66 protein-coding genes and 1 pseudogene (1 of these 67 only partly in view) are annotated in these 53481 nt (G+C 65.2%); 41 read left to right on the top strand and 26 right to left on the bottom strand.

The annotated features are described in order from the left end of the window. Window positions 1-360 carry the final stretch of a DNA repair protein RecN gene (gene recN, locus WC585_RS10045; RefSeq protein WP_373257803.1) on the top strand. It extends 1341 nt beyond the left edge of the window, so only the last 360 of its 1701 coding nucleotides appear in the window; the start codon falls outside the window, past its left edge; the stop codon is at window positions 358-360. Between the two features lie 73 nt (window positions 361-433). Here recN and WC585_RS10040 read toward each other — a convergent pair whose 3' ends face one another. Further along, on the bottom strand, window positions 434-901 hold the full coding sequence (locus WC585_RS10040) for a hypothetical protein (protein ID WP_373257802.1): 468 nt from the start codon (window positions 899-901) through the stop codon (window positions 434-436). Between the two features lie 363 nt (window positions 902-1264). Between WC585_RS10040 and WC585_RS10035 the strand changes: the two genes are divergently transcribed. From WC585_RS10035 to WC585_RS10015, 5 genes are all read left to right on the top strand, one after another. Next, the gene (locus WC585_RS10035; RefSeq protein ID WP_373257801.1) at window positions 1265-1405 is read left to right on the top strand and encodes a hypothetical protein; all 141 of its coding nucleotides are present in this window, start codon (window positions 1265-1267) and stop codon (window positions 1403-1405) included. A 26-nt stretch (window positions 1406-1431) separates the two neighbouring features. Then, complete coding sequence (locus tag WC585_RS10030; RefSeq protein WP_373257799.1) at window positions 1432-2169, top strand: DNA polymerase III subunit epsilon; 738 nt, start codon at window positions 1432-1434, stop codon at window positions 2167-2169. A gap of 313 nt (window positions 2170-2482) precedes the next feature. Beyond that, complete coding sequence (locus WC585_RS10025; protein ID WP_373257798.1) at window positions 2483-2701, top strand: hypothetical protein; 219 nt, start codon at window positions 2483-2485, stop codon at window positions 2699-2701. Between the two features lie 159 nt (window positions 2702-2860). Further along, window positions 2861-3814: a winged helix-turn-helix domain-containing protein gene (locus WC585_RS10020; protein ID WP_373257796.1), complete on the top strand. Its 954-nt coding sequence runs from the start codon at window positions 2861-2863 to the stop codon at window positions 3812-3814. Window positions 3815-3851: 37 nt separating this feature from the next. Further along, window positions 3852-4238 carry a helix-turn-helix domain-containing protein gene (locus WC585_RS10015; protein WP_373257795.1) on the top strand — a complete coding sequence of 129 codons (387 nt, stop codon included), beginning with the start codon at window positions 3852-3854 and terminating at the stop codon, window positions 4236-4238. A gap of 57 nt (window positions 4239-4295) precedes the next feature. On the opposite strand, the gene WC585_RS10010 is transcribed toward WC585_RS10015, so the two are convergent. The 5 genes from WC585_RS10010 to WC585_RS09990 all read right to left on the bottom strand — a co-directional run bounded on the left by WC585_RS10010 (window position 4296) and on the right by WC585_RS09990 (window position 7322). Beyond that, entirely contained in the window at window positions 4296-5099 is an 804-nt protein-coding gene (locus WC585_RS10010; RefSeq protein WP_373257794.1) for an inositol monophosphatase family protein, read from the bottom strand. Between the two features lie 97 nt (window positions 5100-5196). Continuing rightward, window positions 5197-5763, bottom strand: coding sequence for an elongation factor P (gene efp / locus WC585_RS10005; RefSeq protein WP_373257792.1), 567 nt, complete (start codon window positions 5761-5763; stop codon window positions 5197-5199). A 95-nt stretch (window positions 5764-5858) separates the two neighbouring features. Further along, a complete protein-coding gene (locus WC585_RS10000; protein WP_373257791.1) occupies window positions 5859-6413 on the bottom strand; it encodes a tryptophan-rich sensory protein in 555 nt (184 codons plus the stop codon). Between the two features lie 58 nt (window positions 6414-6471). Next, a complete protein-coding gene (gene bfr / locus WC585_RS09995; RefSeq protein WP_373257790.1) occupies window positions 6472-6972 on the bottom strand; it encodes a bacterioferritin in 501 nt (166 codons plus the stop codon). Between the two features lie 164 nt (window positions 6973-7136). Further along, window positions 7137-7322, bottom strand: coding sequence for a bacterioferritin-associated ferredoxin (locus WC585_RS09990; RefSeq protein WP_373257789.1), 186 nt, complete (start codon window positions 7320-7322; stop codon window positions 7137-7139). Between the two features lie 120 nt (window positions 7323-7442). Between WC585_RS09990 and thiE the strand changes: the two genes are divergently transcribed. From thiE to WC585_RS09960, 6 genes are all read left to right on the top strand, one after another. Beyond that, complete coding sequence (gene thiE / locus WC585_RS09985) at window positions 7443-8102, top strand: thiamine phosphate synthase (RefSeq protein ID WP_373257788.1); 660 nt, start codon at window positions 7443-7445, stop codon at window positions 8100-8102. Between the two features lie 72 nt (window positions 8103-8174). Next, the gene (locus WC585_RS09980; RefSeq protein ID WP_373257787.1) at window positions 8175-9860 is read left to right on the top strand and encodes an ATP-binding protein; all 1686 of its coding nucleotides are present in this window, start codon (window positions 8175-8177) and stop codon (window positions 9858-9860) included. A 115-nt stretch (window positions 9861-9975) separates the two neighbouring features. Continuing rightward, window positions 9976-11400 (top strand): cytochrome ubiquinol oxidase subunit I, encoded by a 1425-nt coding sequence (locus tag WC585_RS09975; protein ID WP_373257786.1) that lies wholly within the window; start codon window positions 9976-9978, stop codon window positions 11398-11400. Next, window positions 11400-12431, top strand: coding sequence for a cytochrome d ubiquinol oxidase subunit II (gene cydB, locus WC585_RS09970; protein WP_373257785.1), 1032 nt, complete (start codon window positions 11400-11402; stop codon window positions 12429-12431). The genes WC585_RS09975 and cydB overlap by 1 nt, the downstream gene beginning before the upstream one ends. Next, window positions 12412-12573, top strand: a complete 162-nt coding sequence (locus tag WC585_RS09965) for a hypothetical protein (RefSeq protein ID WP_373257784.1) — start codon at window positions 12412-12414, stop codon at window positions 12571-12573. Before cydB ends, WC585_RS09965 begins: the two co-directional genes overlap by 20 nt. Before the next feature lie 17 nt (window positions 12574-12590). Next, window positions 12591-13364 (top strand): hypothetical protein, encoded by a 774-nt coding sequence (locus tag WC585_RS09960; RefSeq protein ID WP_373257782.1) that lies wholly within the window; start codon window positions 12591-12593, stop codon window positions 13362-13364. Here WC585_RS09960 and WC585_RS09955 read toward each other — a convergent pair. The 4 genes from WC585_RS09955 to WC585_RS09940 all read right to left on the bottom strand — a co-directional run bounded on the left by WC585_RS09955 (window position 13361) and on the right by WC585_RS09940 (window position 16028). Further along, entirely contained in the window at window positions 13361-13810 is a 450-nt protein-coding gene (locus tag WC585_RS09955; protein ID WP_373257780.1) for a YkgJ family cysteine cluster protein, read from the bottom strand. The two genes, WC585_RS09960 and WC585_RS09955, sit on opposite strands and share 4 nt — an antisense overlap. Further along, window positions 13786-14133 (bottom strand): VOC family protein, encoded by a 348-nt coding sequence (locus WC585_RS09950; RefSeq protein ID WP_373257779.1) that lies wholly within the window; start codon window positions 14131-14133, stop codon window positions 13786-13788. Before WC585_RS09950 ends, WC585_RS09955 begins: the two co-directional genes overlap by 25 nt. 156 nt (window positions 14134-14289) lie before the next feature. Next, complete coding sequence (locus WC585_RS09945) at window positions 14290-15471, bottom strand: acetyl-CoA C-acyltransferase (RefSeq protein WP_373257778.1); 1182 nt, start codon at window positions 15469-15471, stop codon at window positions 14290-14292. Between the two features lie 65 nt (window positions 15472-15536). Next, window positions 15537-16028 carry a winged helix-turn-helix transcriptional regulator gene (locus WC585_RS09940; RefSeq protein WP_373257776.1) on the bottom strand — a complete coding sequence of 164 codons (492 nt, stop codon included), beginning with the start codon at window positions 16026-16028 and terminating at the stop codon, window positions 15537-15539. Between the two features lie 177 nt (window positions 16029-16205). Here WC585_RS09940 and WC585_RS09935 point away from each other — a divergent pair, with 177 nt between their 5' ends. Then, complete coding sequence (locus tag WC585_RS09935; protein WP_373257775.1) at window positions 16206-17042, top strand: acyl-CoA thioesterase; 837 nt, start codon at window positions 16206-16208, stop codon at window positions 17040-17042. Here WC585_RS09935 and WC585_RS09930 read toward each other — a convergent pair. From WC585_RS09930 to WC585_RS09920, 3 genes are all read right to left on the bottom strand, one after another. Beyond that, window positions 17039-17554: a hypothetical protein gene (locus tag WC585_RS09930; RefSeq protein WP_373257773.1), complete on the bottom strand. Its 516-nt coding sequence runs from the start codon at window positions 17552-17554 to the stop codon at window positions 17039-17041. The two genes, WC585_RS09935 and WC585_RS09930, sit on opposite strands and share 4 nt — an antisense overlap. Window positions 17555-17556: 2 nt before the next feature. Continuing rightward, window positions 17557-18354: an exodeoxyribonuclease III gene (gene xth, locus WC585_RS09925; RefSeq protein ID WP_373257771.1), complete on the bottom strand. Its 798-nt coding sequence runs from the start codon at window positions 18352-18354 to the stop codon at window positions 17557-17559. 102 nt (window positions 18355-18456) lie between these two features. Beyond that, entirely contained in the window at window positions 18457-19173 is a 717-nt protein-coding gene (locus WC585_RS09920) for a hypothetical protein (protein ID WP_373257769.1), read from the bottom strand. A 391-nt stretch (window positions 19174-19564) separates the two neighbouring features. Between WC585_RS09920 and WC585_RS09915 the strand changes: the two genes are divergently transcribed. The 6 genes from WC585_RS09915 to WC585_RS09890 all read left to right on the top strand — a co-directional run bounded on the left by WC585_RS09915 (window position 19565) and on the right by WC585_RS09890 (window position 24530). Further along, window positions 19565-20653: an MBL fold metallo-hydrolase gene (locus WC585_RS09915; protein WP_373257768.1), complete on the top strand. Its 1089-nt coding sequence runs from the start codon at window positions 19565-19567 to the stop codon at window positions 20651-20653. Window positions 20654-20656: 3 nt separating this feature from the next. Then, window positions 20657-21430: an enoyl-CoA hydratase gene (locus WC585_RS09910; protein WP_373257766.1), complete on the top strand. Its 774-nt coding sequence runs from the start codon at window positions 20657-20659 to the stop codon at window positions 21428-21430. Between the two features lie 44 nt (window positions 21431-21474). Beyond that, complete coding sequence (locus WC585_RS09905) at window positions 21475-21954, top strand: GNAT family N-acetyltransferase (RefSeq protein WP_373257764.1); 480 nt, start codon at window positions 21475-21477, stop codon at window positions 21952-21954. A gap of 148 nt (window positions 21955-22102) precedes the next feature. After that, window positions 22103-22663: a DUF1285 domain-containing protein gene (locus WC585_RS09900; RefSeq protein WP_373257762.1), complete on the top strand. Its 561-nt coding sequence runs from the start codon at window positions 22103-22105 to the stop codon at window positions 22661-22663. Beyond that, entirely contained in the window at window positions 22660-23316 is a 657-nt protein-coding gene (locus WC585_RS09895) for a CoA pyrophosphatase (protein WP_373257760.1), read from the top strand. The genes WC585_RS09900 and WC585_RS09895 overlap by 4 nt, the downstream gene beginning before the upstream one ends. Continuing rightward, window positions 23313-24530: a CCA tRNA nucleotidyltransferase gene (locus WC585_RS09890; protein WP_373257759.1), complete on the top strand. Its 1218-nt coding sequence runs from the start codon at window positions 23313-23315 to the stop codon at window positions 24528-24530. The genes WC585_RS09895 and WC585_RS09890 overlap by 4 nt, the downstream gene beginning before the upstream one ends. Here the strand turns inward: WC585_RS09890 and WC585_RS09885 are convergent. Continuing rightward, complete coding sequence (locus WC585_RS09885) at window positions 24514-25509, bottom strand: endonuclease/exonuclease/phosphatase family protein (RefSeq protein ID WP_373257756.1); 996 nt, start codon at window positions 25507-25509, stop codon at window positions 24514-24516. The genes WC585_RS09890 and WC585_RS09885 overlap by 17 nt on opposite strands. 50 nt (window positions 25510-25559) lie before the next feature. Here WC585_RS09885 and WC585_RS09880 point away from each other — a divergent pair, with 50 nt between their 5' ends. The 3 genes from WC585_RS09880 (at window position 25560) to map (ending at window position 27959) form a co-directional block, all read left to right on the top strand. Then, window positions 25560-26021 (top strand): DUF4112 domain-containing protein, encoded by a 462-nt coding sequence (locus WC585_RS09880; RefSeq protein WP_373257753.1) that lies wholly within the window; start codon window positions 25560-25562, stop codon window positions 26019-26021. A 946-nt stretch (window positions 26022-26967) separates the two neighbouring features. Then, on the top strand, window positions 26968-27180 hold the full coding sequence (locus tag WC585_RS09875) for a ParD-like family protein (protein ID WP_373257750.1): 213 nt from the start codon (window positions 26968-26970) through the stop codon (window positions 27178-27180). Next, a complete protein-coding gene (map, locus tag WC585_RS09870) occupies window positions 27177-27959 on the top strand; it encodes a type I methionyl aminopeptidase (protein ID WP_373257748.1) in 783 nt (260 codons plus the stop codon). Before WC585_RS09875 ends, map begins: the two co-directional genes overlap by 4 nt. A 3-nt stretch (window positions 27960-27962) precedes the next feature. On the opposite strand, the gene WC585_RS09865 is transcribed toward map, so the two are convergent. Both WC585_RS09865 and WC585_RS09860 read right to left on the bottom strand, forming a co-directional pair. Then, complete coding sequence (locus WC585_RS09865; protein WP_373257746.1) at window positions 27963-28337, bottom strand: ammonium transporter; 375 nt, start codon at window positions 28335-28337, stop codon at window positions 27963-27965. After that, on the bottom strand, window positions 28334-28630 hold the full coding sequence (locus WC585_RS09860) for an autorepressor SdpR family transcription factor (protein ID WP_373257744.1): 297 nt from the start codon (window positions 28628-28630) through the stop codon (window positions 28334-28336). The genes WC585_RS09865 and WC585_RS09860 overlap by 4 nt, the downstream gene beginning before the upstream one ends. 207 nt (window positions 28631-28837) lie before the next feature. Here WC585_RS09860 and WC585_RS09855 point away from each other — a divergent pair, with 207 nt between their 5' ends. The 9 genes from WC585_RS09855 (at window position 28838) to WC585_RS09815 (ending at window position 34137) form a co-directional block, all read left to right on the top strand. Then, window positions 28838-30310, top strand: a complete 1473-nt coding sequence (locus tag WC585_RS09855) for a DUF2793 domain-containing protein (protein WP_373257742.1) — start codon at window positions 28838-28840, stop codon at window positions 30308-30310. An 8-nt stretch (window positions 30311-30318) separates the two neighbouring features. Then, window positions 30319-30486, top strand: coding sequence for a hypothetical protein (locus WC585_RS09850; protein WP_373257741.1), 168 nt, complete (start codon window positions 30319-30321; stop codon window positions 30484-30486). After that, window positions 30483-30755 (top strand): hypothetical protein, encoded by a 273-nt coding sequence (locus WC585_RS09845; RefSeq protein ID WP_373257740.1) that lies wholly within the window; start codon window positions 30483-30485, stop codon window positions 30753-30755. Before WC585_RS09850 ends, WC585_RS09845 begins: the two co-directional genes overlap by 4 nt. Then, window positions 30755-31138 (top strand): M15 family metallopeptidase, encoded by a 384-nt coding sequence (locus WC585_RS09840; protein WP_373257738.1) that lies wholly within the window; start codon window positions 30755-30757, stop codon window positions 31136-31138. The genes WC585_RS09845 and WC585_RS09840 overlap by 1 nt, the downstream gene beginning before the upstream one ends. Window positions 31139-31149: 11 nt before the next feature. Continuing rightward, a complete protein-coding gene (locus WC585_RS09835) occupies window positions 31150-31560 on the top strand; it encodes a hypothetical protein (RefSeq protein ID WP_373257736.1) in 411 nt (136 codons plus the stop codon). Between the two features lie 4 nt (window positions 31561-31564). Beyond that, window positions 31565-31729 (top strand): hypothetical protein, encoded by a 165-nt coding sequence (locus tag WC585_RS09830; RefSeq protein ID WP_373257735.1) that lies wholly within the window; start codon window positions 31565-31567, stop codon window positions 31727-31729. Between the two features lie 226 nt (window positions 31730-31955). Further along, window positions 31956-32786 (top strand): flagellin, encoded by an 831-nt coding sequence (locus tag WC585_RS09825; protein WP_373257733.1) that lies wholly within the window; start codon window positions 31956-31958, stop codon window positions 32784-32786. 114 nt (window positions 32787-32900) lie between these two features. Further along, window positions 32901-33191: a flagellar protein FlaG gene (locus WC585_RS09820; RefSeq protein ID WP_373257731.1), complete on the top strand. Its 291-nt coding sequence runs from the start codon at window positions 32901-32903 to the stop codon at window positions 33189-33191. A 115-nt stretch (window positions 33192-33306) separates the two neighbouring features. Then, on the top strand, window positions 33307-34137 hold the full coding sequence (locus WC585_RS09815) for a flagellin (RefSeq protein ID WP_373257730.1): 831 nt from the start codon (window positions 33307-33309) through the stop codon (window positions 34135-34137). A gap of 9 nt (window positions 34138-34146) precedes the next feature. Here WC585_RS09815 and WC585_RS09810 read toward each other — a convergent pair whose 3' ends face one another. Further along, a complete protein-coding gene (locus tag WC585_RS09810) occupies window positions 34147-34272 on the bottom strand; it encodes a hypothetical protein (RefSeq protein ID WP_373257729.1) in 126 nt (41 codons plus the stop codon). Between the two features lie 171 nt (window positions 34273-34443). On the opposite strand from WC585_RS09810, the gene WC585_RS09805 reads away from it, so the two are divergent. The 5 genes from WC585_RS09805 (at window position 34444) to WC585_RS09785 (ending at window position 39861) form a co-directional block, all read left to right on the top strand. Next, a complete protein-coding gene (locus tag WC585_RS09805) occupies window positions 34444-37164 on the top strand; it encodes a transcriptional regulator (protein WP_373257727.1) in 2721 nt (906 codons plus the stop codon). A gap of 77 nt (window positions 37165-37241) precedes the next feature. Next, a complete protein-coding gene (locus tag WC585_RS09800; protein ID WP_373257725.1) occupies window positions 37242-37904 on the top strand; it encodes a hypothetical protein in 663 nt (220 codons plus the stop codon). Further along, window positions 37904-38317, top strand: coding sequence for a hypothetical protein (locus tag WC585_RS09795; RefSeq protein WP_373257724.1), 414 nt, complete (start codon window positions 37904-37906; stop codon window positions 38315-38317). The genes WC585_RS09800 and WC585_RS09795 overlap by 1 nt, the downstream gene beginning before the upstream one ends. Window positions 38318-38391: 74 nt before the next feature. Then, entirely contained in the window at window positions 38392-38883 is a 492-nt protein-coding gene (gene ssb / locus WC585_RS09790; protein WP_373257722.1) for a single-stranded DNA-binding protein, read from the top strand. Between the two features lie 72 nt (window positions 38884-38955). Continuing rightward, complete coding sequence (locus tag WC585_RS09785; RefSeq protein WP_373257720.1) at window positions 38956-39861, top strand: DMT family transporter; 906 nt, start codon at window positions 38956-38958, stop codon at window positions 39859-39861. A 62-nt stretch (window positions 39862-39923) separates the two neighbouring features. Here WC585_RS09785 and WC585_RS09780 read toward each other — a convergent pair whose 3' ends face one another. Together WC585_RS09780 and lspA are read right to left on the bottom strand one after the other, a co-directional pair. Then, the gene (locus WC585_RS09780; RefSeq protein WP_373257718.1) at window positions 39924-40484 is read right to left on the bottom strand and encodes a DUF3035 domain-containing protein; all 561 of its coding nucleotides are present in this window, start codon (window positions 40482-40484) and stop codon (window positions 39924-39926) included. Between the two features lie 72 nt (window positions 40485-40556). Continuing rightward, window positions 40557-41063 carry a signal peptidase II gene (gene lspA, locus WC585_RS09775; protein ID WP_373257717.1) on the bottom strand — a complete coding sequence of 169 codons (507 nt, stop codon included), beginning with the start codon at window positions 41061-41063 and terminating at the stop codon, window positions 40557-40559. Between the two features lie 198 nt (window positions 41064-41261). Between lspA and WC585_RS09770 the strand changes: the two genes are divergently transcribed. Continuing rightward, on the top strand, window positions 41262-42518 hold the full coding sequence (locus tag WC585_RS09770; RefSeq protein WP_373257716.1) for a cation:proton antiporter: 1257 nt from the start codon (window positions 41262-41264) through the stop codon (window positions 42516-42518). Between the two features lie 7 nt (window positions 42519-42525). On the opposite strand, the gene WC585_RS09765 is transcribed toward WC585_RS09770, so the two are convergent. Beyond that, window positions 42526-43305 carry a PhoH family protein gene (locus WC585_RS09765; RefSeq protein WP_373257715.1) on the bottom strand — a complete coding sequence of 260 codons (780 nt, stop codon included), beginning with the start codon at window positions 43303-43305 and terminating at the stop codon, window positions 42526-42528. Window positions 43306-43630: 325 nt separating this feature from the next. On the opposite strand from WC585_RS09765, the gene WC585_RS09760 reads away from it, so the two are divergent. Beyond that, window positions 43631-44164 (top strand): gamma carbonic anhydrase family protein, encoded by a 534-nt coding sequence (locus WC585_RS09760; RefSeq protein ID WP_373257713.1) that lies wholly within the window; start codon window positions 43631-43633, stop codon window positions 44162-44164. Between the two features lie 9 nt (window positions 44165-44173). On the opposite strand, the gene WC585_RS09755 is transcribed toward WC585_RS09760, so the two are convergent. Further along, on the bottom strand, window positions 44174-44713 hold the full coding sequence (locus WC585_RS09755; RefSeq protein WP_373257711.1) for a PAS domain-containing protein: 540 nt from the start codon (window positions 44711-44713) through the stop codon (window positions 44174-44176). A 150-nt stretch (window positions 44714-44863) separates the two neighbouring features. Here WC585_RS09755 and WC585_RS09750 point away from each other — a divergent pair, with 150 nt between their 5' ends. After that, the gene (locus tag WC585_RS09750) at window positions 44864-45769 is read left to right on the top strand and encodes a hypothetical protein (protein ID WP_373257709.1); all 906 of its coding nucleotides are present in this window, start codon (window positions 44864-44866) and stop codon (window positions 45767-45769) included. 144 nt (window positions 45770-45913) lie between these two features. Here WC585_RS09750 and WC585_RS09745 read toward each other — a convergent pair whose 3' ends face one another. The 4 genes from WC585_RS09745 to hfaA form a co-directional block, all read right to left on the bottom strand. Then, window positions 45914-48787, bottom strand: coding sequence for a M16 family metallopeptidase (locus WC585_RS09745; RefSeq protein ID WP_373257707.1), 2874 nt, complete (start codon window positions 48785-48787; stop codon window positions 45914-45916). A 136-nt stretch (window positions 48788-48923) separates the two neighbouring features. Next, window positions 48924-50195: a holdfast anchor protein HfaD gene (gene hfaD, locus WC585_RS09740; protein ID WP_373257705.1), complete on the bottom strand. Its 1272-nt coding sequence runs from the start codon at window positions 50193-50195 to the stop codon at window positions 48924-48926. Further along, complete coding sequence (gene hfaB / locus WC585_RS09735) at window positions 50122-51135, bottom strand: holdfast anchoring protein HfaB (protein WP_373257702.1); 1014 nt, start codon at window positions 51133-51135, stop codon at window positions 50122-50124. The genes hfaD and hfaB overlap by 74 nt, the downstream gene beginning before the upstream one ends. Next, window positions 51132-51563, bottom strand: coding sequence for a holdfast anchoring protein HfaA (hfaA, locus tag WC585_RS09730; RefSeq protein ID WP_373257700.1), 432 nt, complete (start codon window positions 51561-51563; stop codon window positions 51132-51134). The genes hfaB and hfaA overlap by 4 nt, the downstream gene beginning before the upstream one ends. A gap of 175 nt (window positions 51564-51738) precedes the next feature. Here hfaA and WC585_RS09725 point away from each other — a divergent pair, with 175 nt between their 5' ends. Both WC585_RS09725 and WC585_RS09720 read left to right on the top strand, forming a co-directional pair. After that, window positions 51739-52371: a rhomboid family intramembrane serine protease gene (locus tag WC585_RS09725; RefSeq protein WP_373257698.1), complete on the top strand. Its 633-nt coding sequence runs from the start codon at window positions 51739-51741 to the stop codon at window positions 52369-52371. A gap of 46 nt (window positions 52372-52417) precedes the next feature. Next, complete coding sequence (locus tag WC585_RS09720; protein WP_373257697.1) at window positions 52418-52846, top strand: CBS domain-containing protein; 429 nt, start codon at window positions 52418-52420, stop codon at window positions 52844-52846. A gap of 408 nt (window positions 52847-53254) precedes the next feature. Here WC585_RS09720 and WC585_RS09715 read toward each other — a convergent pair. Next, window positions 53255-53481: pseudogene (locus tag WC585_RS09715) on the bottom strand (hypothetical protein); the annotation flags it as partial.

The following is a 53481-nucleotide window of genomic DNA, read 5'->3' as shown; positions in this document are numbered from 1 at the left end:
CTGGCCCGCTTCGCCCTGGCCATGAAGGCGGCGCTGGCCGGACGCGAGGACCAGCGCCAGCCGGTCATGATCTTCGACGAGGTCGATCAGGGGGTTGGCGGTGCCGTGGCCCAGGCCGTCGGCGAACGCCTGCAACGCCTGTCCACCGGTGCCCAGGTCCTGGTCGTCACCCACAGCCCCCAGGTCGCCGCCAGAGGCCACGCCCACTGGAAGGTCCGCAAGTCCGACACCGGCGGCCTGACCACGACCACCGTCGATGCGCTTGATGAGGAGGCCCGTCAGGAAGAGATTGCGCGCATGCTGTCAGGGGCGGTGATCACGGACGAGGCAAGGGCGGCAGCGCGGACGCTTATCGGGTGAGGAAACGGCGGGGGTGAAAGTCGCCTAGAGCGGACCGACCGGACGTATGGTGAGGGTGCGAAGCGGACGAGAGTCAGTACACTTCAGCAAGCTGCCACCCTGTCAGGTCCAGCATAACCAATGCCAAAGCTCTCAAATCGCCGTTTCTCGGCGACCACTCGCTCCAAATTTTGTATTCGCCACGCCCACTCACTTCGAGCAGCCACCTTGAGCCGTCCAAACCACCATCACAACTATATGACGCTTTGTGAAGCTGTAGCTGCGCGGCCTTAAGGCGTTCCCGCTCAGCCTGCGTCAGAACCCGATCGACGGAGCAGCTTAGGTGATTGGTTTCGCATCCATCCTGACCCGCGATCCATTTGCCAATCAGGCGGATATGGCCATCATTCGTCTCGACCGTGCGGACCATTACTGGCGCATGGAAACTGCGCAGCAGAGCGAATCTCACCGTTTGTGAACTCTGCCCCTTTGCCGGGAACAATGGGTCCTCGTGGAAAGCTTGAAGTTCACTCGAGTACCAATCCGCATAGAACTCATCCATCACCAACCCTCTCTCAGCGGGGAAGGGGGTGTTCGCGGGGCACTCGCCTAACTGTGTGTAGACTGATTTCGGGAAGAAGGGCGTCGATCCAATGACCAGATAGATTGTGCAAATCACACCGATCAGCGCGGTACCAATTAGCGCAAACGTATCCCGTCGAAACATGGCTAGGCCCCTCACTGCAGAGTCTCACCAGATGGGCAAAGGCGCAAGCTACCCGAGGTCTGCAATGAGTCGATTGCGACCATAGGCTGCAAGCACACATTACCATCGATCTCGCTAGACTGTGTCGAGCCGATGCCGAAGGGAACAACTGACCCCTTGGTTTCGCTGTGACAGGAGGTGTCAAAGTGGAGAACGACCATGTCAGAGACCAAGGGCAAGGGTAGTCACACGGCTAGGCGCGCCAATGCGGCGGCGGCCAGGGATGGCGAGACCAATCCGCGCAAGTCGTCCAGGGCGCAGGCGATCCTCGGCAAGAAGGGTGGTCGGTCCAGCTCGTGACGGACGATCCCGCCCAGCCCGTGTGCGTGCGCGTCATCGACCTTGAAACCGCCGGCAATGGCGCGAGCGATGTGTGCGAGATCGGCTGGCAGGACGTCGTGCAGGACGCCGGCGGTCTGTGGTCGGTCAGCGAGACCTCCAGAGGGGCCCTTTTCGTCAATCCGGGACGGCCAATCTCGCCGGACACCATGGTGGTCCACCACATTCTCGATGAATGGGTAGCGGATGCACCGTTCTGGAAGGACGTCGCGCCGTCCGTGCTGCGGCCCGACACCCCCGTTGTGGCGCTCGCAGCCCACCGCGCCGCCTTCGAACAGCGCTATTGCACCCCCCGTCTCAGTGGGGGAGCGACCTGGATCTGCACCTGGAAATGCGCCCTGCGGGTCTGGCCGGAGCTGCCCAGATTTTCCAACCAGATGGTGCGCTATCAGCGCAGGCCCGAGGGCCTGATCCACGAGCGGGGCCTGCCCGCGCACCGCGCCCTGCCCGATGCCTATGTGACCGCACACCACCTGCGCGACATGCTCAATGCCGTTCCGCTCTCGCAACTGATCGAATGGAGCAGTCAGCCCGGTTTGCTGCCACGCGTTCCCACCGGTGCCGATCGTGGCAAACCGTGGTCTGCCGTCGCTGATGAGGCGCTCGCGACCCTTGCACGCGATCGCGACATCGATGTGCGCTTCAGTGCCGAAACGGAGAGGTCTCGGCGTGGTGACCAACCGCTTGTCGCGCCGTCAAAGCCGGGCCAGCAGACGTTGATCTAGGCCGTTTCCTACCGCGCGTATCAGCGCGATGCTTGGCCTCTTCATTCCCGACCGACTTCGATGGCGTCCATCGCCACAAGCGCCCCGTCCGGCATGGCCTTGGGGCGGACGGCTTTCACCGGCTCGCTGGTCCAGAATGGCCCGCGGCCTGACCGTATCCGATAGAGGTTGCACATGAAGCGAGCGTGCTATGGCTCTGGGCGAAAGTGGAATCGCTGCCGGAGAATGTCAGGCGGCCAATCCCCCAAATCTGGGGGCAAATTTATTCACCCAACGCGCGGACGACGTTAGTGCGGTCAGCCGGGAGGGTAGGATGCCTGTGCTAGCCACACTGATCCGTGACGCTACCTGCTGCAACATCGTTGCCGACGGACAAGGCTTCGCCTTCACGGCCCGGGACGGCGAGATCGAAGCTTTCAGTGCTCTCGTCCGCCGAGCCAAGCACGATCTGGGGAGCGATTACATGGTGTTCGCCACGCCGTCTGGACCAGGCCAGTATTCTGAGATGTTCGTGCTGCCCCTCGATCTCTAGCTGCGCTCGGCTCCGCGTCGGAAACAGCAGACCTTGATGACAGATGTGACTGCATCTGTGCTGGTGCCTGATTCCCCCAAATCTGGGGGTGTAACAATGGACCGCCAGCGCAATTGCGCTGAAGCATTCTTGCGAGATGCAGGGTTTGGTTGACTACTGATGCTGGCAAGGATTCAAGCCGCCCAGATTACATGGCTGAATGTTCGTCTGACGCTCAGCTTCACCGACGCGGCGCGTGCAGCGGTGAACGACGATCTGGTTTCCGCGCTTCTGTTAGGGGGTGTTCTGGGTGCCAACGTCCAGCCCTCGGACCACTATCCGCGCGACTCAGGCCGCCTGATGGAGCCTGGCGGCCTGCCGGACGACCTGCGGCGCGCCGTTAACGCCACAAGCATGGCACAGTCTCTGGGCATCCCGGATGAGACCGCTCGCGTGAAGCTGGCGGCATTACAGAAGCAGGGCATTCTGGAGCGACGCGAGGATGGCTATGTCCTTAACTCTTCGGCCATTCTGGCGGAACCGTTGGTGACGACGCTGACAGCGTTTCTTCACGGCATTTCGGATTTTATCGAAGGGCTGGCGGCGATCGAAGCCTGCGGTCTCACGCAAGACTACGTGTTGGCATCTCCGCAATGGGAGAAGGGCGGGGAGGCTATCCGACTGGTCAATGCCCACATCCTGCGCGGGATTGATTATGCGACGGACCTCAACAGCACGAACAGTGTCATGACCCGGTTCGTCCAGTTGGGCGTGGCACATCTTACGGGCAGCGCACTGCGCCTGTTTCCGTTTATGCCTCCGAATGGAGGTGGCCTGGCGCCGTGCAAGCCGCACACCGGACCCGTCTCCGTTGCCGCCCTCGCCCGCTTGTTACGACTACCGGAAGAGACGGTCAGGCGACACGTCGCGATCCTGGAGCAGGGCGGTGCTGTCGTGAAAGTACCCGGAGGGCGGGACATGGCACTGGCCAATCCTGAACTTGTTGCACGCTGGCTGGATTTTCATGGCCGTGCCAGCGTCAGCACCAGGCATCTGGTTTCAAGACTACTGACCACCGGCGTGATCCGTCCGCGCGAGATTGGTGTCGCCTCATCCCTCCGGCAACGACCTTAGGCGACGACGCCTGAAACCTGACAGCGCAAGAACACTCATGGCAAAGCCGACGACAGAAGAACCCCACCCCATCGACAAGTCTGTCGGACAGCGGGTGGCGCGGCGACGGTTGGAGTTGGGCTACAGCCAGGCAGACCTCGGGAAGGCACTCAACCTGACATTCCAGCAGATCCAGAAGTACGAAAAGGGGGCCAACCGGATATCGGCTTCTAAGCTTTGGGAGGCGTCCAGCTTCCTGGATGTCGATGTTTCATATTTTTTCCGAGAGCCGAACCGCCAGGAGCCTGTCTCCATGCCGGCCATGCCCACGCGATATTCTGTCGAGACCAATAGGATCTTGCCTGCGTTGTCTATCGAAGATCAGAAGCTGATCCTCTCGATCGCGCAGCGACTTGAAATCCGGCCGCAGAGTGTTCCCGAATAGGGGGCACGCAAAGCCCGAGCGTGGTTGTCGAGCCCGATTCTTTGCGTCCCCTCGAACCTAGCCCCGCAGCACCTTCTGCAACTGCGGATGCAGGTCGGAGTTGGCGGCCAGGATCTGGGCCCCTGTCTCCGGGCGGCCTTCGCCGTCGATGGTGGTGACGATGCCGCCGGCCTCGGTGACGAACAGGATGCCCGCCGCCACGTCCCAGGGCTGGAGGTTGCGCTCATAGTAGGCGTCATAGCGGCCTGCGGCGACCCAGGCGAAGTCGAGCGCGGCAGAGCCCAGACGGCGGATGCCCGCAACGCGCTGGCCCACGGCGTGGATGTCCTTGATCGACTGGGCGTGGCCGGTCTTGCCGATGAAGGGCAGGCCGGTCGCGATCAGGCTTTCGGACAGATCCTTGCGGCCCGCTACACGGATGCGCTGGTCGTTCAGATAGCAGCCCTTGCCCTTTTCGGCCCAGAACAGCTCGTTCATCACCGGGTTGTAGGTCACGCCCGCCACGATCTCGGACGTGCCGTCCGGTGCGGTGCGTTGCAGCCCCACCGTGATGGCGAAGTGGGGCATGGCGTGCATGAAGTTGGTGGTGCCGTCGATCGGGTCGACGATCCACATATGGGACTTGTCGGTCCCCTCCATCATGCCCCGCTCCTCGCCCAGGAAGCCGTAGCCGGGGCGGGCCTTCATCAGCAGCTCATACAGGGTGTCCTCGGCCCGGATGTCGGCAGCCGTGACGAAATCGCCGGGACCCTTGCGCGAGACCTGCAACTGGGCGACCTCGCCGAAGTCGCGCAGCATCGGGCGCGCCGTCTTGCGAACGGCGTCGATCATCACGGAAACGAGGGCTGAGGCGAGGGCCATGGTCGCAAATCTCCTGGTCCGCATGTCCTGAAAAGGCGCCAGCCCGGAGATGCGGAGAAGTTCAACGGCTCCGGATGGGGCCGAGTGTTGAGTGTAATCAGTCCGCGCGGCGGACGTATTCGCCGGTCGAGGTATCGACGACGATCTTTTCGCCCACGCCCATATAGGGCGGAATCATGATGCGGACGCCGTTGTTCGCTATCGCCGGCTTGTACGACGACGACGCCGTCTGGCCCTTCACCGTCGGCTCGGTCTCGACCACTTCCAGGGTAACCTGGTCGGGCAGGGACAAGCCGATGGGGCGGTCTTCATGCGTCTCGATGATGACCTTCATGCCCTCTTGCAGATAGGCGATGCGATCTTCGCCGACCCAGTCCTTCTGCAGTTCGACCTGCTCGTAGGTGGTGTCGTCCATGAAGACCAGGCTGTCGCCGTTGTCGAACAGGTAGGAGAAGTCCTTCTGCTCCAGCGTCACGCGTTCGACCTTGTCTTCCGACCGGAAACGCTCGTTCAGCTTGTTGCCGGTTTCCAGGTTCTTGGCCTCAACGTTGGCGAAGGCCCCGCCCTTGCCGGGCTTGACGTGGCTGGCCTTGGTCACGACCCACAGGCCGCCGTTGACCTGCAGAACCATGCCGGGCTTGATGGTGTTGCCGTTGATCTTCATCGGTGTCTCGAAAAGGTTTTGGCGCAGCCCTTGTGGCGCGCACGAGCGGGCGCAGTCCGTAAAGGAAGCCGGGGCTTACGGCAAGGCGCTGTCCGTCAGTGGACGGTGCGATGGTCGTCCGAAAGCTTGTCCTCGACCTTGTTCATCAGGCGGGTCGCGCCGCCGATCGGAGAGGCCATCTTGCCTGCCCCTTCATCCAGCTTGCGGGCTTCATGAGCGAAAGCGGCAGCCATGCCCGCCGAGGCCATGGCCGCCGCGATCTGGAAGCCTCGACCCGCCGGGCGCGCCGCCAGCCAGATCGCATTGACCACCTGGGTTGCGGCCCAAAGAGCCAGGGTGCCTGTCCGCCGTTGGCTCTTCGGCCCGTTCCAGACGCGGACGGCCGACAGGCTGGTCGCCGAGAAGACCGCCGGCACGATCATGCTCATGGCTCCCCGCGGACGCTCCGTCACGGGCCGGGCCCCGCTGCGGATGTCCGAGGCCGAAAGTCGCGGTTGCAACGCCTTGTTGGCCAGGAAGGTCGCTGCCAAGGCGAATCCGGCCGTCACCACGACCCCCAGAACGACATGGCCCATGTCGCGCTCGTCGCCATTGACGAAATCCAGCGCCGCGTCGCGCGCGTCGTCCACGAATTCTGCAATGTCCGTCATGGTCAGCCCTTCTGTTGCTGACCGAACAATGGGCTAGGCGGCGTTGCGGTTCCGCCGATCAGTTGCCGGTGGCGGACTTGTCCGGGCTGATCTCGGTCATCGCGGATTGCAGATAGTTCTGCACGCCCAGCTGGCGGATCAGGTGGTGCTGGTTTTCCAGGAAGTCGATGTGCTCTTCGGTGTCGTTCAGAATCCGCATCAGCAGGTCGCGGCTGACAAAGTCACCGGCGGCCTCGCACTGGGCCACGGCTGCGGCAGTCGTGGCGCGGCTGTCGATCTCAAGCTGAAGGTCGGCCCCCAGACATTCGACTGCTTCCTCGCCGATCTTCAACTTGTGCAGATCCTGAAGATTGGGCAGGCCATCCAGAAAGAGAATGCGCTTGATGAGCATGTCGGCATGTTTCATCTCGCCGATCGACTCGTCGTAAATGATCTGGCCAAGGTGTTTCAGGCCCCAGCTTTCGAACATGCGGGCATGCAGGAAATACTGGTTCACGGCAGTGAGTTCGTTGGTCAGCACTGCATTGAGCGTGCGGATGATCGCGGGATCGCCCTTCATGGCCTTGTCTCTTTCGATGGGCGGGTGTGGAGCCGACGGCCCCGGACGCATCCCGTCCTAGCCAGACAGTTGTATCACAGGAAAAAGGCCTGTGATCTTTTGCGATTACTTATCAGCACATTGATATTGCGAATGATTTTTCCGCGCAAAGCCATTGCCGTTGGCTATTCGGCGGCCATGGCGAACGCCTGCTGCGTTTCCTGAATCATCTGACGCATTTCGCAGACGCATTTGGCGCATTGGGCCTGACATTGGTTGCGCGTGAAGATGTCGCGTGGACGGCAGGCACCAGACTCGATGGCCAGGGCCACATCACGTTTGCGAAGACCATTGCAGTTGCAGACGTACACGACAGGCGAAACCCGGCTGGTGATGCGAATGGTTCGCTATAGCAGGCACGTTAAGGCGAATGCAAGGCGTTCGCAGCGGGGCGGGTTGACGCGGACATCGTCGCATCGCAACTGCCCTGTATGGCCAAACAACCTTTGATCCCCGCCCGCCCGCCCTGTCGGCTGTATTTGATAACGCCTTCAGCGATCCCGGACCTGGAAGCGTTTGTTTTGACCTTGGCGAACGCCCTGGACGCTGGCGATGTTGCCGCCCTGCAGGTCAGGTTGAAGGCGGCGGACGACCCCGGAGTTTTGGCTGCGGTTGAGGCGATACTGCCGGTGGCCCAGCGGCGTGGCGTCGCGGTCATTCTGAACGACAGGCCGGATCTGGCGAAGCGGTCGGGCTGCGACGGCGTGCATCTGGGGCAATCGGATATGCCGTTGGCCGAGGCCAGGCGGATCATGGGACCGGAAGCCATCATCGGCGTCACATGCCACGACAGCCGCGAACTGGCGATGGATGCAGCCGAGGCTGGCGCAGACTATGTGGCGTTCGGAGCGTTCCATCCCACGACGACCAAGGCGACGACCCACCGTCCTGACCCGGAAATCCTGACTATATGGCAGGAGACGGTCGAAGTGCCGTGCGTCGCGATTGGGGGAGTTACACCCCAGAACGCAGCAGCCTTGGCCAAGGCGGGTGCGGACTTCGTCGCTGTCAGCAGTGCGGTCTGGGATCATCCTGGCGGTCCTGCACCGGCAGTGCGCGAGTTCAATCAGGTGCTTGCATCGGCGAACTGATCCTTCAGGGGATGTTAGTGGACGACGGCTAAGGCTGGTTCTTATTGCGTCCACCGGAACCGTCCCATGCCCATGAGCCGCGTGCTCGCCCCATCCGACAGCGCACCCGTCGCCGCGGCAGATAAGGTCGCAGCGGCAAGGCTGGCGCGTGAGGCGGCCAGTCTGAGACGGCGTCGCCAGACCATGGCTCCGGTATTCACCGCCATCGCCGTGACGGTGATGGTGGTCATCTCGATCAGTTTCGCGCGCTCCGTCGGTCTGGTTGCTCCGCTTTGGGGAGCGGCGGGACTGGCCGTGGTTGTGTGGCTGCGAACGTCCACAGGCCGGATGTACGACCTTAGTTTCGCGGGCCTGATCGCCATGGGCATGGCGGCGGGAAATTTCCTTATTGGTAACGACACTGCTCACACGGCCATGTTCACGGCAGCCAATATGCTGGACGTCGCAATGGCGGTGTGGATCGCGCGGCGTTTCGCACCGACGCTGAACCTGGCCACCGTCGAAGGCGCGACGCGGTTCTTGCTTGGGGCTGCTCTGGTCGCGCCAATTCCTGCCGCCTTGTTGTCCAGTGGCGCACTATATCTGCTGGACGGGACCAATCCGATTCAAAGCGCTCAGACCTGGTGGTTCGGTCACGCCCTGAGCATCGCAATCATCGGCAGTTTCGGCCTGTCGCTTACAAAACGGGAGATCGCGCGGTTAAGAGCGCCCGCCGTCGCGCTGGAGGCGGCGGTGCTGATGGCGCTGCTATCGGTGGGCAGCTGGATCGTCTTCGTCCATCTGGATGTGCAGCTGTCGTTCCTGATCCTGCCGATCCTGCTGCTGATCGCGGTGCGCCTGCGCATGCTTGGGGTGACGGCCGCCCTTCTGATCATCACCATTCTGGCGGTCGGGGGCAGCATGAAAGGCCACGGGCCTTTCGCAGGCGATTTCAGCCGGGCTGACCAGGCCTTGATGGCGCAGTTGCTGGTGTTGTTGGGCTATTTACCGATCATGCTTGTGGCGGCTCTGCTGGAAGAGCGTGACCGGTTGTCGGATCGCGCCAAACTGGGTCAGGTTCGGGCCGAGAAGGCCTCTGCGGCCAAGTCGCGCCTGCTGGCTAATGTGGCGCATGAGATCAAGAGTCCTGTCGGTGGCATCATCGGCATCGGTGAGCTGTGGCAGGGCGGGCAACTGGGGCCGATCAACGACACCCAGACCGAAATGGCTGCCATGGTCGTGAAGACGGCACGTCAGGTAGAAACCTTGGCGCACGACCTGCTGGATGTCGCGCGTGCCGAATCCGGGGATGTCCGTGTCGAGTTGCGGCCCACAGACGTGCCGGGTGTTCTTGAAGATGTACGTCGCGCGACAGCCCTGCGGCCCGAAGCGACAGAGCTCAGGCTGGAGGTGGTCACCGAGGGCGACGGGCTGGTTGCGCTGGCCGACTCTCAGCGTCTGAACCAGATCATCACCAACCTTGCCAGCAATGCCGTGAAATATGGGTCCAGCGGCGGCCTCGTTACTTTCCGCGCCTGCCGGGTCCATGATGCCGTGCGGGTTGAGGTGAGCGATCAGGGGCCCGGCCTGTCGCTCGAGAAACAGGCGCAACTGTTCGAGCCTTTCAATCGATTGGGACTGGAACGATCCACCATCGAGGGCCATGGCATCGGCCTGGCTTTGGCCAAGCGCCTCGTGGAGCTGCAGGGGGGCAGTATTGGCGTGATCTCTACGCCGGGCGAAGGTGCGACCTTCTGGATCGAACTGCCCGCCGCCTGATTATCAACAGCCAAGCTTTGCGACCTTCCGCCGCGCGACCGTACGCTCATGGACTCTGCGGCTCGACGGGTATAAAGCCGCAATTGTCGTAGGGTTATTTGAAAAGGCGATCACCGTGGAATTCGACGCGCTTCTGCTGTCGCGGATGCAGTTTGCCTTCACCATCGCATTTCACATCCTGTTTCCGGCCTTCACGATCGGGCTGGCCGCCTTTCTGGCGGTGCTGGAGGGGCTGTGGCTCTGGACCAAGCGGGATGCCTTCAAGACCCTGTATCTGTTCTGGGTGAAGATCTTCGCCCTCAGCTTCGGCATGGGCGTCGTGTCGGGCGTGGTGCTGAGCTACCAGTTCGGCACCAACTGGTCGGAGTTCATTCGCCTCACGGGCGGGGTGATCGGGCCGCTGCTCGCATTCGAGGTGCTGACAGCCTTTTTCCTGGAGGCGTCGTTCCTGGGGGTCATGCTGTTCGGCTGGAAGAAGGTCGGGCCGAAACTGCACTTCACAGCGACGGTGCTGGTGGCAATCGGGACGACCATTTCGGCCTTCTGGATCCTGTCGGCCAACAGTTGGATGCAGACGCCCCAGGGCTTCGAGATCATGGCCGATGGCCGGTTCCAGGCCACGGACTTCTGGCAGGTTGTGTTCAACCCCAGCTTCCCGTCCCGGCTGGTGCACATGCTGTTGGCGGCCTTCATGACCACGGCACTGGTCGTGGGCGGAGCGTCGGCATGGCGGGTGCTGAAAGAGAAGCGGGGCAGCAAGGCCTGGACCGAGAGCCGGATCGCCCTAGTCATGGCCATCGGCCTGGTCGCCGTGGCTGCGCCGCTGCAACTGGTCGTTGGCCACTGGTCGGGCGAGGTGGCCCACAAGTATCAGCCGTCCAAGACCGCCGCCATCGAGGGCTATTGGGAGACGCGGGCGGATCAGCCGCTCCACTTGTTTGGTATCCCGGACCGCGAGGCGCAGAAGAACCATTTCGAGGTGTCCATCCCCGGCATCGGCAACATGATCCAGAACCTGCCGAAGGATGAGGTCATCCAGGGTCTGGACGCCTGGCCGCGAGAGGATCAGCCGCCGCCCTTCATCCCCTTTTTCGGCTTCCGGATCATGGTGGGCCTGGGTCTTCTGATGATCGCCCTGGGTGGCGTCGGAGCTGTGCTGATCTGGCGGAAGCGGCTGTTCGAGAGCCGGTGGTTCCTGAAGTTCTGCGTGGCCATGGGGCCGAGCGGCTTCGTTGCGGTGCTGGCCGGCTGGATGGTCACCGAGGTCGGGCGCCAGCCCTGGGTCGTCTATGGCGTGCTGAAGACGCGTGACGCCGTGTCGCCCGTCACGGCGGCCGAGGTGGCGACCAGTCTGACGGTCTATGTTCTGGTCTATGCGCTGGTGTTCACTGCGGGGGCTCTGTTCATCCTGCGGCTGATGGCCGAGGGACCCAAGGCGGCGCTGGCGGAACCCGATCCGCGCCAGGACCGCGCGCCCGGCTCGGCCCTGGCCAAGGCCCCCGCCGATGCCGAGGGTGGCATTCCCGGAGACGAAAGCTGATGGACCTGCCACTGATCTGGGCCGGGGTGATCGCCACCGCCGTGCTGCTGTACGTCATGCTGGACGGGTTTGACCTCGGGGTCGGTATCCTGTTTCCGTTCGCCAAGTCGCCGGGCGAGCGCGACGTGATGATGAACACCATCGCGCCCGTCTGGGATGGGAACGAGACCTGGCTGGTGCTGGGGGGCGGGGGGCTGCTGGCGGCGTTCCCGTTGGCCTATTCCGTCCTGATGCCGGCGCTGTATCTGCCTGTGCTGCTCATGCTGGCAGGCTTGATCCTGCGCGGCGTGGCGTTCGAGTTCCGCTTTAGGGCCCGCAAGCGCGGTCGCAAATTCTGGACCCAGATGTTCGCGGGCGGGTCGATACTGACCGCTGCGGCACAAGGGCTGATCCTGGGTGGCTTCATCCAAGGCGTGACTGTAGCCGACCAACAGTTTGCGGGTGGGCCATTCGATTGGTTCACGCCCTATACGCTGCTGGTCTCGGCCGGGATCGTGGCGGGCTATGCCCTGCTGGGCGCGACCTGGTTGATGCTGAAGACCAAGGACAATCTGCATGGTGACGCCAAGCGCTGGTCGTTGATCAGCGCGGCGTGCACGGCCGGTCTGCTGGCCGCGGTCAGTGTCGCCACACTGTTCGTGCATCCACGCATCGCCTTGCGCTGGGGCTTCGACCTGACGCAGGGGTTCGGGCTCGACTGGGGCGTGCTGGGGCCACTCCTGCCTGTGCCCCTGCTGGGTCTGGCGGGACTGATCCTGCTGGTTGGCTCGGTGCAGCGGTCGTCGCACGTGCTGCCCTTCGTCGGTGCGATTTTGGTGTTTTTGTCGGGCTATTTGGGGCTGGCCGCCAGCTTCACCCCCTACATTGTGCCCTACGCCGTCGATTTCCGCCTGGCTGCGGCCCCGGACAATGCTCTGGGTCTGATGCTGGTGGGGGTGGTGGCGATCCTCCCTGCCATCCTGGCCTATACCGCCTGGGTCTATTGGGTCTTCCGCGGCAAGATCGACGAGGATGCCGGCTATCATCATTGATCCCGTCCCCCCGCCCACACCTGACGAGCCGCCCGGTCCCCTGTGGAAGCGGCTGGCCTGGTTCGTCGCCCTGTCGGTCGTGGCCGCCGGGGTGACAGCCATCGTCGCCTATGCGCTGAGGGCCTTGCCGTTCGCGGGCTGAAGGGCGACATTGGCTAGATGAAAAGTATCGCTTTCGCCGCCCTCATCCTCGCCGCCTCTCCGGCCCTGGTCCATGCTCAGACCGCGACGCAGACACCAGCACCCGCCACGGCACGGCCAGCGGGATCGCCAGATATCACGGGAAGCCTGAACGGTGCCCCGGCTCAAGCCCAGCCCTCGACCACGGTCCGTCCCGGCGCGCTCGGCTCCGTACCCAGTCGCTCGCCTGCCGCATCGACACCGACCGTGACGGCCGCCCCGAGGGCCGAGGGGGCGCCGCCTCCGCCGCCGATCGTGACACCGGCTCCCGCCGCGGCATCGACCGCTGCCCGGCCGCCCGCTGCGACGCCTTCATCGGCAGCCTTACCTCCAGCCGCATCGGCGACGGCAGAGACGAGCGCGCCTGCTCCGGCTCCGGCTCCGGCCGCGACGGTGCTGGATGCGGCGGCCATCGCCGCCCTGCCGTTCTCCATCGAACTGCCGCCCGGTTTCCGGATCGAGACGGGACGGCCCGGCCCGAACTTCAAGATCTACACGGTCAAGCGCGGCGATAAATCCTTCGCCATGATCTATGCCGGGCCATCGTCGCAGTTTCCCATCTATTCCGGCGAGATGGCCGAGGTCGGAGGCCGCGCCACGGTCGTGGCCAATCAGGGCGGCACGCGTCACGCCATGGAGCATCTGTTCCAGCGCGAGACCGCGCCGAAGGAAATCCACGTCTGGATCATGTCGCTGGAGGGAGCCGATCAGGCTCTGGCCGAGCGGATCGGCCAGACGGTGGATGTGCGCTAGGCCGCAGACCGCCTGACCGGGGCATCCGTCGGGCCCAGCCGGACACCGCGCAGCCCGGCGAACACCAGCACCTCCTGGCCCGGAGCCTCGGCCCATCGACGCAGAGCCGACTGATAGGGCTCGCGCCGCCAGTCGTGCGGGCGAGCGGGGTCGGACTCGACGATCAAGCGCGCACCGCCTTGCTCGCTGTGCAGGACGAAGCCTGCGACGGAGGGTTTCCACGCTTCGTTGAGCGCATCGGTCAGCAGCCAGAGGCAGTTGAAGACGCGGCAATCATCCGGGCGGTCGGCATAGATGGCGCAGCCGCTGGTCTTGCTGAAATGGCGGCACCATCTGCCCGCAGGCTTGGCCAGGGCCGTGACCCCCATCAGCTTGCAGCACAGTCCGCAATCGCCACAGGATTTGGCGATGGTCGCCGTGGTCACGTCGCCTTCGGCTCGGACCATATGGCCAGTTCGTTGCCGGCCGGATCGCGGAAGTGAAAGCGCTGTCCGCCGGGGAAGTCGAAGATCGGCTTGACGATGGTGCCGCCCGCCGCCGTGACGCGGGACACGGCCGCCTCCAGATCGGTGGCATAGAGAACGGGCAGGGGGGCTTTCAGAGTTGCCTCATCGGCATCGAACCCGTCGTCCAGACCTTCGCTGAATGCTGCATAGGTCGGGCCATAATCCTGGAACGTCCAGCCGAAGGCTGCGCCATAGAAGGCCTTGATCGTGCCGGTGCTGTCGGCGGGGAGTTCGAGGTAGTCCAGTTTTCCATCGACACGCATGCGTGATCTCCCGCTTCACAATGAGGGCTTGCCACGACCAACACTTCTGCGCAAACCTGCAAATGATTCGCAATTGCGGGAGTCGCTCATGATCATCCTGACTACCGGAGGCCCCGCGCTGGCGCGGCTGATGGCGAGCGACATGCCCCGCCGCAGTCAGGCCAGCTCGACCGCAAGGGCCACAGCCTCGCCGCCGCCGATGCACAGCGACGCCACGCCGCGCTTGCCGCCGCGCGCCTGAAGCGCACCCAGCAGGGTGGCCAGAACGCGCGCGCCCGACGCGCCGATGGGGTGCCCGAGGGCGGTCGCGCCGCCGTTAACGTTCAGCCTGGCGTGGTCGATGCCCAGTTCCTGCATGGCGATCATGGGGACGACGGCGAAGGCCTCGTTAACCTCCCACAGATCGACGTCCTCGACCGACCAGCCGGCCTTCTTAAGCGCCTTCTGGATGGCCGGGACGGGGGCAGTGGTGAACAGGCCGGGCTCATGGGCATGAGCCGAATGGCTGACGATGCGGGCGACGATCGGCAGGTCCAACGCCTTGGCTACGCTCTCGCGCGTCATTACCAGCGCCGCAGCGCCGTCAGAGATGGAGGCGGAGGAGGCGGCGGTGATGGTGCCGTCCTTGGCAAAGGCGGGTTTCAGGCCAGGGATCTTCTCCGGCATGGCCTTGCCGGGCTGTTCGTCCTCGCTGATCGTCTCGGTGCCCTTGCGGGTGGCGACGTCTACGGGCGTGATCTCGGCCTTGAAGGCCCCCGAGGCGATGGCGGCGCGGGCGCGGGTCAGACTTTCAACCGCATAGGCATCCTGGGCCTCGCGTGTGAACTGATAGGTCCTGGCAGTGTCCTCGGCGAAGGAGCCCATCGGCTTGCCGGGGGAATAGGCGTCCTCCAGCCCGTCCATCATCATGCTGTCGACGATGACGTCGTGGCCGATGCGGGCCCCGCCGCGGTGCTTGTTCATCAGATACGGCGCGCCGGTCATCGATTCCATGCCGCCGGCCACGATGACGTCGGCGCTGCCCGCCATCAGGCTGTCGGAGGCCATCATGACGGCCTGCAGGCCCGAGCCGCACATCTTGTTGACCGTGGTCGCCTCGACATGCTGGCCCAGACCGGCACCGAGGGCCGCCTGGCGTGCCGGAGCCTGACCGAGGCCGGCGGGCAGGACGCAGCCCATGTAGATCTGCTCGATCTTCTCGGGCGCAAGACCGGCGCGTTCGACGGCGGCCTTGACCGCCGCGGCACCCAGGTCGGTAGCCTTGGTGGTGGCGAAGGCTCCCTGGAACCCCCCCATGGGCGTGCGCGCGAAAGAGACGATGACGACGGGATCGGACATGGAGACGTGGCCTTCAGGTAAAGGATACAGATCGTGCAGGGGACGGCAGTTTGGAACGCGTGAGGTCAGTCGGCGGCTTCGCGCGGCATGACGTCACCGACGGTGGCGCAGTTTTCGGCGCGGATCAGCTGGATGTCCCGCGGCTTGACGATCTCATTGCAGTGGCCGCAGGCGATGCGCGGCGACAGGTCGTGATCGCAGGTCTTGTGCCGCATGGTGATGCCGGCGTCAGTGTCGCCATAGACATGCTTGGCCCCCCACGCGTGCAGGGTGACGATGACGCCGTACAGATCCTTGCCCTTGGCGGTCAGGACGTATTCGTTGCGGGGCGGACGTTCGGAATACAGGCGAGGCTCCAGCACGCCGTGCTGCACCAGCGACTTCAGCCGCGCCGCCAGGACGTTACGGGCGACGCCCAGACGGTCCTGCCACTGTTCAAAGCGGCTGATACCGTTGAAGGCGTCGCGGATGACCAGCAGGGTCCAGGGGTCGCCGATGACCTCCAGCGTCGCGGCGATCGAACAGCTCTGGCGTGAATAGTCGGCGGTGCGTCCCATACGGACGAAAGTGACCCTGCGTCAGGGGATTTGCAAGAGGGTTGCCAATCGGAACGGACAAGGTAAGTTGCTTTTGGCTATGGACATATCGCATCACCTGCGCGACGCGTCCTGATCCCCTCGACCTCCGGGCGGAAGACATCGCGTCGTCCGCCCGTCTTTTTTTGCAGTGATCCCATGACCGAACAGACACTGGATCAGGCCCTGACCTTGAGCGCCAACGGCGCGGGGGGTCTGACGGCCGATCTGACCACCGGTTTCTCCAACGCACCGCGGAGCTGGCCAGGTGAGAAGGGCGCGCCGTTCGGCGGGCTGATGAGCGCGCTGGCGATGAAGGCCCCACGTCAGGCGCTGGAGATAACCCAGCCGCTGCGGAGCGTGTCGGTCCAGTTCCTGGTCGGGGCCCGGTTCCAACCGCTGACCCTGACCAGCGAGAAGCTGAGGGGCGGACGGTCGGCGGTCTATACGTCGGTGCGGGCCGGGCAGGGAGACCGGCTGGCGATGAGCGCCCAGGTGACCTTCGGCAGTCCCGGGGACGGCCCCGAGGTTCGCGCCGCGGCCATCGTGCCTCCGCCACTGCTCGACCAGCCGTTGACGCCAATGGGCGACGGGTTTGCGCCGCATTTCCTGCATCACGTGGAGCATCGGTTCGTCGGCGGCATCCAGCTATTCGGGCGCAACACCACCGACCGTATGGGGGTCTGGATGCGGACGGTGGACGGCCGACCACTGGACGAGGCGAGGCTGGCCTTTCTGCTGGATGCGACCTTTCCGGTTTACTGGACCATGCTGCCGCCGCCGCCCGCCGTCTCGGCCACGGCCGACCTGCGCTATGACTTCTTTGGCCCGGTGCCCGAGGATGCGGCCCCGGACGGCTGGACCTATTTCGAGTTTGTCTCGCGCGACAGCCACGCAGGCTGGACGGTCGAAGATGCTACCGCCTGGGCCCAGGATGGGCGGCCACTGGCGGTGGGGCGGCAGTTGCGCAAGGTGTTGGCGTCGCGTGTGGGCTAGCCCTTCAGCAGGGCTTCCAGATGTGACAGCCAGCGCCGGCCCAGGCGCAGGGCCTCGCCCGGTGAGCTGGTCTGGACCGGCAGGGTCGCGTCCCACAGGGCCAGCTCGAACTCCGGGTGGCGAGCGTCGTCGAACAGCAGGCGCAGGGTGACCTGTTCAGCATCGGGTGCCAGGATGTCGAGGGACTTGCGGGTCTCGCCGCGTCGCACGCGGGCCACGACGTGCCCGTCGACGATGATCTCACCGCCCTCGATTTCGTGGAAGTCGTAGACCAGGCCCGAGCCGCCGCGATTCCACAGGACGCTGACCTGCGCCCCGTCAAAATCCAGGCCAGCGGCGCGGCCTTCTGCGGGAGAATAGGCCTCGGCCTCGGGCGATGCCGCCAGTGATTTGAACAGCGCCCGCTTCATGCGGCGCAGAGGCTCCATCCACCAGGCCAGGACGAGGGCACCGGTGGTCAGTGCCGCTGCCGCCAGCGCCACCAGAAGCACCAGGCGCAGGGCCTCGGCCATGCTCAGTCCTCCAGATCGACGACCACGGGGACGTGGTCGCTGGGCTTGTCCATGTCGCGGGCGTCACGGTGGGTCTCAATCCCCCGGAACCGGTCTGCGGCCTGGGGCGAGAGCAGGTGGAAGTCGATGCGGATGCCGTTGTCGCGCTGCCAGGCCCCGGCCTGATAGTCCCAGAAAGTAAAGGTGCCGGGCGGCTGCTGGCCCAGTTCGCCGGCTTCGGACAGTCCGAGGTGTTTCAGTGCGCGAAAGGCAGCCTTGCTCTGGGGTTGGTAGAGGGCATCGCCAAGCCAGGCGTCCGGCGTCTTGGCGTCCTGCGGCGTGGGTATGACATTGTAGTCACCGCACAGAACGAAGGCTTCTTCCTGAGCCAACAGATCGCGGGCGTGAGTGTGGAGACGGTCCATCCACGACAGCTTGTAGGCGAATTTTTCGGTGCCGACCGGATTGCCGTTGGGCAGATACAGGCCGCCGACGCGGACAGGGCGCGGGGTCTCGACCAGGGCCTCGATATACCGGGCCTGCTCGAAGTCGGACTCGACACCGGAGGTGTCGGTGCCAGGCAGGCCGCGGCGGACGTCCGAGACCGGGTGTTTCGAGAGCAGTGCGACGCCATTGTAGCTCTTCTGCCCGTGGACCTCGACGTTGTAGCCAAGCGACTCAAAGGCCTCGCGCGGGAATTTCTCATCCTGGCATTTGATTTCCTGCATGCAGACCACGTCTGGCGCGGCGGCCTCGAGCCAGGCCAGCACGGTCGGGAGCCGGGCGTTGACGGAGTTGACGTTCCAGGTGGCGATGCGCATCCGCCCTGATTACGTCGCATCGGGGCGTTCTGTGAAGCCGGATGTGAAAACGCCCTCCGGAGCGGACTCCGGAGGGCGTGAGGAAACGGGAAGCGGGATGTACTACTCGGTCGGTGCCGCGGCCGCTGCGGTCGTGGTCAGCCGGCAGCCGCCGCCGATGTTCTGAGCTGTGGCGCATGGGTAAACCTGTTGCGTGACACCCTCGTTGTTGACTCGAGCGATGTAACCGTCACCTGCGCCGCATTTGGCTTCGTAGAACCGCCCGTTGGCATTGCGTCCCATCAGCCGAACGGTCTGGACATCACAGGCAGCGGCGTCTGTCCCCGCCAGCTTGGTTCGGAAGCCGGCGGCCTGTTCTGCGGGTGTTGTGAAGTTGCAGGCCCCCTCGGAAGCCTGAACCTGAATGCATTCCTGCAGATCCCAGCCTGTGGATGTCTTTTCCAGCCAGTATCCGTCAGCATTGGCGCAGCCGACTTCGTAGATCATGGAACCGCCCATGCTCTTGCCGATCGCCAAGGCCTGATCGACGGTGCAGGTCACGCCCGCTTCGCGGGCCCAGCCGCCGATGACGGCGAGGCCATTGTCATTGGCTGGCAGGGCACATTGCTGGCCGACGTTGGCCTCCGGGTTACGAGCTCTTGCCGTTGCGGCCGTACCGGCGAGCTCCAGGCAGTCGACGGCCAAAGGGGGAGTGGAACCGACAATGATGTAGCCCGGGCCAGTCGCGCAGGCTGCCTCATAGATCTGTTGCTGCTGCTGATCCTGCCCTAGCAGAGTGGCCTGGGTGACTTCGCAGGCCAGGCCTGAGGCGGTAGCCAAAGCCTGTGCGCCAGCCGTGATCTGCTCGGCGGTGGGCGCTGCGGGCGCTGCACGCTCACGTCTTGCGCCGCGAAGGCGCGTAGCGGACGTGTCGCGTGTCCCACGCGCATTGATGGGATCGGAAGGGTTGCCCGGTGCAGCGCGCCCGCCGGCCTCTGGGAGCGAGCCGCCCCCCGGACTTTGGGCATTGGCTACCTGAGCGGCACCTAAGCTCAGTGTCAGGCCACATATGATGGCGGTGAACAGACGAGAATGAGACACGGTCAAGCTCCGAACCGATGGAAATCCATACTGTGGTCAGCGTCAGGCGGAATGGCGTCTGGGTCAAGTGCGCTGTGTCTGGCGCACGATTCGGTTTAGGCCTAGACAAGGGTCTTCAAAGGAGACGGACTTGGCGGACGGCGTCGTCGTAACGGAGCGAAAAGACGAGGCACGCGATATGCGCGGCCTGACCTATCCGTTTGCCACTTTGCCAAACCCGGGAGAGGCAACCCCGGTCGCACCCGGCGTGCTGTGGATGCGGTTGCCGATGCCGATCGCCCTGAACCACATCAATGTCTTCGCGATCGAGGATGGCGAAGGCTGGGTCGTTGTCGATACCGGTCTGGCGATCGAGGAGACGCGGGGGCTGTGGGAAGCGATCCTGAGCGGGCCGCTGGGCGGGAGGCCGGTGACGCGGGTGATCTGTACCCACATGCATCCCGATCACATCGGCCTGGCGGGATGGCTGTGCGAGCGGTTCGATGCGCCCCTTCTGATGACGCGGCTGGAGTATGTGACGGCGCGGATGCTGGTGTCGGATACCGGCAAGACGGCCCCGAAGGCAGGCGAGACCTTCTATCGCGCGGCGGGCTGGGACGAGACCCAGATCGAGACCTACCGGCGCGAGTTCGGGCGGTTCGGTATGGCGGTGTCGCCGATGCCCGCTGGCTATATGCGGATCAGCGAGGGTGACCGGATCAGCATAGGCGGTCACGACTGGCGCGTGGTGGTGGGCGAGGGGCACAGCCCGGAGCATGCCTGTCTGTGGCGCGAGAGCGACGATGTGGTGCTGGGCGGAGATCAGATCCTGCCGCGCATATCCTCCAATGTCTCGGTGTGGCCCACGGAGCCGGAGGCCGATCCGCTTGGGGACTGGCTTGTCTCGCTGGAGCGGATGAAGACGGTGCTGCCGGAGGGCGCGCTGATCCTGCCGTCGCATGGCGAGCCGTTCTATGGCGTTCACATGCGGCTGGATGCTCTGATCCGGGGGCATGAGATGTCGCTGAAGCGGCTGGAGCGATCGCTGAAAGAGCCCAAGCGGGCGGTGGACGTGTTCGGCAGCCTGTTTGCGCGCCCCATCGGCGACGGGGTTCGGGGCATGGCCACGGGCGAAGCGATCGCGCATCTGAACTATCTGGCCCGTCAGGGTCGTGCTGAGCGGACCCGGGACGCCGATGGCGTGGACTGGTGGACCGCTGCCCACATCGAGGAGGCCTGAGCCATGACCGACCACATCCGTACCGACCTGAGCGACGGCATCCTGAGCGTGATTTTCGCGCGGCCTGACAAGAAGAATGCCATCACTCAGGCGATGTATGCCGCCCTGGCCGAAGCGACGCAGCGGGCGCAGAGCGACGATGCCGTGCGGGTCTTGCTGTTCCGGGCCGAGGGCGACAGCTTTTCGGCAGGCAACGATATCGCCGACTTCATCGCGATCGGATCTCAGGCGGGTGAGCCGCTGGATATGCCGGTGTTCCAGTTCCTCAAGGCGCTGGCCGATCTGGACAAGCCGGCGGTGGCGGCGGTGCGGGGGCGGGCCGTGGGGATCGGGCTGACGCTGCTGCTGCATTGCGACATGGTGGTGGTGGCGGAGGATGCGCTGCTGTCGGCGCCCTTCATCAATCTGGCGCTGGCTCCGGAGGCGGCGTCCAGCCTGTTGCTGCCGCAGGTGCTGGGGCATCAGCGGGCGTTCGAAATCTTTGCCCTGGGCGAGCCGGTCGACGGGCGCACAGCCGTGGCCTGGGGCCTGGCCAACCGGGCGGTGGCGAGCGAGCAGGTCGAGGCGACGGCGCTGGAACTGGCTGGCAGGCTGGCCGCGCGAGCCCCCAACTCGCTGCGCAAGACCAAGCGGCTGATGCGGGACGCCGAACACCTGTGGGCCCTGATGCAGCGAGAGGGCGAGGCCTTCGGCAGCCAGATGAAGAGCCCCGAGGCGATGGAGGCCTTCATGGCCTTCAGCCAGAAGCGGGCACCGGATTTCAGCAAGGTCGGCTGATTGGCCATTGCGTGGCGCGGCGCGGGGCTTTAGGCGCCACGCCCATGTTCGACACGCCGTCAGCCCCTGTTCGTATCGAGACCGAGACACCTGCGGACGCCGCGGCGGTCGAGGCCTTGGTTCTGGCCGCCTTCGGGCCGGGCCGGTTTGCCAAGACAGCGGAGCGGCTGCGCGAGCGGGCGTCGGTGGTTGCGGGCTTTGTGGCGCGGGAGGACGGCGCGGTCATAGGCTCGGTCAGGCTGTGGGCCATCACGGTCGGAGGCAAGAGGGCGCTGTTCCTGGGGCCGATCGCTGTGGAGGCGGGCAACCGGCGCGGGGGGCTGGGGGCCGAACTGGTGCAGGCGTGCCTGGCCTTTGCCGAGGCCGGGGATGCGGCGGGCATATTGCTGGTTGGAGACGTGCCGTACTTCGAACGGTTCGGGTTCCGGAAGGTCGAAGACGTCGTCATGCCCGGGCCGGTCGATGGTCGGCGGCTGCTGTGGCGGGGACTGGGGGATGTTTCCGGGATCGTGCGGGCCGACTGAAAACAGAGTCCACTGAGTCCACTCAGTCCACCTGGTGCCGTTTCTGACTTCGATGTTGGCGAGTTCATCGTGGCCAGACTGGCATGCGGATACGTCAGATACGGTCGCAGGGCTTTCGGCGCGGGGGGATCGGGCCTAGATCGGTAGCATGCCGACCTCATCCGACAATCCGACCGGACTGGCCGCCGTGGCGGCGGCAGCGAAGCAGGCGCCCGGGCGGGGCATTCCGCCGGTGCATCTGTGGCACCCCGAGCATTGCGGCGACATCGATATCGTCATCCAGAGGGATGGCCTGTGGATGCACGAGGGATCGCCCATCGGGAGACCTGAGCTGGTGCGGCTGTTCTCAACCATCCTGCGCAAGGATGCGGATGGCTATGTGCTGGTCACGCCGGGAGAGAAGCTGTCGATCACGGTCGAGGATCTGCCGTTCCGGGCAGTGGCGGTCGATATCGAGGCGGATCGGCTGACCTTCACCACCGATGTCGGCGACGAGGTCGAGGCGGGGCCGGAGCATCCCATCGTCGTCGATACCGATCCGGTGACGGGTGAGCCCGCGCCGCGCGTGCATGTGCGGGCCGATCTGTGGGCGCGGATCGCGCGGTCGGTCTTCTACGAACTGGTCGAGGCGGCCGAGGTCGAGGGCGGGCAGTGGATCGTGCGGGCGCAAGGGCAGGCCTTTGTGCTGGGTCCCGTGAGCGCCGAATGAGTAGAGAGGCGCTGAAGGCGGACCTGAAGGCGCGGTTGCTGCCGGTCGATAGCTGGTCGGTCGAGGGCGGGGCCGCACGGTCCGATTTCGACCTGAACCCGGATGCGGTGCGCGAAGAGCGGACCCTGCGGGCGGCGGCGGTGCTGATCCCCATCATCGCGCATGACGGTGGGGCGACCGTTCTGATGACGCGGCGGTCCGACACCCTGGCCAGCCATACCGGGCAGATCGCCTTTCCGGGGGGGCGGCTGGACCCCGGCGAGACGGCGGTTCAGGCGGCGCTGCGCGAGGCGTGGGAAGAGGTGGCGCTCGACCCCGGCGCGGTCGAGGTGCTGGGGCTGGGCGATGCCTATGAGACGGGGACGGGGTTTCTGGTCACGCCGGTGGTCGGCTGGCTGAACCGCGCGCCGGAGACGAGGCCGTCGCCGGACGAGGTGGCCGAGGTGTTCGAGGTGCCGTGGGATTTCCTGATCGACGGGGCCAATCACCGTCGGGACTACTATGACCCGGAGACGGGACCGAGGCGGTGGTACTGGGCCATGCCGTTCGGCGAGCGCTACATCTGGGGCGTGACGGCAGGCATCGTGCGGGCGCTGAGGGTGCGGCTGTACGGCGAGGATGTCGTCGTGGCCGATGGGGAGGATGCGGCGTGAGCGTGCGGCTGACCGGACAGGACTGGCTGAGCGATCCGGCGACGCGCGCGGTGATAGCGGCGCTGGAGGCGGCGGGCGGGCCGGGCTGTGCGCGGTTCGTGGGTGGATGTGTGCGCAATGCCCTGATGGGGCAAGTCATCGACGATGTGGATATCGCCACGACGCTGAAACCCGAGGAAACCAAGGCGGCGATCGAGGCGGCGGGGCTGAAGGCCGTGCCGACCGGCATGGCGCACGGGACGGTGACGGCGGTGTCGGGGCGCAAACCCTATGAGATCACGACCCTGAGGCAGGACGTCTCGACCGACGGGCGCAATGCCACCGTGGCCTTCACCGACGACTGGGCCGAGGATGCGGCGCGGCGCGATTTCCGGCTGAATGCGCTGTATTCCGATGCGTCCGGAGAGGTATTCGACCCGACGGGGCATGGGGTGTCGGACGCGGCGGAGGGGCGGATCGTCTTTGTCGGTGAGGCCCGGACGCGCATCCGCGAGGACTATCTGCGCATCCTGAGATTCTTCCGCTTCTACGCCTGGTACGGGCGAGGGGAGCCGGATGACGAAGCGATGGCTGCCTGCGCGGCCCTGGCCGAGGGGATGACGCGGCTGTCGGCCGAGCGGGTGTCCAAGGAGATGCTGAAGCTGTTGGCCGCGCCGGACCCGAGGCGGGCCGTGGCGGCGATGCGCGAGGCCGGCGTGCTGGCGCAGGTGCTGCCGGAGGTGGCCGATCTGGCGACGTTCGAGGCGATGGTGGAGCGGTCGCCGGAGAGCGAGATGCGGTTGATGGCGTTGCTGCCGCCGGATCAGGACGTGGTGAAGGCGGTGGCGGTGCGGCTGCGGCTGTCCAACGCGGTGCGCGACCGGCTGACGGCGGCGGCGCGGGCGTGGGCAGTGGTCGATCTGGAGATGACGGATCAGGCGGCGCGGGCAGCGATGTATCGGCAGGGGCGGCCGGGGTTCAAGGATGCGGTGGTGCGGCGGTGGGCGGAGGCGACGGATGGTGCAGTCGCGGCGCGGCAGTTGCTGGCGCTGGCGGACCGCTGGGCCGTGCCGCGGCTGCCGGTCGGCGGACGGGAGCTGGCGCGGCTGGGGCTGGAGCCGGGGCCGGAGACGGGGCGGGTGCTGAAGGCGTTCGAGGACGGCTGGATCGCGGACGATTTCCCGACCGAGGGGCATGAGGCGCGGCTGAAGGCGCTGATCACTGCGCCAAAGTGAAGGTCGTGATGACCGGGGCGTGGTCCGAGCCGTTGGGGCGACCCAGGCGGCGACGGGTGAAGGTCAGGTCGGACGAGCGGTAGACCTGGTCGATGGTCATGCCGAAGACGGGGGGCAGGGCCGTGGGCCAGGTGCCCAGAATGCCGGGGGCCGGGTGCAGGCCGACCTCGTCGCGGACCTGACGGCCGATGCGGGCGGATGAGACGCTGTTGAAATCGCCGGCCACGATCATGGGGCCGGTGGTCGTGCGGCGAAGGTCGGCCAGGTTCTCGGTCTGGATGACCTGGCCGTGCTGGAACTCATAGGGCCAAGGGCGGGTCAGGTGGACACCGACGATGTTGATTGGCCCCAGAGGGGTCTGGGCCACGGCGGCGACATCGTGCAGCAGGTCGGGGAAGGTCGGCACCTGGGTCAGGGGATAGCGCGAGGCGATGATGGAGCGCGACGGCCCGCGCATCTGGGCCGGAAGGGTGGCGTGGACGCGGTGCGGATAGTCGCCCAGCAGGGCCTCGATGCCGTCGGCGGTCTGGAGGCTGAGTTCGACCAGCACAATGATGTCGGGATCGGCCTGATCGATCGAGCGGCGCATGCGGTCGATGTCGGTGTTCAAATAGTGGACGTTGGCGGAATAGAGGGTCAGTTCGGGTGCGCCGGGGCGGGCCGGGGGCTGGGCCGGGAACCACTGGGGCCAGACGGCGACCAGAAGGGTGACGGCGACGATCAGGCCGAAGGCGGTGGCGCGCCACAGGCGGGCGAGGGCGACGAGAGCAGTCAGCAGGACCGTGGCCGTCAGGGCCGGGGCGGTGAACTGGGCCAGGATGTCGATCCAGCGGTGGCCCGAGCCGGACAGGGCCGCCACCGCCAGGGTCAGCGGGGCGAACAGGCCGAGGCCGATCAGGACTTCGGCGATGCGCCAGGCCAGGCCGCCCCGTGCGAAAGGAGGGCGTGCGGGCAGGTCCGGTTGAACGGGTGACGTCATCGGGCGTTGGAAGCTTTGCGGCAGGAGATGGGGCGGCAGGAGACGAATGAATGGCCAAGCGGACCATCGGCGATATCGAGAAGATCTGGGCCAATGTCGAGGGCATCAAGAAGCTGTCGGACCGGGCGGTGGGGATCGGGCCGTTCGGCATCGGGCTGGATGGCCTGCTGACGTGGATCCCGATCGTCGGCACCGTCTATACGGTGGGGGCGGGGGGATGGCTGCTGACCCAGGCGGTCCGGGCCAAGGCGTCGCCGATGACCCTGCTGAAGATGTTCGGCTATCTGGGTGTCGACACGGCGACGGGCGAGGTGCCGATCCTGGGCGACGCGGTCGACTTCTTCTTCCAGGGCCATTTGCTGGCCGCCAAGGCCCTGCAGGCCGAGATGGAACAGACCCACTGGGTCGAGGCGCGCGAAGCGGATGCCAAGGCCTCAGGCGAGCATGAGCGGCACATGGAGGTGGTGGCGCGCGATCCGCAGTTGAAGCGGGTGGTGTATTTGCATGACTAAGGATTGCAGTAGATGATCTGTCGTTCGAGAAGACCATGATGGGTACGCGGCATGCGTATGACACTTCTGCTATGTGTTTGTCTGATGGTTGGTGCCGTGCCAGCCATCGCGCAAAGTCCACGTGAACTTGGCACCACGACGCGCGGTCGCATAACCCGCGATGCCAGCGCCGTCGCCTCCGCACAGGCAGCCGTCGATCGCGCAGGTTCGGACTGCCGAGTCACGAATGGCGTCGTCCTTGGCCGGGATGCAAACGGTGCTACGCACTACGAGGTGGCCTGCGCCTCGGACGACCCGGGCCTTATCGTTATCGGACCGCCGTATCGCTCTATCAGCTGCCTGGCCCTTGCAGCGAACGCCCGGACAAGGGGATCCACGGCCTGCCAGCTTCCGGCCAACAGGAACACGCGCCGTCACTATGTCCGCATGGCGTCCTCTGCAGGCATCGCCTGCGAGGTTCAGGAGGGACGACTGGTCGGGCAGGGTACAAGCGGCGCTTTTATTTATGAGATCAACTGCACAGGTCCCGAGGGCTACTGGATCGAGCCCTTGGCAACCGAATGGCTGGTGACTGATTGCCTTACCGTCAGGGCTTCGGGGGGAGAGTGCAGCCTGACGTCGCTTGGCGACGACCAAACCGCATTTGCATCGCGTCTACAGCGAACGGAGCTTGAAACCTGCGACGTTTCCGATGTCCGCGCTATGGGGAGAGGAGAGAGGGGGCTGTTCTTTGAAGTAAGATGCCGCCCATCGGAAGGAGTAGTGGCGAGGTTCGATGATGCTGGCACTCTGCTGGAGGTGATCCCCTGTGCGAACGCATCTTTGATCGGGGACGGCTGCCGATTGGATTAGGCGCGCGGTTCGTGCCGATCTGAACGCGAGATTGCGCCGCTGCGAGAGAATGATATATATCGCATACGAACCGTATATATATCAGGGCCACCCCATGGGCATCGTCAACATCGAGGATGAGCTGCACGAGCAGCTGCGGCGGGCCAGTCGGGTGTCGTGCCGGTCGATCAATGGGCAGGCGGCGTTCTGGATCCGGATCGGCATGCTGTGCGAGATGAATCCCGGTGTGAGCTATCAGGATCTGGTGGCGCGCGAGCTGAAGGCGGCGGGGGTGGATGCACCTGTGGCGGAGCCGGTCGCGGCGTGACCAAGACGCCGGCGGAAGTGGAGCTGATGGCCGAGGCCGGGCGGTTGCTGGCGCAGGTCTTCGCCCATCTGGACAGCCTGACACTGGCGGGGATGAGCACGCTGGAGATCAACGACCGGGTCGAGGCCTTCATCGTCGATGAGCTGAAGGCGCGGCCGGCCAGCAGGGGCCAGTATGACTATGGCTTCGTGCTGAACAGCTCGATCAATGCCGTGGTCTGTCATGGCGTGCCCTCGGCGGACGAGGTGCTGAGGGACGGGGACATCGTCAACCTGGACATCACGCTGGAGAAGGACGGCTTCATCGCCGATTCCAGCAAGACCTATCTGATCGGGGCGGTGTCGCCTGCGGCGCGGCGGCTGGTGCAGACGACATACGAGGCGATGTGGCGGGGCATACTGGCGGTAAAGCCCGGCGCGCGTCTGGGCGACATCGGCCATGCGATCGAGCGGCATGCGCGGCGGGCGGGCTATTCCATCGTGCGCGAATACTGTGGCCACGGCATCGGGCGCGAGATGCATGAGGCCCCGCAGGTGCTGCATTTCGGCAAGCCGGGGACGGGGCTGGTGCTGAAGGAAGGCATGACCTTCACCATCGAGCCGATGCTGAACCAGGGCCGCCGGATGGTCGAGACGCTGGACGACGGCTGGACCGTGGTCACCGCCGACGGGAAGCTGTCGGCCCAGTTCGAGCATACGGTTGCGGTGACCAGGGACGGCGTGCGGGTGCTGACCCTGCGGCCCGACGAGGTGCGGGGCGGGATGCGCCGGGCGGCCTGATGATCAGGCGCTTCGTGCCCTGTCCCGCAGCGACAGGCAGTAGCCGAAGGTGATGGCCATGCCGAGAATGATGGCACCGCACCCGCCGATCAGCGCCACGTTCAAGGGCGCGAAGGCCCACAGTCCAGCATAGATCAGGCCACTGATCGCCAGCGACCAGCCGCCGACGCGGGTCGCCTGACGGGCGCGGGCGTTGGGCACCATTCTCTTGGGCATCCGGTTCCCGAACGAGGCGACCATCAGCCCCGTCGCGCCCAGCACGATGCGTGTCGTCGTATCATGGTCGATGTAGCCCTGGTGTCGCGCGAAAGACGCGATGAGGGCCAGGACCAGTATGCCGCCGCCCCAGGCCAGGTCGGTGATCACATCCTTTTTCATTTTGCAGTCTCCTTGTTGGGCTCTGGCGCGTCCTCGCCCAGGCCGAATGAGTGAACGAAGCCCAGCAGCGCCTCTTCGAGGACCGAGAGCTTCAGGTGATAGATGACGGATTTTCCGGACTTTTCGGCGTGAACGAGATCGGCCTCCTTCAGCACCGCGAAGTGCGCCGACATGGTCGGTCTGGAGACGTCGAACCGGTCACTGAGATCGCCCGCGCTCATCGGCCCTTGCCGCAGCAGTTGCAGCACGCGGCGGCGGGTCGGATCGGAGAGGGCTCGGAAAACCTGGGACATGATAAGACAATTAGCTAAACGTCTAAATGAGTCAAGCGCGCGTTTCGCGGGCAGCGTCCAAGTGCTGAGAGTTCGGCGATTGTCCGCATTATCAGATCTTCCAAGTCTTTGATTTATATTCCGGATTGGGCGCGAGCAGCGTCATGAGACCGCCATAGGAAGCGGCTGGCGCAGACTGATCTCCGACATTCCCCCGGAGATAATCGCATGAGCGCCGACCGAACCGCCCGACTGGAGCTGCCGTATCTGGCGGCCGGGCAGATGCAGAAACACGTGACCCTGAACGAGGCGCTGACGCGGCTGGATGCCCTGGTGCAGACGCTGATCGTCAGCCGCACGATGACGGTTCAGCCTGCGTCGCCGGAGGAGGGGGCGCTGTATGTGCTGCCCGCCGGGCGGACGGGGGCGGACTGGGCGGCGCGGGCGGTGGGGACGGTGGTCCGGGCCGACATGGGCGGCTGGGTCGAGGTGCCGGTGCAAAACGGGCTGATCGCCCTAGTGCAGGACGCCGGCGAGCTGATCGTGCGGTCGGGCGGCGACTGGGTGGCGCTGGGGTCGCGTCTGCGGGCCTTGCAGGGACTGAGCCGACTGGGGCTGAACACGGCGGATGCGACCAATCCCTTTGCGGCGCGGGTGAACAAGGCGCTGTGGACCGCGCTGGAGAGCGGGGCGGGCGGTGACGGCGATCTGAGGCTGACGTTCAACAAGGAGGCGGCGGGCGATGTGCTGTCGCTGCTGTTCCAGAGCGGGTTTTCCGGCCGGGCCGAGCTGGGGCTGATCGGGGGCGACGACCTGACGCTGAAGGTCAGCGCGGACGGGACGACCTGGCATGAGGCGCTGAGTGTGGACCGGGCGACGGGTCAGGTCAGCCTGCCCAGAGGCGTGGGTCGGCGCGAGGTGACGGTGTTCAACGCCAGCGGCCCCTATGCCGTGCCGAGCTGGGCCAGAAGCGTCGAGGCCATCGTGGTGGCCGGGGGCGGTGGCGGCGGGGCCGGGGCGTTTGGTGCCTCTGGCGCGCGCTTCGGCGGCGGAGGCGGGGGTGGAGGCGGCGTCAGCCTTGCCAGCTGGTCGGCGGCGCGGGTTGCGGCGGGGCTGGACGTCGTGGTCGGCGGCGGAGGCGCGGGTGGTGTGGCCGGACCCGGCGGGGGTGGTAGCGGCAGCATCGTCTACCGTGGCTCGCAGGCCCTTCTGAAGGCCATCGGGGGCGGTGGCGGGGGACTAGGTACGAGCGCCAGTGGTCCTGCTGGATCGGCCGGGCTGGGGGCCACCAGCACCAATCCGGGCGGGGCGTCCAGCGTCAGTGCAACGGCCGGTGCGGGCGGCAGCTTTGGGCGGACCGATGCGCCGGGCGGCGGCGGCGCGGGCGGCGGGCTGGACGCCGGCGGTATCGCGAGAGCGGGTGGCGCGGGCGGTGATGGCGGTCTTTGCACCGCGACCTGTCCCGGGGGCGCGGGTGGGATCGGAGCGGTGGGCACGGCAGGCAGCGGCCCGAGCGATATCCTGCTGCAATGGGCAGGCGGCGGCGGAGGCGGCGGTGGTGCGGCGACCAGCGGCACGGGCTGGGCCGGCGCAGCAGGTGGTCCCGGTGGCGGCGGTGGCGGCGGCGGGGCCGGGGTCAGCGTAGGCGGACAGGGCGGTGCGGGCGGCAGCGGCATCGTCTGGCTGATCGCCGTCGGATGAGCCGCATCATGACCCGCAGGCGCATGCGCGAAGACACCGACCTGCTGGATGTCGAGGCCTGGGACACGCCCCGTCGGCTGAGTGACGAAGACCTGCACATCCATGACCTGAACGGTCGCGACGGCCCAGGCTGGCGCAGCGCCGTCGGCCTGTTCGATCCGGAGGATGGACGATGAGCGACCTGACGAAGACGTCTCCACCGACCCTGGCCGAGGGGCAATGGCTGTGGCGCAGGCTGTATGTCTATGTCGGCACGGCCGTGTGCTGGCTGCTGCTGGATCGTCTCATCGCCGTGGTGCCGCCCGAGGCCGCGCCCAGATTGGCGGAAGGGCTGATGGCGCTGCTGGCGCTGACACTGGTGCTGTATCTGGTCGCGCCGACGGCCCAGCAACTGATCGTGGGTCTGAGAAGCCTGCCGCCGCGTGTGAACGATGGGGGCCGTTGATGGGATTCGGTCTGTCGAAGCGGTCGCTGGTGCGGCTGGAGGGGGTACATCCACGGCTGGTGGCCCTGGTGCGCGAGGCGATCGCCCTGTCGCCGGTCGATTTCATGGTGACGGAGGGCCTGAGGACGCCCGAGCGTCAGGCGGCGCTGCTCCGGGCGGGCGCCAGCCGGACCAAGCGGTCGCGGCACCTGACAGGGCATGCGGTCGATGTCGCGGCCCTGGTGGACGGTCAGGTCCGCTGGGACTGGCCGCTGTATCCGCGCATCGCCGCAGCCTTCAAGGCGGCGGCGATGCGCCAGGGTACGCCCATCGTCTGGGGCGGAGACTGGCCGAGCCTGCGCGACGGGCCGCATTTCGAGCTGGACCGCAAGGTGTTCCCATGAGGATGCCGGGGGTGTTGCGTGCTCTGACGCCTTGGGGATGGGGCCTGATGGTGCTGGTGGTCGTCGTACTGGCTGTCGGTATCGGGCGAGGGCTGGGCCTGCGCTGGGATCCCTTTGACGTGGCCGGACGGCGGCTTGAGGCGGTGGAGACACGGGCCGAGACGCTGGACCGCGACCTGTCCGCCCGTCGGCTGGAGGTCGAGGGCGCGCAGGCGCAGGCGCGTCGGACGACACGCCATCATCAGACATTGAATGTGGTCGCCGCAACGACGGCTCGCACACTGGGAAGGACGGAACAGGCCCATGATGCTGAAATCCTGCTCGAGGCTGGTCGTGCCGATCGGCTGCGCGATCATGACCGCGAACTGTGCCGCCTCTCGCCCGCCGTCTGTGATACCGCCACGACTGACCCTGCCGGATGAGGCCGTGCAACCTTGTCAGTTGGCTGTGTTGCCGGATCGGCCGACGCGGGCAGACCTGGATGCTGCCTATGTAAGGCGAGGGGCGCAACTGGTGGCCTGCGAGGCGTCACGAGCCCTGGCGGTCGAGACGCTGATGGCTGAACGGGCGCTTCAGGATCGCTGGCGGTAGGGGCCAAGCGGCACAATGTGCAGGGTGACCCGGCAAAACCTGCCGACACCCGGCACATTCAGCCGGGTCGCGGACGTGGTAAACAAGAAGTACCGTAATGAAATCAGCGCCGACCGGTTTGGCACGATCGATAACCCGATGGTCCCGTCCTTGCTGAAGAGGTTTCGAACAAAATGTTCCCGGCAGCCAAAATGGCGTCGGACACCTTGAAACAAGGAATATCGTCATGGCGCTCAACAGCGTGAACACGAACGTCGGTGCAATGGTCGCTCTGCAGAACCTGCAGAAAACCAACGCTGAACTGGCAACCACTCAAAACCGCATCAACACCGGCAAGTCCATCAACTCTGCCAAGGACAACGGTGCCATCTGGGCGATCGCCCAGAGCCAGCGCTCCGAGTCCGCCTCGCTGAACGCTGTGAAGTCTTCGCTGCAACGCGGTCAGTCGACCGTCGATGTGGCGCTGTCGGCCGGTGAAAGCATTTCGGACCTGCTGACGCAGATGAAGACCCTGGCCCTGTCCGCTTCGGACACCAGCCTGGGCACTTCGGCTCGCGCTTCGCTGAACGAAGACTTCATCAACCTGCGCGATCAGATCACGACCGTTGTGGCAAACGCCAGCTTCGACGGCACGAACCTGATCAACGCAGGAACCGCAGGCTTCAAGGCTCTGGCCAATGCCAAGGGCTCGTCGACCATCAACGTTGCTCAACAGAACCTGTCGCTGGGTGGCACGATCGTGACCGTCGCAGCCGCCGGCGTTCTGGATACGGCGGCCAATGCGACCACCATGATCGCCACGGTCGACGCTTCGATCAAGAACGTCTCGACGGCTCTGTCCAAGCTGGGCACGGGCTCCAAGGCGTTTGAAAACCACCTGACCTTCGTCGGCAAGCTCCAGGACTCGCTGGACGCCGGTGTGGGCAATCTGGTGGACGCCGATCTGGCCAAGGAAAGCGCACGACTGCAGTCGCTGCAAACCAAGCAACAGCTGGGTGTGCAGGCTCTGTCGATCGCCAACTCCTCGACCTCGATCTTGCTGGGCCTGTTCCGCTAAGAACAAGCCACCTGGAAGGGCGGGGCTCCGGCTCCGCCCGACCACCCTATTCAGTAATCCCGACAACCAGTTCCTTTGAAGGAAGCCGTCGACGAAAGGTCGGCGGAGGGAGACATGAGCAACAATGCCGCCATAGCCGCTGTGACCACCGCCGCCGTCATGCCCGTCTCGGGAGGATCGGCAACCAGCGGTAACTTCAACGGCTCCAAGTCCGCCGAGAATGCCGAAAAGGCCTCGCGCTATCGCCTGGTGATTGAGGAAGGTCCCCAGGCCGGATCGTTCATCTACAAGACAATGGACCGGTTGACCGGCGAAGTTGTCCGCCAGTTCCCCCGCGAACAGGTCGTCCGGATGATGCAGTCCGACCAGTATGATGCGGGCGCGGTGATCGACACCACGGCCTGAGATCAGCGCACATCTCTATTTCGCCACGCAGGAGCGATCCGCGTGGTTATCGTGCGTTAACCATGTGTCCATCCTTGCGCCATAGCTTGATCCAAACATCTAAGGGTCGAGTCGGATGACGAATAGCGTCCATACCAATGCCTCCGCTGCCATCGCGCTGCAGAATCTGACGCGCACCAACGACCGGCTGGGCGAGGTTCAGGGCCGGATTTCCACGGGGCTGAAGGTCCAGGGAGCCAAGGACAATGCGGCCATCTGGGCCATCGCCCAGCAACAGCGAGCCGATGTGGGTGCGCTGAGCGCCGTAAAGTCCAGCCTGGATCGCGCGACGTCTCTGGCGGATGTCGGATTGTCGGCCGGCGAATCGATCTCCGACCTGCTGAACCAGCTCAAGGAAAAGGTCGTCCTGGCGAAGGACGATTCGCTGAAGACCCAGTCGCGCAAACTGCTTGACGACGACTTCAAGGCGTTGCTGCGCGCCATTTCTTCGGCCGTCGAGAATGCGACCTTCGACGGTGGCAATCTGCTGAATGGCTCGTTGACCAATGGCGTGAAGTTCCTGGCCAATGCCGAGGCGACGTCGTTCGTGACGCTGTCGGGGGCAAACCTGACCCTGGGCGGTACCATCATCGAACTGTCGCTTTCGGACAGCCTGACGACGCTGACCGGCGCGACCAACGCCCTGACCAAGCTGGACGATTCCATCGCTCAGCTGAACTCGGCCCTGGGTTCGATGGGGGCTCAGGCCAAGCAAATCTCTGCGCACCGCACCTTCGTTGGCAAGCTGGTGGACACGCTTGAGGCGGGGATCGGCAATCTGGTCGACGCCGACCTGGCCAAGGAAAGTGCGCGGCTTCAGGCCCTTCAGGTTCAGCAGCAACTGGGCGCGCAATCCCTGTCGATCGCCAACCAGGCCCCGCAGATCATTCTGTCGCTGTTCCAGTAGGCGACAGCGTCAGTTCAGGCGGCGAGGGGCGGCGTGGCTGATGTGGATGGCGGCGCGGCGCACGCGGGCTGGCTGCGCGGTTGAAAGGCCGTACAGGGACAGCAGCGAAAGCAGCGGTTCGAAGAGCTTACTCAAGACGCAAATCTCCTTCGGCAGACCGGTTCAGGGCACAAGAAGGCACGGCATCGAAAACCCTTGTTAGCTGAGTCGGGCTGTGTGTCGCCAGAGGGCTGGTATGCGATTCCTGTGGGTCGTTAAGTCCATGTTACCCCCAAGGTTCCAGACTGGCCGACGGAGACGCGGTCTGTGATCAACAACAGCTATCTGCTGGGCCTGTTCGGGGGCACGTCGGCTACGACGTTTTCGTCCATATCGACGGCTGCGCCGAATGCGGCAGCGAACAGGCAGCCCACTCCGCCCTGGTCCACGACGGTGGAGGCCCCAAAGGCCAGCGATCTGGTACGGGCGGCACTGGGCGGTCGCAAGCTGATCAACGAGGATGCAGCCCAACTGGACGTCCGGTCGGCGTCGGCGGACTACAAGAAGCTGTTCGCCCTGTATCAGGGTCTGGATACCCTGAACGCCCTGACCAATCGCGCCGCGACCAAGGGGGTGAGTAGCCTGGAACTGAGCCAACTGGACAAGCGGTTCGCCTCTGGTCTGAGCGAGATAGGATCCTGGCTCACCTCGGCAGACTTCGACGGCATACGTCTGGCGCAAGGGACGGCGGGTGCGACCAGCAAGACGACGGCGGCGGTGTCGCGCGACAGTGCCGTGTCCGTGACTGGCCCGATCCACGAGGGTTCGCCAGATGCGCTGAGCCCTGCTTTCGCGGGCGATGTGAAGTTCAATATCGGGATCAAGCGTTCGAACAGCGACGCTACCGTGTCCATCGATCTGGCCGAGATGGGGGCAACCCCACGCACGCTGACGGCGGTGCTGAACCACATCAACGGCAAGCTGCAGGCCGCCGGCTTTGAGACCCGTGTCGGGCGCGAACTGGTCCCCGTGGCCCCCAAGACGGTGACGGTGGGCGGCAAGCCGGTCACCCTGCCACCCGGACCCGATCAGTTTGCGCTGGTCGTGCGGGGAAGTGTTGGCGAGACTGTCAGCTTCTCCGCAGGCGAGCGGGCGGACGCCGTCTACGTCGTGCAGGCCAGCGGGACGACGGGCGGCCAGCAGGTGCTGAAGTTCCAGACCGACACGGGCGGGACTGCGCCGGATGCCGTGGCGCGTCCGGGTGAAACCTATTGGGTACCGGGCAGGGCAGGACAGACGGCCTTGCCAGCGGGCGTAGAGACCGTCCGGGCCAGCGCCACAGGCCCGGACGGGTCGCTGTGGCTGGTCGCAGATCTGGAAGCCGGGCCGGGCAACCAGCCGATCAAGGGCCAGAAGGATGTGGCCCTGATGAAGATCGATTCGGCCGGGCGCGTCGTCTCGACCCAGACGCTGGGTGCGGCTTCGACGGCCAGCGGCTATGCGATCGCGGTCGATGCGGACGGCAGGGTCGCGGTGGCAGGCTCGGTGACGGGGGCACTGGAGCCGGGCAAGAGCGGCGATGTGGCAGGCGTGGCCGACAGCTTCGTCACGATGTTCGACGCCGAGGGCAAGGAGATCTGGACCCAGCGACGCGGGGCGCGGGCGGCCGATGAGGCGACGGCCGTCAGCTTCGGTGCCGATGGGATGGTCTATGTGGCCGGGCGCGCCCAGAGCGCCATGACCGGCGGCGTCGCCCAAGGCGGTTGGGACGGCTATGTCCAGGCCTTCAGCGAGACCCAGGCACACATCTATGCGCCCGTCGTGGCAACCAGCGCGGGCGTGCAGCAGTTCGGCACCAACGGGACCGACGGTGTGGACGCCATCGCGGTGGACGGGGCCAACCTGTATTCCGCCGGTGTCGAGAACGGCAAGATGATCGTGCGACACTTCAGCCTGGATGCCGGCGGCAAGCCGACGCTGGTGTCGTCGCGCGATCTGGGCTCGGCCAGTGGCGAGATCGCAGGTATTTCGGTGTCCAATGGCCAGGTGATCCTGACCGGCACGACGCGCAATGCGGCCCTGGACATCGGCACGGTCAATACGGCCCATCACGGCGGCACGGACGCCTTCGTTGCAGTGTTGCAGGGCTATCTGGCAGCGTCGGGGCAGGACCGGCTGACCTATGTGGGCACCGCCGGAAACGACACGGCGGCGGATGTGAAGGTCGTCGACGGCAAGGTCTGGGTGACGGGCGTGGCCGACAGGCCCGAGGGGGCCAAGGAGACCGATCCGACCAAGGCCTATCTGGCCCGCATCGATGCCCAGACCGGGGCCGAAGAGTGGCGCAGGGACTGGGAGGGCAATGGGGCCCAGGCCGCCCCCCTGACCCTGGCTGTCGCCAAGGACGGAGCCAGCATTCTGGATCGGCTGGGCCTGCCGCAGGGCGAGATCGACCAGGGTGGCTCCAAGACGCTGACTGACGCGACATCGCTGAGGGTTGGCGACCGGTTCTATGTTTCGGGCGCGGACGGCGGGCGGCAGGTGGCGGTGACCATTGATGCCCGCGACACCCTGCAATCCCTCGCGCGAAAGATCGAGCAGGCGTCCAATCGCAAGCTGAAGGTCACGCTCACGACAGAAACCGCCAAGGCCCAGGCGGGGGATACGCCATCGGCCCTGTTCGCCGGTTTGCAGCGGCTGACGATCACGGCGCGTGATGGGTCGACCGGGGCGATGTTGACGGCCGGGGAAACAGGCCGCGACGCGCTGGCTGGCCTGGGCCTGTCACAAGGCTATATCGGCGCGACGACAGGCGAAGACATCATTCGCACCTTCGGGCTGAATCTGACGGGCGGCATGAACCTGGGCAGTCCAGAAGCGATCAAGGCGTCGGGTGAGAAGCTTCAGGCGGCGATGAAGGCGGTGCGCGACGCTTACAGGGCGCTGGACCCCACGACGACAACGGCCAAGCCGGTCGGGCAGGCGCCGGCCTATCTGACGGCGCAACTGGCCAACTATCAGGCGGCACTCGCCAGATTGACCGGATAAACGGGATAGTCTGCGAACAGCGTTGACGCATCGGGGTCGGGCAGGGTTATTGGGGGCCTGTCCCACGTGAGTGCCGAATGCCCCAAGACAACCGCATCCTGATCGCGATCGGCGCTGGCATAGCGATCATAGCGGCCGTGGTGATCGCTCTGTTGCTGAACGGCGGCCGCGACGAGCCTGCGACACCGCCCCCGGCCGCCCAAGGCGGGCTGACCATCGATGTCGCGGATGCGCCGGGCCTCGATTCCGAGCGGGAGCTGCGCTGTTTCGTCAATGGACAGTTCGTCGGCATGGCCAATCTGGCGGACTGTGCCCGTCAGAACGGCCTGGCGACCGAGGCCATGGATGTCGGCATTGACCAGAGCGGCCAGGCGGCCGCCTTCGTGCCGCCTGCGGGCCCACCGCCTGTGGAAGACCTTCCTGTGATCGAGCTGGAGCCTTATCCTGTCGATGTGACCGAACCGGAGCGGCCGGCCAGCCGACCGACGCGCGTTGGCAGCGCCTGCCTGCGCCACACCGGCTCTGACTGGCGGTCGCTTTCGAACAACATGAGCCTGGAGGCCTGCGTCCAGGCGCTGTATTCGGGAACCTGCGTGCGTCCGGGTGACGCTCAGTACGGCCGCTGGGGGGATACCACCGTGCGTCTGGTTGCCGGCCGGGTTGAACAATCCGCCGACAACAGCCGTTTCAGCACCCTGGTCGAGCAGGACCGCAGTTGTCAGTTTCCGGAGTTGCGCTGATGAAGCCCGCATTCATGACCGCCGTCGCCTTGGGGATCGGGGCGTTTGGGCTGGCCGCCTGCGAGAAAGATATCAAGGCCCCGTTTGATCAGGGCGTCTGCTATGTCGTCGAACTGGGTGAGGAGGGCTCCGATCCCGTATTCAATAAGGTGGCCGACAACCAGCCGCAGATCGAATATTGCGCCGCGCGCCTGGAGGAAGTGCGTCAGCGCTTCCTGAACCTGGGGGGGACCCGCACGGAATTGATCGGAGCCTATCAGGGCAGCTTCCTGTTTCTCGACTCCTCGGGCGCACGCCGGGCCCAGACGCTGAACGGTACGCGGTATTTCATGATGGCGCGCACGGGCGACGGGCGACTGGCCGTACCCGGGACGATCGAACAACGCCCGGCGGCACTCGCACCCGCACCTTGACGGCGTGAACAAAAAAAGAACATACAGGCGCGATCGGTGATTGCGTCTTAACGGCAACAACAGGAAATTCGGTCATGGCGGGTAGCGTCAACAAGGTTATTCTGGTCGGCAATCTGGGCAAGGACCCGGAAATCCGCACCCTCAACTCCGGCGAGCGCGTCGCCAACCTGTCGCTGGCGACGTCCGAGAGCTGGCGCGACAAGTCGACCGGCGAGCGCAAGGAAAAGACCGAGTGGCACCGCGTGGTCATCTTCAACGAGAACATCGTCAAGGTGGCCGAGAACTATCTGAAGAAGGGCTCGACCGTTTATATCGAGGGCTCGCTGCAGACGCGGAAATATGAGCAGGCGGGCGTCGAGAAATACACGACCGAGATCGTCCTGCAGAAGTTCCGCGGTGAACTGACCATGCTGGGCGGCCGTGATGGCGGTGGCTCGGGCGGCGGCGGCGGTGGCGGTGGATCGCGCGGCGACGATGACTATTCGTCGGGCTTTTCGACCGGCGGAGCGAACAAGCCGAGCGGTCCCAAGGAAAGCTACGACCTGAACGACGATATTCCGTTCTGAAGCCAGACAGGCGTCACACCCCCTAACCCGATGTGATGGGCGGCACGGTGCAGGCCGCGCTATGCCGTCCCTATGATCACGCCCGACAAGCCGCACAGTCCGCTGACCCTTGTCGAGATCGCCGCCATTGTCGCGGTGGTCGTGATCTGGGGCGTCAACAATGCCGCGGCCAAGCTGGGGACCGAAACCCTGCCGCCGCTGCTGATGGGGGCAATGCGTTTTGCCCTGGCGGCGGCCTGTCTGATCCCGTTCGTGCGGCCACCCTTTCCCAACTGGAAGAGCCTGCTGATCATCGTGGGCGTGGGCGGGCCATTGCACTATGGCCTGATCTACCTGGCGTTCTGGCTGGCCCAGGACGTCAGTCCGGTGTCGGTCGCGGCCCAACTTTGGGTGCCGTTTACCGCACTTTTTGCCTTCCTGTTGCTGGGGGAGCGACTGTCCAGGTTTGCCCTGATCGGCATGGGCGTTGCCTTTGCCGGTGTGGCCTGGATGACGCTGGATCCGCATGCGATCGAGGACTGGAAGGCTATTCTGGTGGCGATCGCGGCCAGTTGCGCCTGGGCCCTGACCACAGTCATTGCGCGCCGGACCACCTCGATCCCGCCACTGAAGATGCAAGGTCTGCTGGCGCTGGTGGCGCTGCCGTCGCTGGCTTTTGCCTCGGCGGTGTTTGAAACGGGCCAGTGGCAGGCGGTCCAGCAGGCCGACGCTCTGGTCTGGGCCTGTGTAATCTGGGCCGGACTGGTGTCGTCGGTGCTGGCCACGACCCTGGTGTTCTGGCTGGTCCAGAAACGCGAAGCGGGACGGGTGACGCCTTATCTGCTGGCCACGCCGGTGGTGTCCATCCTGATCGGCTGGGGTTTCATGGGCGATGTGCTGACGACGCAGATACTGGTCGGAGCCGCCCTGACCATGGGCGGTGTCGGGATCGTGGCCTTGGCTGAGCGGGGCTTGAGGGCTGGGGCGACCAAGGGCTGAGAATCAAATCAGGCCCGAACGCGTGGCGTCCGGGCCTGATTCTGTCGTGCGTAATGTCTGGCTCAGAGGCCGGGCAGCTTGAACCCGCTGTCGCGGCGCGGGGCGATGCTGATACCCGAGTTGCCGACCAGGGCTTGATAACGTGCGTATTCGGTGGCGGGGTCGATGACGACGGCACCGTCGGCGGTCTGGGTTGTTGTGGCGGCCTGGCTGGCGGGGTCTTCACGACGCCAGAACATGATGCGGTCGGCCCAGCCCGATTCCTTGTGCGCGAGATCGCCGAACTCATCGTCCACGACATAGCGGGCGAGGGGATCGGCGCGGTCACCGCCGGCCTGGGCCACCAGAATCTGTTCACCGGCCGAGCGGGTCACGGCCTGGCGCTGACCCAGAAGGATCTGGCGTGCTGCCGATTCAGGAGCCAGTTCCTGAGGGCGGGGCTGACCCGGTGCCGGCGGCGTCAGGCCGTACTCCGGCGGCACCGTCAGGGGGGCGGTGGAAACCGTCAGGAACTCGTCCGGGGTGACCTTGGCCAGACCAACGCTGCGCGACAGGGTGCTGCATGCCCCCAATGCCAGGGTGGACGCGGCTACGGTCAGGATAGTCAGGGTACGAAGGCGCATGGTCACTCTCGGTGTCGGACTGGATCGCGCAGCCAAGGCGGGCGCATGTCAGACCGTGGATGAAGCGTTTGATTACGACTTTTCGGCGGCGCCGCCAACCTTGGCCGCCTGTTCGCTGCGCAGACTGTCCCAGATCAGCAGGACGACACCGACGGAAATGGCGCTGTCCGCGACGTTGAAGACCCAGGGGAAGAACCCCGTGCCAGAGAAATCCAGAAAGTCGACGACGAAGCCAAACCGGATCCGGTCGATAACATTGCCGATGGCCCCGCCCATGACCAGACCGATGGCGGCGATCAGCAGGCGGCGGTCGGCCTTCAGAGCCCACCAGCCCAGGGCTCCGGCTACGAGGATCGAGAAGACGCTCAGATACCAGCGGGCCGAGCCGTCGCCGAACAGGCCGAAACTGACGCCGCGGTTTTCGACCCAGGTCAGGTTGAAGATCGGCGGCAGGACGGTGACCTGCCCCATCTCCTGCAAGTCCAGGCCTGAAATGATCCAGGCCTTGGTCAGCTGGTCGAAAATGACGATGAAGAGGGCCAGGCCGAAGGCGGCATAGGCGATGCGTGGGATTTTCATTCGGGCCGCTGAATTGTGAAGCGCTCCGGTTAGCAGCCCCGTCGCAGCCCGCGAAGAGGCAAAAAGCGCGGAAATGCACGGTGCGATCGCGTTGAGAAGCGGTTTCCCGGCCAGAAAGGGTTGCCGTCAGGTCGGCATCGCCCCAAATGTAGCGCTTAAACAACCGAGTAATTCTCTGCCCATATCGAAGGAGCGCCGATGCCGCATGCCGACAGCCTGATTCTGATCCTGGTCGGCGGCTTCGTGCTGGCCTTCATCTTCGGCATGTTGGCGAACCGGCTGAAGCTCTCACCGCTGGTCGGCTATCTGGTGGCGGGGATTGCGGTCGGACCGCATACGATCGGCTTTGTGGCCGACCCTGAACTGGCTCCGCAGCTGGCCGAGATCGGTGTCATCCTGTTGATGTTCGGCGTCGGGCTGCATTTCTCGCCGAAGGATCTGATGAAGGTCCGCAAGGTCGCGGTGCCGGGGGCTTTGGTTCAGATCGCCTCAGCCATAGTGCTGGGCTGGCTATTGGGCCGGTTCGTGCTGGGCATGTCGGACGTCGAGGCCCTGCTGATGGGTTTTGCCCTGTCGGTGGCATCGACTGTCGTGTTGATGCGGGCTCTGGAGGAACGACGGCAGAACAAGGGCGAGATCGGGCGTATTGCGGTCGGATGGCTGATCGTCGAGGACCTGGTGATCGTCCTGGCCTTGGTCATGTTGCCCATGATGGTCGTTCCAGAAGGTCAGGCGGTCGCTGCCGGGCCGCTGGCGCTCAGTATGGCCTGGACCCTGGTGAAGGTGGGCGCGTTCGTGGCCTTCATGCTGATCGTGGGCGGGCGTGTCCTGCCGTGGCTGCTGATCAAGATCGCCCATACCAAGTCGCGGGAGCTTTTTACGCTCGGGGTCCTGGCCATTGCGCTGGGGATCGCCTGGATTGCCTATCAGCTATTCCACTCGTTCGCCCTGGGAGCCTTCCTGGCGGGGCTGGTGCTGAACGGAACGCCGCTGGGGCACAATGCGGCGGAGCGGTCGTTGCCGCTGCGTGATGCGTTCGCGGTGCTGTTCTTCGTCTCGGTCGGCATGCTGTTCGACCCCATGATCCTGGTTCAGCAGCCCTGGGCCGTTCTGGGCGTGCTGGGCATCGTCATCGTTGGCAAGACAGTGGCAGCCCTGGTCATCACCACGGCTTTCAAATTGGATCGCAAGACCAGCCTGACCGTGGCGGCATCCCTGGCCCAGATCGGGGAGTTCAGCTTCATCCTTGCCGCTCTGAGCATGAGCCTGGGGGCCATGAGCCAGGAGACGCACGACCTGATCTTGGCTGCTGCCCTGCTGTCGATTTCGCTTCACCCGTTCGTGTTCAAGCTGATCGACCGGATGGGGGCCGCGCCGGATCCCCAACGGATCGCCCGCGCCGAGGCTGCAGAGGCCTCGATCGCGAGCGGGCCGAAGGTGACCGACCTGGTCTAGGCTGCGGTCAGAGCACCCCGATCATTGAGGCAACCAGCGGGTGGCGGACGATGTCGCCCTCGGCCAGTTTGACGACCGAGATGTCGGGCACGGCTTTCAGTCGCTCGGCGATGTCGGCCAGGCCGGAGATGCCGGGCAAGAGGTCCGACTGCTGCGGGTCGCCGGTGACCACCATGGTCGAATGCCAGCCCAAGCGGGTCAGCAGCATCTTGAGCTGGACGTAGGTGCAGTTCTGGGCCTCATCGACGACGATGAAGGCGTTGTTCAGCGTGCGGCCGCGCATGTAGCCGATGGGGGCGATCTCGATCAGCCCCTCGGCCATCAGGGCCTTGACCCGCTTCATCGACAGGCGATCGGACAGGGCGTCGTAGAGCGGGCGCAGATAGGGGGCCAGCTTGTCCTCCATGTCGCCGGGCAGGAAGCCGATGGATTCGCCTGCCTCGACAGCGGGACGGCTGAGGACGATGCGGCCGATCTTTCCGGCTTCCAGAGCCTCCACGGCCTTGGCAACGGCGAGGTAGGTCTTGCCCGTGCCTGCCGGACCGAGGGCCAGGACCAGATTGTGGTGGTCAATGGCCGCCATGAGTTCGGCCTGACCTTCGGACTTGGGCTTGAGGGTCTTCAGATAGGCCTGGTCACGGTCGTCATTGGACGGAAGCGGCGACCAGCCTGCGTGTGTTGGCAGACGTCTCACCTTGGCATCGTCCATGAACTGGCGGGTATCCAGGACACCGTGTTCACGGCCGGTGTCGCGGGTCTGTCGCTTGATGGCTGCACGCTTGGTCATGGACGCCTCATTCCTTCAGGCATGAAAAAGGCGATGCCGCAAAAGCATCGCCTGGGGAGACAGTGGGGAGGAAGTGGAGGACGGAGTCGCAAGCGCCGCCCGGGTCACAGACACGCCCTCTGATCGAGGGGGAGACTGACAGCGGAGAAGACCGCCGACCGGAACGCGTCACGCGCGTCCTCCTTGGGCTATGACCGGACCGGGCTTGATCCGGTTTCGGATCCGGGGCCGAAATGGCGACCACGAATCGCATCAACAGAATGATGCTAGCGTGGTTTACGATGGGTTAAAGCGCCCAATCGACGAAGAATAAGGTGATGATTTCATGACGGTTTATGCGTTGGCGGACAAGAAACCGCAGCTTCCGCCAAAGGGCGAATACTGGATTGCACCGAACGCGACTGTGTCAGGTGACGTGATTCTGAAGCCCGGCGCCAGTATCTGGTTCGGGGCGGTCGTGCGCGGCGACAATGATCCGATCACGATCGGGCGCGACACCAATATTCAGGATGGCAGCGTGCTGCATTCAGACCCCGGAGAGCCTCTGACGATCGGCGACGGGGTCACGGTCGGCCATATGGTGATGCTGCACAGCTGCGAGATCGGGGACAACACCCTGATTGGCATCGGCGCGGTGGTGCTGGGCCGGGCGAAGATCGGGAAAAACTGTCTGATCGGGGCCAATGCCCTGATCACCGAGGGCAAGGTGATCCCGGACAACAGTCTGGTCATGGGTCAGCCCGGCAAGGTGGTGCGCGAACTGGAGCCCGGCCAGATCGAAGCGTTGAGGGTGTCGGCCCAGCACTACGTCCAGAACTGGAAGCGCTACATCGACGATCTGACCGAGGTGTCAGAGTAGGGAAGGGTTTCAGGCGATGCGGCGGCCGTGGATGGCGGCCAGGCTAAGGGGCGGGCGGCCTGTCGTGCCGACGCCAATGCAGACGCGACCCGTCAGCAACCGGCTGTCGCCTTCACCAAAAGCCAGGGTCGAAAGGGGTGCGTAAAGACCGACCACGCGGTCGATCTGGCCGGAAGGCCCGCGCAAGGGGGCCAGGGTGACCTCGATCAGGTCACCGGACAGGCCGATGGCGGCCTTGACGACGACGGGGCGCGCTTCCTGAATGCACTGAGCCAAGGCGGCCGAGACCATGGCGTGCGAGGTTTCGCGCCACAGGGTCAGCAGCGAACGATCTTTCTGCGTCAATCCGTGGAACGACTCGATCCAGCTGCCGGCGGTCCGCAGTCTGCAGCCACCCACATTGATCTCGGCCATGAACAGGCGGGGCAGGCGAAGGCCCATAGCATCGGGATGAAAGCTGTTGCGATTTGGAACGCCAGCCGTGGTCGATGGCCGGCGCGACAGGCTCGTCCAATGATCGATCAGCAAATGTGTGTCGGCATGGAACATCGAAACGGCCTCCGGCTGCCGCGTCGCAAGACCTACGCCGGAGTGGGGCCGTGCGAAGGCAACGGAAATGAAAGGCTTTTGCTGTCTTGATGCCGGCTGGAGCGCCGCACCCCTTGCGGCGCGCGTGCGAAATTTCTGGAGGGTCGGCCCATGCGGGTGCGGATCAAGACATGGCTGCCGGCCCTGGTGGGCTTCGTCGCCCTGACGGCCTTTGCCGACAAGGCGGCGGCGCAATGCGGCGCAGGCTGCGAGCCCCCGCCGCCGCCGTGCTGTGAGCCCCCGCCACCACCGCCGCCGCCACCTCCGCCCCCGTCATGCTGTGGCCAGCCGCCATCACCGCCGTTTGGCGGCGGGAACTTCGGCGTGAACGTCAATGTGAACGTCAACGCCAATGGCAATGCGAACGGCAATGCCAACTCCAATGCGAACTCCAACTCCGGCCGTGGCTTCATCGGTGCCCGCTCGGGCGGAGGCTTCTACGGCGGGGGTGGGGGCGGCTCCGCCTATGTGACGGTCGATCAGCCCTATCCGACCTCAATCAGCGGCTTGAACGTCGAGGGTGGGGTTACACGTCGCCTCAACCGCGTGGCCTTCGAGGCGAGCCGTCGGGTCGAGAAGCGCGTCGTCATCCAGGCCTTCTGCATCGATGCGCGCAATGTGCCGCACGCGGCGTCACAGGTTCGCGCGGGCCGCGAAGTGGGTCTGGACTATGAGGGCGAGCTGTATCGCTGCCTCGCCGGGACCTATCTGCAGGCCACAATCGCGGACTACTCGGGCGACATCAATTTCGACCACGGCGAGACCATGCGCTGCGAGCGTGGTCAGGCCCTGTGGTTCGGCAATGGCGGGACGGTCGAGTGCCGGACCCAGAAGGCCGAGCGCGACTGCAACGAGCGTTCGCTGCTGCGCCGCTATGGGGCCGGGGTGAAGATCCTGACCATGTTCCGTGAGGAAACCTACACGGACTACCGCGAAGAGTGGGTCGAGGAAGCCGCCGCCATGGTGTCCGGCGCGACCATGACCCTGGATGGTGGCGTGGGTGGCCGGGTATTCTGAACGGGCGTGAATGCCCCGTTCAGGTGCGGGTCAGCCGCACCGGCCTAGAGATACAGCGTCGGCTTCGTCGACGATCCTGAGAAACGAACTGGCCCCGGTGGAGCGATCCACCGGGGCCTTTTTTCGTCCTAGTGATTGTCCTGCCTATTGGGCGGCAGGTGTAGCAGCAGCGGTCGCCGGGTTGGCGGACACGACGAGCGCGCGCCAGGCGGTATCCGACTTCAGATACTGCTGGGCGAGGCGCTGGATGTCGGCCGGGGTGATGGCCTCCAGGTCCGAGATGTGGCTGAGGGTCTGCTCGACATTGGCCGGCTTCTCGGCGACCTCCGACAGTTGACCCAGCCAGTATTCATTACCCGCCTGACTGCGGCGCAGGGTCTCGATTACGGGCAGGCGAGCGCGGTTCAGTTCGTCATCGGTCACCGGCGTGTCGCGCAGGTTGGCGACGATGTCGTTGACGGCCGTCCAGAAGGCGTCGGCCTTGTCGGACGCGATCTCGGCCCGGATGGAGATGGAGCCATAGCCGGGGAAGACGTCCGAGGCGCTGGCACCGACGCCGGGCGAATAGGCCAGAGCCTGACGCTCGCGGATCTCGTCCAGAACGCGCAGCTTGAGGACTTCGGACAGGATGCTGGCCTGACGGGCGGCGGTGCGATCGTCGACGGCGTCCGTCGTCGGCCAGGCGATGTAGGCCAGGGTCTGTTCGGCCGGACCGTTGTGGGTCAGTCGGACAGGCTCGGCGTTACCCGCCGGGAAGCGGCGCTGATCTGCCCCGGGCGCGGGGGCCAGGTCGGGACCACGCGCAGGCAGGGCACCGAAGGTCGAGGCAATGCTGGCAATGGCATCATCGACGGTGACGTCGCCGACCATGACAATGTCGATCGGGCCGGTGGACAGGCCCCGGCGAACGCCCTCGCTCATCTCCTCATTGGTCCAGCCTGCGATGTCCTCTGCAGTCGGCACAGCTTCGCGCTTGTCTCCGCTGGCCAGAAGTTCGGAGGCCTGAAGGCCGAAGGCTCCACCCGGTGTCGCCATCTGCTGGGCAATGATCTGGGGGAAGAAGGCCTTGATCTGCTGGAACGGCGCAGGACGCAGACCCGGATCGGTCAGATAGGCGGCCAGCACCTGGGTCTGTAGTTGCAGATCCTGTGGCCGAGTCGCACCGGACAGGACGTAGGAATCGCCGTCCAGCGAATAGCCCGCCGAATAGATGCGGCCATTCAGGACGCGGCTGAGTTCGTCCGCTGTAAGCTTGCCCAGACCACCGGCCGCGAAGACCAGCGGTGACAGAGCTTGAGGCTCGATACGGTCGACAGGCAGGCCCAGTTCGCCGATGCCGGTGCGCACGCTGACCAGAACCTGTTCGTCGCGGAAGTCGGTGGGCTTGACCGTCAGGCGCACGCCATTGGCAAAGGTGACGACCGTGGCCCCGACCGAGGCGATTTCGGTACGGCTGGCGACCGTGCCGGGGGTACCGAACTCGGCATAGGGCCACTCCAGGTCAGCTTGAGCAGCGGGCGCGGCGACGGGCACAAGGCGTGAAGCCTCTAACGCCGCGGTGACGGCCGCTTCGCCGCCTTCGATCTCGACGGGGGTGACGACCAGTGCCAGCGGGCCGCCACCTTCGAAGACAGGCTTGATGGCTTCATTGACCTGGGCTGCGGTCAGGCCTTCGGTCGCAGCGTTGAACAGGTCCAGATTGGTCTGAGGCGCGGTGAAGACGGTTTGGGCGTTGACCGAGCCGGCCAGGGCTCCAGCCAGAGCAGGCGTGCGCCGCGTGGCGGCACCGGCGACGGCGTTCTCCAGCGCGGTGCGACTTTCCGTGATTTCTCGCTGAAGTTCGGCGTCTGAAACACCGTACTGGACCAGGCGGCGCTGCTCCTGCTCGATGGTTTCCAGCGCCCGCTTCCATTCGCCGGGATTGAACTGGGCGGAGACTGAAGCGATCGCGACACTGTCGGCCAGTTCACCTTCACCGCCACCGGCGCTGATGAAGGGCGGATTATCGGCGCGGGCCAGTTCGCCCAGGCGGCGGTTCAGGACAGCTGTGCCGAGGCTGCGCAACAGGTCTTGCCGACGCTCTGAAACAGTGTCGGGATTGCGGTCCGGCGCGCGGGTCCAGTTGATCTGGATGGAGGACTGAATGCCGGGCTCGACCAGGATGGCGGTTTCCGGTTCACGCGGGGCGACGGTGCCCAGATCGGGTTCAGGGGCGGCGGGACCCTTGCCCTGCCATTCGCTGAACTCGGCGCGAACCTTGGCTTCCATGACGTCGACGTCGAAGTCGCCGACGGCCACGAAGGTCGCGCGTTCAGGGCGATAGTAGCCGTTGTAGAATTCCACGAAACGCTCGCGGGGGGCCGTGCGGATAATGTTCAGGTCGCCGATCGGCAGGCGATTGGCCAGGCGCTGGCCGGGTGCCAGCAGGCCGATCTGGGCCTTGATGGAGCGCAGGCCAGGGGTGTTGCGCAGGCGTTCTTCGCCGACAATCACGCCGCGTTCGGCATCGACGGCTTCTGGAGCCATCAGGGCTTCGGAGACCTGTTCACGCATGATGCGCAGGGAGGTGTCGACGGTCTCGTCGTTCGTCCGAGGCAGTTCCAGCATGTACACCGTCTCGTCGAAGCTGGTGTAGGCATTGGTATCGGCACCGAAGGCCAGGCCCAGACGCTCGAGAATGCGCAGCAGGTCGTTCTCGGGGATCTTCGTCGTGCCGTTGAAGGCCATGTGCTCCATGAAGTGAGCCAGACCCAGCTGGTCCTCATTTTCCATCAAAGAGCCGGCGTCGATGCGCAGTCGGAAGCTGGCCTGACCGGGAGGCGTCGCATTGCGCAGCAGGGCGTACTGCATGCCATTGGGCAGGGTGCCGAAACGGACGTTGCTGTCTGCGGGAATGTCGCTGGTCGCCTGGGCGAACGGATCGGTGGGGGCCTGAGCCTGGGCCAGGGCCGGGGCGGCGGTGATCAGGACGCTGGCCGAGGCGGCGACGAGTAGAAGCAGGCGACGAGGGGAACGCATAAGACAGTCTCTTTCCGAAGGGCGCAGGGGCCTTCGATGAGGCCGCGCCGGTCAAGGTCTGGGACTGTGGCAAGAAGTTGTCACGGTCCTGTGCCACCTTTCGGTGACAAGGACGCTTGACGCAAGTTACCGAATGTTAATTTCCGGGGCGTGAGACATAGAAGGTCGCCGAGTTGCCGGTGGCATTGGCCCCCGTGATCACGGCGCGGCCCGACCCGGCGACGGTGGTGTTGGCCGTCGCGGAGACGTCACCTTCGTTGGTCTGGGTGTTGCGGACTTCCATATAGCCATTGCAGGTCGAGCAGCCGTAGCCGGTGACGGTGTTGCCCACGGCGTCGGCCCCGACATAGACGTCGTAGCCATTGGTACCGCTGAAGGTGGCAGTGGAATCGACGCCGCCTGTGTTCAACTGGGTATTGTCTAGCTCCAGATAGATGTCGTTGTTGCCGACCGACAGATCGTTGCCTGCGGCGCGCGACGAGGCCGTGGTCGCACCATAGTCGAAGGCGGTGGTCAGGGCCGAGGAGCGGACGAAGCTTCCGTTCTGCTGATCCGAGGCGACAACGACGCTGCCGCCCTGATTATACAGATTGGCCTGGTTGGCGCTGGCGCGGGCGCGGGCGGCCAGGTCCCAGGCGTTGCCGGCGTTGGAGCTGGCTTCGGCTTCGATGAAATCGCCGGTCGAGCGCTGGCCTATCGTCAGGTTCTGGCCGGAGGTCTGGCCGGAGTTGACCTCGACCGCATTGGCGATGGCCTGGCTGGTCACGCCTGCAGTTGCGGGGATGTATTGTGCCTGGATACGGCCGAACGAGCGGACGGTAGCCGAGGAGGACTGATCGACGGAGCCGTCGATAAAGGCCCCTTCGCCGTAAGCCGCGACGGTGTTGGAAATGGCCGTGGCGTTGACGTTGGCCCCGCCGAGCAGCCGTGCCGAGCCCGCAGGACCGACCTCGGTGGTCGCGCTGACCAGACCGCCGGTGTTCGACTGGGTCGCGTCCAGCGTCACGTCGGCCCCGTAGCCGCTGGCGGCGAGATAGTTGCCGGCGGCCTGGGTCGTGGCATTGATCACGCCATAGGTGTCGCCCGAGGCGTTGATGTCGGTGCGAGCCACCGAGTCGCCGCGCATATCCTGCGTCGAGCTGACCGTGACGCTGCCGTTGTAGACAGCACCGGTCAGGGTGTTGCCCTGGGTGACGGTGGTGACCGTGACCTGTTCCTGGGCATTGACCACGTTCAGCGTCTGGCCCGCGATGACATCGCCCAGTTGCAGCTGATTGTTCAGGACGACGCTGTCGTCCTCGCCTGTGGGCGGCGGTGGCGTTTGCGCGCAGGCGTCAGTAGCGACTGCGGCGAACATCGCCGTCGCGAGCATCGTGCCAGCGAGACGGATCCGCTCGTGTTGCGCCATTGTTCGTGTCCGTGTTGGGGTAGGCGGGATAGTAGCCGCCGGTCGGGCCGACCGTACCGCCCAAGGGGTCGGGTCCGGCCGACAGGCAGACCTCCGGTCCCGGAGCGCCATACAGATTGGCCATGAATTCGACGGTGGCGCGCTCGATCAGGGCTCGCACCGCCAGCTGGACGGGTTCCAGCCCGCCTTCGCCCGCCGAGATGTCGAAGACGTTGCCGTTCAGGAAGTCGAAGACGCCGGCGGAGATTTCGCGGCCGATGATCTGCTTCTGATAGGAGACGACATCGACGACCTCCATCGTCTGGGTCTGGACCAGACGAAGGTCGATGGCGACGTTCATGACGTAGGATTTGCCGCTGAAGGCCGTGGACAGCGGCGTGCCTGTCTCGACCTGACCGGCGGCCGCGTCGAAGCCACCCGAGCGGATGTTGTAGTTCACCTCGGTGATGCCGCCGACGACGAAGAAGTCGGAGCCCGGCACCTGGCCGGCGATGATGCGGCGATATTCGGTGTCGCCACCCTCTGCCGCCTGGTCGCCGATCAGGCGGTTGTTGGCGTAGCGCAGCTCCATCTCGGAGACGGAGGTGTCATAACGTTCGACGATGTGAGCACCGGACTTGGCCAGGGCGCTCATGGCCATCAGGGAGGCACCGCCAGTGATCTGGCGGCCGCCGTCGGCCGAGACCGTGCCGGTGTAGTCGCTGATCCGGCCGACGGCCATGCGCGGGGAGGGCAGGTTATAGCGGCGCGCGTAATCGGCCATGCAGTACAGGGCCGCCGAGTAGGGGGTCGGGTTGGCGGTGACCGGCGCATTGCCGATCGGCGTCGCATAGCGCCCGCTGGAATCGGCCGTGGCCGAGATACAGCCGCTGAGCAGGGCCGCTGTCGCGCAGGCGACGCTGGCCACGCGAAGGCGGCGAGAGATGGAGCCTACGCTCATGGAAGCCTCAGGGTGCCGTTCAGGCTGGTCCCGGCGTTGACGTTGCCGTTGTTGACCTGACGGGAGTTGACGATGACCACATTATTGTTGCCCTGAACCACGACGTTCAGGTTGTTGCCGATGGCGGTTGAGCCGCCAATGGCCGTGCCGTTTCCGTCCTGGCCCGCACCCGCATAGGCCGAAGCGACGCCACCCGACTGGCGGGAATAGGCGCTGGCACCGGACTGGATCAGGCCGTCAACGATCAGACGGTTGCCGTTGGCATCGCGTGTCGAGCCGGTCTGGGCCTGGCTGGTCGTGTAGCGCGAGCCGCCGTAGCCGGACTGGTAGTTGGCCATGCCAGTGGAGCCTGCCGACTGGGCGACGGCCACGGCGGGCAGCGCCAGCAGCGCGACCGCCGCGAGGGGCAGGATGGAACGGATGGACATGAGCAATCCTCGGGCCAAAACGACGCGGGTCGCACAAGACCCTGTGTGCCACTCTGGAGCATGGTTATTAAGAACCGCTTGCCATGGTGAACATCGTTGTGATTCAGCGCTCTGACCCGACCGGAGACACGCCCTGACCGACCGTTCCGAACCGCCGATCTTCAATGCGCCGCTGGTGGCGGTGCTGCTGGTCGCGTCAATGCCTGCACTCTATATTTTGCAGACGACGCTGCCGGACGGAGGGTTTTCGCTGGCGTTCCGGTCGTCATCGTTGGTGGACGGCGGCTGGTGGCCCGGCGTTCTGACGTCGATGTTCGTCCACACCGGGTGGGGTCATGTCATCATGAACGCGCTTGCGGCCCTGGCCTTTGCGCCGGCCGTCGCCAGGCTGTTCCCAGGAACGAAGGGCGGCGCTGTTTTTCTCCTGCTCTATATAATGTGTGGTGCCGTCGCGACCGTTGGCTATGGGCTGCTCTATCTGGATAGTTCCGTTCCGGTTCTGGGAGCCTCAGGGGCGGTGTTCGGCATGATGGGTGCGGCGCTGAGGTTGCTTGGGCGAAGGGGGAGGGGGCCGGTCCCGCTCACAAACAGGCGATTCCTGACGAACTCGGCGATACTGATGCTGGTGAATGCCGCTGTCGGTCTGATCGGCTTTGTCCCCGGTATGGGTGGGCTCCAGATCGCCTGGGAGGCGCACGCCATAGGCTATGTGGTGGGAGCGCTTCTGATCGGACCGTGGTTCGCCTGGTTTGCGCCGAAGCCGGATCAGTTTGATTCTCGGGCGGATGTGAGCGACCCTCCCGTCTGATGCGGTCCGTCCGCGGCCGCGCGCAATACCCGGGGAGGGGAAGCCGATGCTGGTCGCCGAGATTCTCAAGGACAAGGGCGAGGCTGTCTTTGTCATCCGCCCGGATCTGCGTCTGTCCGATGCCTGTGCCGAGCTGGATCGCAGGCGGGTCGGAGCCCTGATCATCTGTGACGAAGACAAGGTGGTGGGTGTGCTGTCAGAGCGGGATGTGGTTCGCGCTGTGGCCGCAGACGGAATCGCCGCGCTGGAACGCCCTGTCTCTACATATATGAGTGCCGACGTGGTGTTCGCCGCGCCAGCAGAGACCGTTGCGATTCTGATGGAGCGGATGACGGACCGCCGAATCCGGCATCTGCCGGTGCTACGCGACGGGCGATTGGCCGGGGTGATCTCCATTGGCGACGTGGTGAAGTGCCAGATTGCCGAGGCCACCCATGAGGCGGAATCCCTGCGTACATATATAGGGGCAGGATAGCGCCCTCCGCGGTGACGCTTTGAGCAATCCGGGGTCTGCGAGAAACTTCACAAAAAATGCGGATTCCGATTGCGGACAAAAGGGGCGCTGCGTATATCCCCGCCTCGCTCGGAAACGGGCCGGACGCCGGGGCGGCAGCGACGAAAGTCTCTCTGCTCCATCAGGAAAAGGGAACGGTTCGTTCTTGCTTCCAAAGGGCCGTTCGGTTAAGTTCCGCGCCTTCGATCGAATCGTCGGAACGAAAAGAGGGAAGCCTCTCGGGCCTCTCCTGACGGTTTTCTGCGGCCTGGAAGCCTTGGTTTCCTTCGCCCCGGAATGGCTGAAGAGCCCGGTTTGATACGGAGAAGCGGGTCTTTGGACAGCCGCCTCCGCCGCCTTCGAGGTGGACTTGCAGAGGCTGGTTCTTCTTTAAAAAGAACCACTTGACGCAGAAAAATGAGGCGCTAAACACCGCGCCTCACTCGCCTCCGGGCGGGCTGCGGAAGAGGGTTCTTCTAGAAAGAACTGCTTGACATGGAATACCGGGGCGACTACATCGCCGCCTCCGCCGCTCACCGGCGCTAAACAGTGGGGCCGGTTTTTCCGGTCTTGGTCTTTGAAATCGTTGATCTGGAAAGAGAAACGCAGGCGGCGGT

The sequence above is a fragment of the Brevundimonas sp. genome (assembly GCF_041648055.1).
In the GTDB taxonomy this organism is placed as follows: Bacteria; Pseudomonadota; Alphaproteobacteria; order Caulobacterales; family Caulobacteraceae; genus Brevundimonas.
Note: the sequence above shows the minus strand (reverse complement) of the source record. Positions and strands in the feature narration are given on the sequence as shown.

Excerpts from the sequence above, each read along its gene's own strand:
- thiE (WP_373257788.1), top strand. The coding sequence starts at position 7,443 with ATGGCCAAACAACCTTTGATCCCCGCCCGCCCGCCCTGTCGGCTGTAT.
- WC585_RS09960 (WP_373257782.1), top strand. The coding sequence starts at position 12,591 with ATGAAAAGTATCGCTTTCGCCGCCCTCATCCTCGCCGCCTCTCCGGCC.
- WC585_RS10000 (WP_373257791.1), bottom strand. The coding sequence starts at position 6,413 with ATGACGGACATTGCAGAATTCGTGGACGACGCGCGCGACGCGGCGCTG.
- WC585_RS09785 (WP_373257720.1), top strand. The coding sequence starts at position 38,956 with ATGATCACGCCCGACAAGCCGCACAGTCCGCTGACCCTTGTCGAGATC.
- WC585_RS09820 (WP_373257731.1), top strand. The coding sequence starts at position 32,901 with ATGAGCAACAATGCCGCCATAGCCGCTGTGACCACCGCCGCCGTCATG.
- bfr (WP_373257790.1), bottom strand. The coding sequence starts at position 6,972 with ATGAAGGGCGATCCCGCGATCATCCGCACGCTCAATGCAGTGCTGACC.
- WC585_RS09955 (WP_373257780.1), bottom strand. The coding sequence starts at position 13,810 with ATGGTCCGAGCCGAAGGCGACGTGACCACGGCGACCATCGCCAAATCC.
- WC585_RS10035 (WP_373257801.1), top strand. The coding sequence starts at position 1,265 with ATGTCAGAGACCAAGGGCAAGGGTAGTCACACGGCTAGGCGCGCCAAT.
- WC585_RS09845 (WP_373257740.1), top strand. The coding sequence starts at position 30,483 with ATGAGCGACCTGACGAAGACGTCTCCACCGACCCTGGCCGAGGGGCAA.
- WC585_RS09895 (WP_373257760.1), top strand. The coding sequence starts at position 22,660 with ATGAGTAGAGAGGCGCTGAAGGCGGACCTGAAGGCGCGGTTGCTGCCG.
- xth (WP_373257771.1), bottom strand. The coding sequence starts at position 18,354 with ATGCGCATCGCCACCTGGAACGTCAACTCCGTCAACGCCCGGCTCCCG.
- WC585_RS09765 (WP_373257715.1), bottom strand. The coding sequence starts at position 43,305 with ATGACCAAGCGTGCAGCCATCAAGCGACAGACCCGCGACACCGGCCGT.
- WC585_RS09800 (WP_373257725.1), top strand. The coding sequence starts at position 37,242 with ATGCCCCAAGACAACCGCATCCTGATCGCGATCGGCGCTGGCATAGCG.
- WC585_RS09855 (WP_373257742.1), top strand. The coding sequence starts at position 28,838 with ATGAGCGCCGACCGAACCGCCCGACTGGAGCTGCCGTATCTGGCGGCC.
- WC585_RS09965 (WP_373257784.1), top strand. The coding sequence starts at position 12,412 with ATGCCGGCTATCATCATTGATCCCGTCCCCCCGCCCACACCTGACGAG.
- WC585_RS09755 (WP_373257711.1), bottom strand. The coding sequence starts at position 44,713 with ATGTTCCATGCCGACACACATTTGCTGATCGATCATTGGACGAGCCTG.
- lspA (WP_373257717.1), bottom strand. The coding sequence starts at position 41,063 with ATGAAAATCCCACGCATCGCCTATGCCGCCTTCGGCCTGGCCCTCTTC.
- WC585_RS09885 (WP_373257756.1), bottom strand. The coding sequence starts at position 25,509 with ATGACGTCACCCGTTCAACCGGACCTGCCCGCACGCCCTCCTTTCGCA.
- WC585_RS09840 (WP_373257738.1), top strand. The coding sequence starts at position 30,755 with ATGGGATTCGGTCTGTCGAAGCGGTCGCTGGTGCGGCTGGAGGGGGTA.
- hfaD (WP_373257705.1), bottom strand. The coding sequence starts at position 50,195 with ATGGCGCAACACGAGCGGATCCGTCTCGCTGGCACGATGCTCGCGACG.
- WC585_RS09880 (WP_373257753.1), top strand. The coding sequence starts at position 25,560 with ATGGCCAAGCGGACCATCGGCGATATCGAGAAGATCTGGGCCAATGTC.
- WC585_RS09910 (WP_373257766.1), top strand. The coding sequence starts at position 20,657 with ATGACCGACCACATCCGTACCGACCTGAGCGACGGCATCCTGAGCGTG.
- WC585_RS09815 (WP_373257730.1), top strand. The coding sequence starts at position 33,307 with ATGACGAATAGCGTCCATACCAATGCCTCCGCTGCCATCGCGCTGCAG.
- WC585_RS09760 (WP_373257713.1), top strand. The coding sequence starts at position 43,631 with ATGACGGTTTATGCGTTGGCGGACAAGAAACCGCAGCTTCCGCCAAAG.
- WC585_RS09940 (WP_373257776.1), bottom strand. The coding sequence starts at position 16,028 with ATGGGACGCACCGCCGACTATTCACGCCAGAGCTGTTCGATCGCCGCG.
- efp (WP_373257792.1), bottom strand. The coding sequence starts at position 5,763 with ATGAAGATCAACGGCAACACCATCAAGCCCGGCATGGTTCTGCAGGTC.
- cydB (WP_373257785.1), top strand. The coding sequence starts at position 11,400 with ATGGACCTGCCACTGATCTGGGCCGGGGTGATCGCCACCGCCGTGCTG.
- WC585_RS10015 (WP_373257795.1), top strand. The coding sequence starts at position 3,852 with ATGGCAAAGCCGACGACAGAAGAACCCCACCCCATCGACAAGTCTGTC.
- WC585_RS09780 (WP_373257718.1), bottom strand. The coding sequence starts at position 40,484 with ATGCGCCTTCGTACCCTGACTATCCTGACCGTAGCCGCGTCCACCCTG.
- WC585_RS10020 (WP_373257796.1), top strand. The coding sequence starts at position 2,861 with ATGCTGGCAAGGATTCAAGCCGCCCAGATTACATGGCTGAATGTTCGT.
- WC585_RS09980 (WP_373257787.1), top strand. The coding sequence starts at position 8,175 with ATGAGCCGCGTGCTCGCCCCATCCGACAGCGCACCCGTCGCCGCGGCA.
- WC585_RS09860 (WP_373257744.1), bottom strand. The coding sequence starts at position 28,630 with ATGTCCCAGGTTTTCCGAGCCCTCTCCGATCCGACCCGCCGCCGCGTG.
- WC585_RS09875 (WP_373257750.1), top strand. The coding sequence starts at position 26,968 with ATGGGCATCGTCAACATCGAGGATGAGCTGCACGAGCAGCTGCGGCGG.
- WC585_RS09745 (WP_373257707.1), bottom strand. The coding sequence starts at position 48,787 with ATGCGTTCCCCTCGTCGCCTGCTTCTACTCGTCGCCGCCTCGGCCAGC.
- WC585_RS09905 (WP_373257764.1), top strand. The coding sequence starts at position 21,475 with ATGTTCGACACGCCGTCAGCCCCTGTTCGTATCGAGACCGAGACACCT.
- WC585_RS09865 (WP_373257746.1), bottom strand. The coding sequence starts at position 28,337 with ATGAAAAAGGATGTGATCACCGACCTGGCCTGGGGCGGCGGCATACTG.
- WC585_RS09935 (WP_373257775.1), top strand. The coding sequence starts at position 16,206 with ATGACCGAACAGACACTGGATCAGGCCCTGACCTTGAGCGCCAACGGC.
- WC585_RS09950 (WP_373257779.1), bottom strand. The coding sequence starts at position 14,133 with ATGCGTGTCGATGGAAAACTGGACTACCTCGAACTCCCCGCCGACAGC.
- WC585_RS09850 (WP_373257741.1), top strand. The coding sequence starts at position 30,319 with ATGACCCGCAGGCGCATGCGCGAAGACACCGACCTGCTGGATGTCGAG.
- WC585_RS09930 (WP_373257773.1), bottom strand. The coding sequence starts at position 17,554 with ATGGCCGAGGCCCTGCGCCTGGTGCTTCTGGTGGCGCTGGCGGCAGCG.
- WC585_RS10025 (WP_373257798.1), top strand. The coding sequence starts at position 2,483 with ATGCCTGTGCTAGCCACACTGATCCGTGACGCTACCTGCTGCAACATC.
- WC585_RS09900 (WP_373257762.1), top strand. The coding sequence starts at position 22,103 with ATGCCGACCTCATCCGACAATCCGACCGGACTGGCCGCCGTGGCGGCG.
- WC585_RS10040 (WP_373257802.1), bottom strand. The coding sequence starts at position 901 with ATGGATGAGTTCTATGCGGATTGGTACTCGAGTGAACTTCAAGCTTTC.
- hfaA (WP_373257700.1), bottom strand. The coding sequence starts at position 51,563 with ATGTCCATCCGTTCCATCCTGCCCCTCGCGGCGGTCGCGCTGCTGGCG.
- WC585_RS09720 (WP_373257697.1), top strand. The coding sequence starts at position 52,418 with ATGCTGGTCGCCGAGATTCTCAAGGACAAGGGCGAGGCTGTCTTTGTC.
- WC585_RS09795 (WP_373257724.1), top strand. The coding sequence starts at position 37,904 with ATGAAGCCCGCATTCATGACCGCCGTCGCCTTGGGGATCGGGGCGTTT.
- WC585_RS09945 (WP_373257778.1), bottom strand. The coding sequence starts at position 15,471 with ATGTCCGATCCCGTCGTCATCGTCTCTTTCGCGCGCACGCCCATGGGG.
- WC585_RS10010 (WP_373257794.1), bottom strand. The coding sequence starts at position 5,099 with ATGGCCCTCGCCTCAGCCCTCGTTTCCGTGATGATCGACGCCGTTCGC.
- WC585_RS09750 (WP_373257709.1), top strand. The coding sequence starts at position 44,864 with ATGCGGGTGCGGATCAAGACATGGCTGCCGGCCCTGGTGGGCTTCGTC.
- ssb (WP_373257722.1), top strand. The coding sequence starts at position 38,392 with ATGGCGGGTAGCGTCAACAAGGTTATTCTGGTCGGCAATCTGGGCAAG.
- WC585_RS09825 (WP_373257733.1), top strand. The coding sequence starts at position 31,956 with ATGGCGCTCAACAGCGTGAACACGAACGTCGGTGCAATGGTCGCTCTG.
- WC585_RS09770 (WP_373257716.1), top strand. The coding sequence starts at position 41,262 with ATGCCGCATGCCGACAGCCTGATTCTGATCCTGGTCGGCGGCTTCGTG.
- hfaB (WP_373257702.1), bottom strand. The coding sequence starts at position 51,135 with ATGAGCGTAGGCTCCATCTCTCGCCGCCTTCGCGTGGCCAGCGTCGCC.